The organism is Pseudomonas sp. SH10-3B (genome assembly GCF_019891415.1).
In the GTDB taxonomy this organism is placed as follows: Bacteria; Pseudomonadota; Gammaproteobacteria; order Pseudomonadales; family Pseudomonadaceae; genus Aquipseudomonas.
Genome location: NZ_JAFLXD010000016.1, coordinates 1 through 56947, shown reverse-complemented (window position 1 = coordinate 56947; position 56947 = coordinate 1). Strand labels below are relative to the sequence as shown.

Below are 56947 nucleotides of genomic sequence, written 5' to 3'. Positions count from 1 at the left end.
GTGCCAATTACGACAATGTAACGAATCAGTACATAGCAAGTCTTGCCTAGTGACATGGCTCATGCTTAGCTGACTAATAATTAGCCATACTTTATTTTCAGTCTAAACCATGAGTTTTTTATGCCGTTAACCGATCAACACCGTTTTGGCATGCAACTGGCGCAAATGTCCCGAGGTTGGCGCGCTGAGCTCGACCGCCGTTTGGCCGGGCTGGGCCTGTCCCAGGCGCGTTGGCTGGTGCTGCTGCACCTGGCCCGTTTCGAAGAAGCCCCCACTCAGCGCGAGCTGGCGCAAAGCGTCGGTGTAGAAGGGCCGACCCTGGCCCGTTTGCTCGACAGCCTCGAAGGCCAGGGCCTGGTGCAACGCCAGGCCGTGGTGGAAGACCGTCGCGCCAAGCGCATCCTGCTGTGTGACACTGCCAAACCGTTGATCGAGCAGATCGAGACTATCGCCACCGCCTTGCGTCACGAGCTGTTTGTCGGTGTTGACGAAGAAGATATGCGTGTCTGCATGCGGGTGCATGGGCACATCCTGGCGAACCTGGAAAAGTCCTGATTCGTCCCCGGTAGCAGCTGTCGAACCTCGCCGGGGCTCGACAGCTGCGAGTGTGAACGGGGGTGGTTAGAAGGTTTGCCCTAGGTTCAGATACACCGCCTTCTGATTATCATCATTAAACCCATAGCTGAAATTCAGCGGCCCCAGCGGCGTATCAAACCCCAGGAAAATACTCGCGGCGTTGATATAGCCGCTGTCGAATTCATTGTCGTTGTTCCATGCCCGACCCCGTTCCAGGGACGCGCCCAGGTACAGCGGGAAATCCAGCGGCAGGTAGGAGCGCGGTGTGAGCCGACGGTAGTACACCGCGCGCATCAAGCTGATGTTCTGCCCGGAAATCGCATCCTGGCGGAAGCCCGACAACTGCCGCGCACCGCCCAGCAGGAAGCTGGAAATCACCACGTCCGAATCATCCAGGGTGCGCCCGTAGCGACCGCCCAGCACCAGCGTGTCCGGACCGTGGCTCATGGCCTTGTCCAGCTTGAATTCCCATTGTCGATAGCGCTGGTCCGAGCCCAACCCCGGTTCGAATTCGCGCAAGGCCAGGCCGATATCCTCGCCGCTGTGAGGGAAGTACACGTTATCCAGGGAGTCGAAGGAGTACTTCAGTTCATAGAAGCCTTCGCTGAAGCTCACACTTGGCAGGTCGCGGTCGCCGATGCGCACATCCGCCTTGCCCCAGGCCTCGCCGACACCGAAGCGGATCTCGCCGCTGTTGCCGATCTGGCGCCCCACGTTCAGGCCGAAACCATAGCGTTCCAAGCGGTATTCGGAGATGGGGTCATTATCGAGGATCAGCTCGACGTTCTGTGCCTGGGCGCTGAGATAAGGGGCAACGAAATAGCGCGAACCGGTATCCATCGGCTGATAGAACTCGCTGTACAGCTCTTGCCGATCACCGATCTGCACCCGCGTCAGCCACTCGGCGCCGAGACGGTTAATGCCATTCATACGGTAACTGGCGCCCAGGTTGAAGGCGCTGTCGCCACGCATATCGTCCGACAGGTTCAGGCCCAGGCGCAGGTAGTCTGTACCGCTGCGTTTGCCGCGTGCACTGATCACCAGGGTGTTGTCCTGGCCCTTTTTCACCACGCGGTATTGCACCTGCTCGAAGTAATCCAGGCCGTACAAAGTGCCCATGTCGGTCTGCAGGCGGCCAAGCTCCAGCGGTTCGCCCAACGGTTGGCGGATGTAGTAGCGGATCACGTCGTCGCTGACTTTCGAGTCGTTCTCCACCTTGATCGCGGTAATCACCGGGGTGCGTTCGCCTGGGGTGCGCGCGGCCACCAGTTGCGGGTCGATCGGTTCGGCGGGGCGCAAATGTGCCAGGCGAACGTCGAGGGCGCGGGTGGCGCGATAGCCGGCATCGATCATGTCCTTGGCGCGGCCGAAGTCCGTCACGCCATAGGCGGCCAGCGGCGGCTGGATCAGGACGTCCTTGGGATGCAAGGCCTTGAGTTGTTCCTCGGAGTTGCGCCGGGTCATCAGGGTGATGGACTGGTTAAGCACATCCACCACCGTTGCCAGTTGCTTGCGTGAACGCAACGGGGTACCGATGTCGACCACGATGGCGATGTCCACGCCCATCTCGCGCGCCACATCCAGTGGGATGTTATCGGTCATGCCGCCATCCACCAGCAGCCGGCCATCCAGCTCCACCGGCGCGAACACGGCCGGAATCGACATACTGGCGCGGATCACCTGGGGCAAATGACCTTTGCTGAACACGACTTTCTCGCCGGTGGTGATATCGGTGGCCACGGCGCGGAAGGGGATTGGCAATTTGTCGAAATTACGCGTGTTGCTGGTGTGGGCGAACATGCTTTCCAGCAGCAGCGCCAGATTCTGGCCCTGGATCACACCCAGGGGCAGGCCGAGGCTGCCGTCATCGCGAAAGCTCAGCTTCTGCTTGACCAGGAAATCCCGGTCATCCTGCTTGCGTCGAAACGGCACGTCTTCCCGTGGCGGTGCGTCGGACAGCGCCTGTTGCCAGTCGATGCCCAGCGCAAGTTTTTCCAGTTCATCGATCTTGTAGCCCGACGCATACAGCCCGCCAATCACCGCGCCCATGCTGGTGCCGGCAATCGCATCGATATGAATACCCTGTTCCTCCAGGGCCTTGAGCACACCGATATGCGCCAGGCCTCGGGCGGCACCACCGGACAGCACCAGGCCGACTTTAGGGCGTGGCGGTTCAACGGCATCGGCAATCAGGGGGATCAGGCAGAGGAACAGGCAGGACAACAGGCGGCGCATCATGACTCTCGAAGCTGGGCGATAAAGGCCGGTATTATAGCCATCCGATCCGCCGAGCCCGTTACGCCAGGAACCTCTCAAATTATGTCGCCGAGCAAACCCGAGATTGTCATCACCTATTGCACCCAGTGCCAGTGGTTGCTGCGCGCCGCGTGGCTGGCGCAGGAGCTGTTGAGTACGTTTGCCGAGGACCTGGGCAAAGTGTCGCTGGAACCGGCAACCGGCGGGACGTTTCGCATCACCTGCGAGGGTGTGCAGATCTGGGAGCGCAAGGCCGACGGCGGCTTCCCTGAAGCCAAGGTGCTCAAGCAACGCGTGCGTGACCAGATCGACCCGCAACGCGACCTGGGCCACAACGATCGTACCCAATGAAGGCCACCGCCGCTGCAGGACGGTGACCCCTGGATGCGCCGCTATTTGGCGGCCATTTTGCTCTTGATAAAGCCCACGACCAAGGTCAGCACCAGGCCGCCGACACCGCCGCCGACGATATTGCTGCCGACCGCTGCCACATCCAGGGCTTCGCCGCCGGAGGTGCCCGTGAGTGCCGAGACAATCTGGCCGAGCACCAGGCCGCCGACGCCGCCGAGAAAGGTATTGAGCCCGGTGCCCAGGCTCTGTTTGGTCATGCCGGCCAAGTTGCCGCCGACGGCGCCGCTGATGATCTGAACCAGCAAGCTGATGAGCATTTCCATGATGTAACCCCTGCATAGCGTTGATGGAGTGACCACTCGCTTGCAGCAACTGCAGAAAACACCATGGCTGTCGTCGAGGAGTCTTTATCCGTTTAACGACGGCTGACTGTTGCGGATGTTTAAAGTATAGATCAGGCCGTTGCAGCGGGCTGCTTGGCCTGGCTGGCACTGCCCATGAGCCCTGAAAGCACGATGGCGATGATGATCAACGCGCCGCCCAACAACATGCGCAAGGTCGGCGTCTCGGCAAACAGCAGCCAGGCCACGGTGATGCCGTAGACCGGTTCCATGGCAAACACCACCGAAGCGGTGCGCGCCTTGATCACCGCGAGGCTGGCGACAAACAGGCTATGGGCCAGACCGGTACAGAACACCCCAAGCAGGCCGATCCACAACCAATCCAGCGCACGCACATCCGCCAACCCCGGCGCAGCCACGGGCAGCAGGCACAGGGCGACCACCACATTTTGGCAAAGCGCCGCCTGTACGGCAGGGATGCGCCCGGAGCTGGCGCGGTTATTGAGCGATAACAAGGAAAACAGCAACCCCGAGGCGATGCCCCAGAGCAGGCCGCCAGTGGCTTCGCTGGCGAGGTTGAAGTCCGGCGTGACCAGCACCAACCCAACGGTGACCAGAGCCACCAGTACGATTTCATTGGCGCGAATGCGCTCGCGGAAGATCAGCCCTTCGAGGATCACGGTAAACGCCGGGAATGCGGTGAACCCCAGCGTGGCGACGGCCACACCGGCCACCTTGACCGCAATGAAGAACGTCACCCAATGCGCCGCCAGCAACACGCCACTGACCAGCAGGCGACGCCAGTCCTGCAGCGCCAGGGTTTTCCAGGGGGCGTTGCTGGCGAAGCGCGCAAACACTGCCAGGGCAATCACGGCAAACGCGGCGCGACCGAAGACGATGATGGCCGGCGAGGCCGCCGCCAGCTTGCCGAAGACGCCGGTAAGGCCAAACATCAATGCGCCGATATGCAGGGCGCCGAGGGCTGAACGGGGAGTCATTGCGATCCTTGAACCAACGGGAGTGACAGGGTCGCAGTCTAGAGGGTGCTGGTGCGTGCGTCTGTCGTGCGACTCGCGATTTTTAGCGCAAGGCTCGCCCTACGTGGCGCGCCGCAACGCACCGGGAGAGGCGCCAAATTCGCGAAGCATGGCGGCGGCAAAGGCACTTTGTGAGGTGTAGCCAACCCGCTCGGCGATTTCACCGATGGGCAGCGGCGTCTCGCGCAGCAGTTTCAAGGCCAGTTGCAGGCGACGGCTGCGGATGTAGTCCATGGGCGTCTGCCCGCACTCGGCCATGAACCGCGCATGCAGGCGCGCCGCTGACAGGCCGGCGATGCGGGCCAGGTCGGCGACTTGAAGGGGGTGGGCAAGATGCTTTTCGATATGCCCATTGAACGCTGCATACGGCAGGCGCCGGCCCGGCACCTGCGGGGCCTGCGGATGATTGAGGCTGGCCAGCAACAGCACCGCGCCCTGTTGGACGATCAGTGGGTCTTCCACCGGGCTGTGCGCCAGCCATTGCACCAGTTGGTGTTGCCGGGCATCCAGGGCCAGGCGGACCGGTTGGTCAAGCAGGCGGCGGCTGGCATCCGCATGTTCGCCCAAGGATTGCAGGACCCAATGCTCCGTGGGCACATCCAGCACCAGGCAGCGGCTGCCATCGCGACTGCCACAGGCATGGTGGGCGCAGAAGGGCAGCACCATCACGCTGCTTTCACGCACCTGGCTGCCACGCCCATCGACTTCCAGGTCCAGATGACCGGACAGGCCGAACACCAACTGCGCATGGTCATGGCTGTGGGCGATGGGCGCTTCGAGGTAGTGGCGTAGCGTGAGCGACGGTGTCATCGCGGTCTCCTGGGCAGCAGGGTTGCCAGTCTACAACGCTTCGCGGCCAGTGAGCGTTGTCATCAGACTGACGCACGACTGTCATGGGCTATTAATCGCCAAGGCGCAAGCTCGCGAAAACAGCGTCGAGGGATGCCCATGACCAGTGCCGAGTTCACCAAGCCCAGCCGTAAGCAGCGGGTTCGTACCCTGTGGATTTCCGACGTGCACCTGGGCACCCGGGATTGCCAGGCCGAACACCTATCGCAGTTCCTCAAGGGCTACCACGCTGACAAGGTCTACCTGGTCGGCGATATCATCGACGGCTGGAAAATGCGCGGCGGCATGTATTGGCCTCAGGCCCATACGAACGTGATCCGCCGGCTGTTGACCATGGCCAAGCGCGGCACCGAAGTGATCTACGTCACCGGTAACCACGACGAATTCCTGCGCCGCTACTCCAAGCTGATCCTGGGCAATATCCAGTTGGTGGACGAGGCGGTGCACGTGACGGCCGATGGCCGTCATCTGCTGGTGATCCACGGCGACCAGTTTGATGTGATCACCCGTTACCACCGCTGGCTGGCGTTCCTGGGCGACTCGGCCTATGAGTTCACCCTCACCTTGAACCGCTGGTTGAACCACTGGCGTGCGCGGTACGGCTATGGCTATTGGTCACTGTCGGCGTATCTGAAACACAAGGTCAAAACCGCCGTGAGCTTTATCAGTGATTTCGAAGAAGCCATCGCCCACGAAGTGACCAAGCGCGAGTTGCATGGCGTGGTGTGCGGGCATATCCACCATGCGGAGATCCGCAAAGTGGGCGAGGTGGATTACCTCAACTGCGGGGATTGGGTGGAGTCGTGCACGGCGTTGATCGAGCACTGGGACGGGAGCATCGAGTTGTATCGCTTGGCGGATGCGCAGGCGAAAGAGGCGCTGCTGAAAGCCGAGATGGTCGCCAGCTGAGGGGGGGGGGTCAAAATGTGGGAGGGGGCTTGCTCCCACATTTTCAGTCCCGGTTTCGTCAGTGGGATACGTCGGCGATGGCTTCGGCCAGGAGCGTCAGACGTGTCGCATCAATGCCCGCCACGTTAGCTCGCCCCGAACTGACCATATACACACTGTGCTTCTCGCGCAGTTGCTTGACCTGCTCAGCGCTTAAACCGGTGTAGGAAAACATCCCGCGTTGCGCCCCAATATGCGCAAACCGCTCAGCCAGGCCATGGGGCGCCAGCGCCTCCACCAGTCCGCAACGCAACTGCGCGATTCGCGCACGCATGGCTTCGACTTCCTCGCTCCACTGCTTTTTCAGTTCGGCATCACCGAGGATGGTCGCGACCACCGCCGCACCATGATCCGGCGGCGTCGACCACAGGTTGCGCGCGGTATTCGCCAACTGGCTGCGTACATCCGTCAGCTTCTCGGCATCCGCCGCACACACGATCAAGGCGCCGACACGGTCGCGGTACAGGCCGAAGTTCTTCGAGCACGAGCTGGTGACCAGCACTTCCGGCAGTTCAGCCGCAAACAAGCGCACCGCCCAGGCATCCTGCTCCAGGCCGTCGCCAAAGCCCTGGTAGGCGAAGTCGATCAGCGGCAGCAACTGGCGTTCGCGCACGATGTGCAGCACCTGGCGCCAGTCATCCTGGGACAGGTCGAACCCGGTCGGGTTGTGGCAGCAGGCGTGCAGCAACACGACATCGCCTTTGGGCACGGTGGAGAGCGTCGCCAGCATCGCCGCCACATCCAGGCGGTTATCCGCGCCCACGTACGGGTAGTGGCTGACCTTGAGCCCTGCCTTGGCAAAGATGGTTTCGTGGATCGGCCAGGTCGGGTCGCTCAACCACACGCCACGGCCGGGCAGGTTGTGGGCGATAAAGTCGGCGCTCAAGCGCAGGGCGCCGGTGCCGCCTGGGGTCTGGGTCGCGCCGGCACGGTGTTCGCGCAGCAGGGCGGAGTCGGCGCCCAGCACCAGTTCGCTGATCAGCGTGCCGAAGGCTGCATCGCCGTGGCCGCCGATATAGGTCTTGGTGGCCTGGGTGTCGACCAGGCGCTGCTCCGCGCGTTTTACCGAATGGGGAATCGGCGTCAGGCCCTGGTCGTCTTTGTACACGCCCACGCCGAGGTCGAACTTGTTCGGGTTGCTGTCCTGGGCATACAGGTCCATCAACCCGAGGATAGGGTCGCCGGGTACCCGGCCTATGGCATCGAAATGCATTACTTGCGGCCCTCGGCGTCCTTGGCCACTTCGTCGGTGCGCGCGGCCATGATGAAGTCGTTGCGGTGCAGGCCCTTGATGGAGTGGCTCCACCAGGTCACGGTCACCTTGCCCCATTCGGTGAGCAGGCCCGGGTGATGGCCTTCGGCTTCGGAGATTTCACCCATGGCGTTGGTAAAGGCCAGGGCGAATTTGAAGTTCTTGAACAGGAAAACCTTTTCCAGCTGCATCACGCCGTCGCGCACTTCGATGTTCCAGTCGGGGATCTGCTTGAGCAGCACCGGCAACTCTTCATCGCTGACTTGAGGGGCATCGGCGCGGCAGGCTTCGCAGTGGGCTTGGTTCAAGGTGGTCATGGTCGGTGTCCTGAATTCGAATAGGTGAAGGTCAGTGGCGTCACCCTAAAGCAACGCGGGGCCAGGGAACAGACTCACCTGGCCTTAAAAGACGCAGTTCAAGCAGCTTTTGGTTTGGGCGGAAATTTGGGGGCGTGCAAGCCAAGCTGCATCCCGCGTTCGACCATGCCCATGATGTCTTCCTGCGCTACTTCGAACAGGCGCTTGAGGTTGGGCAGCACGAAATACAGCGGTTGCAGGATGTCGATGCGGTACGGGGTGCGCATCGCTTCCAGCGGGTCGAAGACCTGGTGCTCGGGTTCGTCCGACAGGCAGTACACGCTTTCCTTGGGTGACGACAAAATCCCGCCACCGTAGATACGCCGACCTTCGGGGGTATCCACCAGGCCGAACTCTATGGTCATCCAGTACAGGCGCGCCAGGTACACCCGTTGCTCCTTGCTGGCCGCGAGGCCGAGCTTGCCGTAGGTGTGGGTGAACTCGGCGAACCACGGGTTGGTCAGCAGCGGGCAGTGGCCAAAGATCTCGTGGAAAATATCCGGCTCTTGCAGGTAATCCAGTTCTTCGCGGGTGCGAATAAAGGTCGCCACTGGAAACTGCTTGTTGGCGAGCAATTCGAAGAACGTCTGGAAGGGAATCAGCGCCGGCACGCGGGCGACTTGCCAGCCGGTGGTGGCAGCCAGCACCTGGTTGATTTCACCCAGTTGCGGGATGCGATCCAGGGGCAGGCCGAGTTTGTCGATGCCATCCAGGTATTCCTGGCAGGCGCGGCCTTCGATCACCTTCAACTGACGGGTGATCAGGGTGTTCCACACCGCGTGTTCTTCCGGCGGGTAGTGGATAAAACCTTGCGCATCGGGCTCGCGGGCCACGTAGTGCGTCTGCTTCATACGGCTCTCCTGCTAGGCATTCGTTCTTGTTATGTCCTGCGATGAACCTATTGATACTCCGTGCGGGGCGAGATTCCATCGGCTTGAATGGCCCATGCGTAGGAAAAGTTACCGACTTTCGTAAAGTATTCGTTACAGTTGTGCCGCTGATCGCCGAGTTGGGCTGTGAAAAGCCCGTAAGCTGTCACATAATCTTGACGACTATCTGCGCCCAGCGACAAAAAGACGCGGCGCCTACCCACTTTCCGGGCCTTTTCATGCGTATCAAAGTGCACTGCCAGAACCGCATCGGCATCCTGCGGGACATCCTCAACCTGTTGGTGGAGTACGGCGTCAACGTCGCCAAGGGGGAGGTGGGTGGCGAGCATGGCAACGCGATTTACCTGTTCTGCCCGAACCTGGTGAACATGCAATTCCAGGCGCTGCGCCCGCAGTTCGAAGCGATTGCCGGGGTGTTTGGCGTTAAGCGGGTAGGGCTGATGCCCAGTGAGCGTCGGCATATGGAGCTCAATGCCTTGCTCGGTGCCCTGGAGTTTCCGGTGTTGTCCATCGACATGGGCGGCTCCATTGTCGCCGCCAACCGTGCCGCCGCGCAGTTGCTCGGGGTGCGGGTGGACGAGGTGCCGGGCATTCCGCTGTCGCGCTACGCCGAGGACTTCGATTTACCGGAGCTGGTGCGCGCGAGTAAATCGCGGATCAATGGCCTGCGGGTCAAGGTCAAGGGTGACGTGTTCCTGGCGGACATCGCGCCGCTGCAATCCTCCGAACATGACGACAGCGAAGCCATGGCCGGCGCCGTGCTCACCCTGCACCGCGCCGACCGTGTGGGCGAGCGCATCTACAACGTGCGCAAACAGGAGCTGCGCGGCTTCGACAGTATTTTCCAAAGCTCCAAGGTCATGGCTGCCGTGGTGCGTGAAGCCCGGCGCATGGCGCCCCTGGATGCGCCGCTATTAATAGAAGGCGAAACCGGCACCGGCAAAGAACTGCTGGCCCGCGCCTGCCACCTGGCCAGCCCGCGGGGGCAATCGCCGTTGATGGCGCTGAACTGCGCCGGGCTGCCCGAGTCGATGGCCGAGACCGAACTGTTCGGCTACGGCCCCGGTGCGTTCGAAGGCGCGCGCGCCGAAGGCAAGCTGGGGCTGCTGGAACTGACGGCGGGCGGTACGTTGTTTCTCGATGGCGTCGGGGAAATGAGTTCGCGCTTGCAGGTGAAGCTACTGCGCTTCCTGCAGGACGGTTGCTTTCGTCGGGTCGGCAGCGATGAAGAGGTCTACCTGGATGTGCGGGTGATCTGCGCCACTCAGGTGGACCTGTCCGAACTCTGCGCCCGTGGCGAATTCCGCCAGGACCTTTATCACCGCCTCAACGTGCTGTCCTTGCATATCCCGCCCCTGCGCGAATGCCTCGATGGCCTCGCGCCCTTGGTTGAGCACTTTCTCGACCAGGCCAGCCGGCAGATCGGCTGCCCGCTGCCCAAGCTGGCGCCCGCCGCGATGGATCGCCTCAGCCACTACCATTGGCCGGGGAATGTGCGGCAATTGGAAAACGTGCTGTTCCAGGCGGTGTCGCTGTGTGAGGGCGGCACGGTCAAGGTCGAGCACATTCGCCTGCCGGACTACGGCGTGCGCCAACCCCTTGGCGATTTTTCCCTGGAGGGCGGCCTGGACGAGATCGTCGGCCGGTTCGAGAAGGCCGTATTGGAAAGCCTGTATGCCGAGCACTCCAGCAGCCGGCAGTTGGGCAAACGCCTGGGGGTGTCGCACACCACCATCGCCAATAAATTGCGTGATTACGAAATTCTCAAGGCCGACAAATAAGCGGTGAGGGAGGGGGCGTTGCCGCTGGCGGCAGTAGTCCGCCGTTTTTTCGACTATCGTCAGCCTCCCCAATCCTGCTGCCTGGCCGCAAACCCCCGCCCCGCCTCGACTTTCCTCTGTTTTGAAAAGTTGGTTCGCAAATTGCTTAAGCCTCATCAGTACAGCGGTGGGCGGCAAGCCTGCGTCAGAAAGAGGAAGAAGCGTGGACAAGTACCTTTATGTGGCAATGACCGGCGCCAGCCAGAATGCACTGGCGCAGAAGGCTCATGCCAACAACTTGGCGAACATCTCCACCAACGGTTTTCAACGTGACCTGGAACAGGCGCGTTCGATGCCGGTGTTCGGTGACAGCTTTCCGGCGCGGGCCTTTGCCATGACCGAGCGCCCAGCCACCGACTTCACGCCTGGCGCGATGATCGAGACCGGCCGTGACTTGGACGTGGCCGTCAACGGTGACGGCTGGATGGCCGTGCAAACGCCGGACGGCAGCGAAGCCTACGTGCGCAGCGCTAGCATGAACGTCGATGCGCTGGGCGTGCTGCGCGCGGGTAACGGCATGCCGATCATGGGCAACGGTGGCCCGATTTCGGTGCCGCCCCAGCAGAAGATTGAAGTCGGCTCCGACGGCACCATCAGCATTCGCGCCATGGGGGAAGGCCCTCGGGTGATGGCTGAAGTGGACCGCATCAAGCTGGTCCAGCCCGACCTCAAGAATATGAATAAAGGCCTGGACGGCACCATCCACACCAAGGATGGCCAGCCGGCCGTGGCCGATGCGAGCGTCAAGCTGACCTCGGGTTTTCTGCAGGCGAGCAACGTCAACGCGGTTGAAGAAATGACGGCGGTGTTGGCGCTCTCCAAGCAGTTCGAGCTGCACATCAAGATGATGAACAGCGCCAAGGAAGACGACCAGGCCATGACTCGCGTCATGCAGATGAGCTGATAGCCGCGTCACTGACTGAATACTAATTTTGCAGCGCAGCGCCAACAAACAGGCGCACGAAGGAGAACAGCATGCTTCCGGCTCTATGGGTTGCCAAGACAGGCCTGTCCGCCCAGGACACTAACCTGACCACCATTTCCAACAACCTGGCCAACGTGTCGACCACGGGTTTCAAACGTGACCGCGCCGAGTTCCAGGACTTGCTCTATCAGATCAAGAAACAGCCTGGCGCCCAATCGACCCAGGACAGCGAACTGCCGTCGGGCCTGCAACTGGGTACGGGTGTGCAGATCGTCGGCACCCAGAAGAACTTCAGCGCCGGTAACCTGCAGCAGACTGGCCAGCCGCTGGACATGGCCATCAACGGCCGTGGCTTCTTCCAGATCCTGCAGCCGGACGGGACCACGTCTTACACCCGTGACGGGACTTTCCACCTGGACTCCAACGGCCAGATCGTCACCGCCAACGGTTTTGCCCTGGAGCCTGCCGTTATCGTGCCGGCCGATGCCAAGACCTTCACTGTCGGCAACGACGGCACCGTGTCCATCACCGTGGCCGGTAACCCGGCGTCGCAAGTGATCGGCAACCTGCAAACCGCCGACTTCATCAACCCGGCCGGCCTGCAGGCCATGGGTAACAACCTGTTCCTGGAAACCGCCTCCAGCGGCGCGCCGCAAATCGGCACCCCTGGCCTGAACGGTTTCGGCACCACGCTGCAAAGCACTTTGGAAACCTCCAACGTGAGCACCGTTGAAGAGATGGTCAACATGATCACCACTCAGCGCGCCTACGAGATGAACTCCAAGGTGATCTCCACCGCCGACCAGATGCTTTCGTTCGTAACGCAGAATCTGTAATCAAGTCTATGGGGCGCCGTAGACAGCGCCTGCAACACCGTGAGGTAAGGGTCATGAATCGCTATGTTTCCGTTCTGGCATTGAGTGGGATTGCCGTGCTCGCGGGCTGTGTCGCCCCGACGCCAAAACCCAATGACCCGTACTACGCGCCGGTGTTGCCACGCACACCGTTGCCGGCGGCGGCCAACAACGGCTCGATCTACCAGGCCGGTTTCGAACAGAACCTGTACAGCGACCGCAAGGCGTTCCGGGTCGGTGACATCATCACCATCACCTTGAACGAGCGGACCCAGGCCAGCAAGAACGCCAACTCCCAGGTCGGCAAGACCAGCAAGGCCGGCATTGGCCTGACCTCGTTGTTTGGCGCGGTGCCTAACGTCAACAATCCGCTGGGCGATGGCGACCTGAGCCTGAGCGCCGGCTACAGCGGCGACCGTGCCACCAACGGCAAGAGCGCGGCGGGGCAGGGCAACAGCCTGACCGGTTCGATCACCGTCACGGTGGCGGACGTGTTGCCCAACGGCATCATTGCCGTACGCGGTGAGAAGTGGATGACCCTCAACACCGGTGATGAGCTGGTGCGTATTGCCGGTATGGTGCGTGCCGATGATATTTCCACCGACAACACCGTACCGTCGACGCGGATTGCCGATGCGCGCATCACTTACTCCGGCACCGGCGCTTTTGCTGATGCAAGCCAGCCGGGCTGGTTCGACCGTTTCTTCCTTAGCCCGCTGTTCCCTTTCTAGGTGGCCACTTTGAAACTCAAACAGCTGATGGCGGCGGCACTCTTGCTGAGTCTGAGCGCAGTCGTCCAGGCCGAACGCCTGAAAGACATCGCCAGCATCTCCGGCGTGCGTTCCAACCAGTTGATCGGCTACGGCCTGGTGGTGGGGCTAAACGGTACGGGTGACCAGACCACCCAGACCCCGTTCACCCTGCAGACCTTCAACAACATGCTCTCGCAGTTCGGCATCAAGGTGCCTGCGGGGTCGGGCAACGTGCAGTTGAAGAACGTCGCGGCGGTGTCGATCAGTGCCGATTTGCCGGCGTTTTCCAAGCCGGGCCAGGTGGTCGACATCACCGTGTCGTCCATCGGTAACTCCAAGAGCCTGCGCGGCGGCACGCTGCTGATGACCCCGCTTAAAGGTATCGACGGCAACGTCTACGCCATTGCCCAGGGCAACCTGGTGGTGGGCGGGTTTGATGCCGAAGGTCGCGACGGTTCGAAGATCACCGTCAACGTGCCATCGGCCGGTCGAATTCCCGGCGGCGCCACGGTTGAACGCACCGTGCCCAGCGGTTTCAACCAAGGCAACAGCCTGACCCTGAACCTCAACCGTTCCGACTTCACCACCGCCAAGCGTGTGGTCGACAAGATCAACGACATGCTTGGCCCTGGCGTGGCCCAGGCCATCGACGGCGGCTCGATCCGCGTCACCGCGCCGCTGGACCCAAGCCAGCGTGTGGACTACCTGTCGATCCTGGAAAACCTTGAGGTGGATCCGGGCCAGGCGGTGGCCAAGGTCATCATCAATTCGCGGACCGGCACTATCGTGATCGGCCAGAACGTCAAGGTCTCGCCAGCTGCGGTGACCCACGGCAGCCTGACCGTGACCATCACCGAAGACCCGATCGTCAGCCAGCCGGGGCCGTTGTCCAATGGCCAGACGGCGGTGGTGCCACGTTCGCGAGTCAATGCCCAGCAAGAAGCCAAGCCGATGTTCAAGTTCGGTCCCGGTACCACCCTGGATGAGATTGTCCGCGCGGTGAACCAGGTAGGCGCAGCGCCTGGCGACTTGATGGCGATCCTTGAAGCTTTGAAACAGGCCGGCGCCTTGCAAGCCGACCTGATCGTGATCTGAGGCCATGGCCATGGATATGCGCAAGAGCGGTATCAGCAGCACGGCGGACTCGGGGTCTTACTCCGACCTGAACCGGCTTAACCAGCTCAAGGTCGGCGCCGACAAGAACAGCGAAGGCAACATGCGCAAGGTCGCGCAGGAATTCGAATCGCTGTTCTTGAGTGAGATGCTCAAGTCCATGCGTTCGGCCACCGAGGCCCTGGGTAAGGACAACCCGATGAACACCCCGGCGGCCAAGCAGTACCAAGAGATGTACGACCAGCAACTGGCCGTGTCGATGTCCCGCGAAGGCGGTGGTATCGGCCTGGCCGACGTACTCATGCGCCAGATGCAAAAGAACAAACCGGTGGAAGCCCAGGCGGCCACCTTGCAGGGTCCGGCGGCGGCTGAGGCGGTGAAGAAGGCCGATGTACCGACGGAAATTGCCGCCGGTACCCAGGCCGAGGGCCCGTTGGGGCGCTCCAATGGCCAGCGTCCGTTGTGGGCCTACCGCGTAGCCGAGCCCCAGGCCGGCGCCGCCGCTGCCCACAGCAACGATATGGAGCTGATGAACCAGCGCCGGATCGCCTTGCCAAGCAAGCTCACCGATCGCTTGCTCGCCGGCATTGTGCCGAGCACTCAAGTGGCGACCGAGGCCAAGGCCGCGCCGCTGCGCAACAGTGCTGCCGATGACAACGTGATCAACAGCACCGCGCGCAGTTTTGCCGTGCCCAGCGACCGCATGCAGATCTACAGCCGCGCCGTTGCCCAGCCACCATTGGCGCCGGCGAAGAAGGCGTTCAGCTCCCAGGATGAGTTCGTCGCCACCATGTTGCCGATGGCCAAGGCGGCTGCCGCGCGCATCGGCGTCGATCCGAAGTACCTGGTGGCCCAGGCGGCCCTGGAAACCGGTTGGGGCAAGTCGGTGATGCGCGCCGAGGATGGCAGCAGCAGCCACAACCTGTTCGGCATCAAGGCCGGTCAGAGTTGGCAGGGCGGCCAGGCCCGCGCGATCACCAGCGAGTTTCGTGATGGGGCGATGGTCAAGGAAACGGCGCAGTTCCGTTCCTACGACTCCTACCAAGACAGCTTCCATGACCTCGTGACATTGCTGCAAAGCAATGATCGCTATAAAGAAGTTGTGAAGTCGGCCGACAACCCGGAACAGTTTGTGCGTGAGTTGCAAAAAGCCGGTTACGCAACGGATCCGGCCTACGCCAGCAAGATTTCGCAGATCGCTAAAACCATGAACAGTTATCAGAATTACGCTGCCGCGGGCGCGACCACTCATTTATAAGGTCTGAACCATGAGTTTGCTCAATATCGGGATGTCGGGGCTTAACGCCGCTCAAGGATCGTTGTCGGTCTTGAGTAACAACATTGCCAACGCCAATACCGCCGGCTATTCGCGTCAGCAGACTACCCAGAGTGCGAATGCGTCGAACCAGTACGGCGGCGTGTTCATCGGCAGCGGCACGACCCTGGCCGATGTGCGCCGGGTCTACAACGAATACCTCGACACCGCCTACCAGAACAGCACTTCGCTCAATAGCGACGCCAAGGCTTACCTGGACCAGATCAGTGCTGTCGACAAGACCCTGTCGGACAAGACCACCGGCATGTCGGCCGTACTCAGCTCGTTCTTCGCTGCTGTGCAGACCGCCTCGGCGAACCCGAGCGATACGTCGGCTCGCCAGATCCTGCTCACGAACGCCCAGACCCTGAGCAATCGGTTCAACTCGATCTCCAGCCAACTGAGCCAGCAGAAAGAGACGATCAACAGCCAGTTGACTTCGATGAGTGATCAGGTCAACCAACTGACCTCGTCGATTGCGTCCCTCAACAAGCAGATTGCCCAGGTGCAGGGTTCATCGAACACCACCCCGGCCAACCTGCTGGACTCCCGCGCCGAGGCCGTGCGCTCGCTCAACGAGTTGATCGGTGTGACCGCCACTGAAAAGAACGGTGTGTTCAGCGTCAGCACCGGCAGCGGTCAATCCCTGGTGCTGGGTGACCGCTCCAATACGATTTCTGCAGTGCCGAGCAAAAGCGACACCAGCCAGTACACCATCCAGCTCAACGCGGAAGGCGGTACGTCGCTTGACTTGGGCAATGTGATCAGTGGCGGCAGCATCGGTGGCCTGTTGCGTTATCGCAGCGATGCGCTGATGCCGGCGATCAATGACTTGGGGCGTATCGCGATTGTCACCGCCGATGCCCTCAACAGTCAGTTGGGCCAGGGTCTGGACCTCAATGGCGAGTTCGGCGCCTCGATGTTTACCGACATCAACAACGCAGCGTCCGTTGCCCTGCGTAGCCAGGCTGCCCAAGGCAACCTCGGCGACGGCGCCCTGGGCGTAACGATCAAGGACAGCAGCCAACTGACCAACTTCGATTACAAGGTCAGCTTCAACGACGGTACCAACCTTAACAAGGTCACGGTGCTGCGCTCCGACGGCAAGGCCATGGGCACCTATGACCTCAGTGCCACGCCGCCGCCGGTCATCGACGGGTTTACCCTGGCGGTCAAGAGCGGTGCGGTGCAGGCCGGTGACAGCTTCAAGGTCAGCCCGACCGCTAACGGCGCCAAGGAAATCGGCACCGTGCTCACCGACCCGAGCAAGATTGCCTTTGCTGCGCCGTTGCAGGGCGAGGCCAGCAAGACCAATCAGGGCACCGGCACTTTCACGCCGCCAACGCTCACCGTGCCGCTGGATATCCAGGGCGGCGCCGACACGGCACAACTGCGTACCGGCATTGAGCACTCGATGCCGGTGAAGATGGTGTTCGGTAAGCCGGCGGCCGATGGCACCCAGCCCTACACCCTGAGCAACGCCCAGGGTGATCCGATCGGCTCCGGCACCATTATTCCGGGGCAGGCCAACAAGATCAGCATCAACGTGCCGATGCGTGATGCCAGCGGCGCCTTGGTGTCGCCAGCCAAGAGCTTCAGTTTCGACACCACGGTGGGCGGTTCGCCGGCCAACGGTGACGGCACTTCGTTCTCGTTCAATGCCACCGGCAAGTCCGACAACCGCAACGCCCAGGCACTGCTCAACCTGCAGACCAAGGCCACCGTGGGCGTGTCAGCCGACGGCAGCGGCGGGGCGAGCCTGGTAGGGGCCAACAGCAAGCTGGTGTCTACCGTTGGCGCCAAGGCCGCTTCGGCCACCACTGATACCACGGCCACCAACGCGCTGTTGACGGCCAACAAGAACGCGCGCAACTCCGTATCCCAGGTCAACCTGGATGAAGAGGCGGGCGACATGATCAAGTTCCAGCAGTACTACACGGCGTCGTCGCAGATCATCAAGGCTGCGCAAGAAACCTTCAGTACGCTGATCAATAGTCTTTAAGGGAGTCTGGGACGATGCGCATTTCTACACAGCAGTATTACGACACCAGTGCCGTCAAGTATCAGGACAACTATTCCAGCGTAGTGAAGGCCCAGCAGCAGGCGAGTTCCGGTGTGCGTGTGCAGACCGCCGCCGATGATCCGGTTGCCGCCCAGCGCCTGCTCATGCTGCAACAGCAAAAAGACATGCTGGCCCAGTACAGCGGCAATATCACCAGCATTCAAAATACCCTGACGAACGAAGAAAGCGTCCTGGATGCGATCAATACCACCATCCAGGCCGGCAGCCAGTTGGCGCTGCGCGCGGGTGGCGTGACCAGTGATGCTGACCGCAAGTCCATCTCGGTCGAGGTGGGCGCGCTGGAAAACCAGTTGCTGGGTTTGCTCAACAGCAAGGATGCGGCGGGCAACTATCTGTTCTCCGGCTCCAAGACCGACACGCCGCCGTACTCGCGCAACAACGATGGCACCTATAGCTATCAGGGCGACGAGAACGAGCTGAGCCTGCAAGTCTCCGAGACGCTGAATGTGCGCACCAGCGACACGGGCAAGACCATCCTCGAAGGGGCGGTCAATGGCAGCCGCACCCAGTCCACCTACACGACGCCTTCGTCGGTGGACGACCACAAGGTCGCGATTTCGGCCGGCCTGGTAACGTCGGGCATCGATTACACCAAGCAGTTTGCTGACGGCCAGCCCTACAAGGTGACGTTTACCAGCAGCACCCAGTACGTGGTCACCGACAAGGACAACAACAACATTACCTCGCAGCTCCCAGGTAATGGCACGTTCGACTCCACCAAGGAAGGCAGCGCCAGCATCAATGTGCGCGGGGTCAAGTTCGATATCACCGTAGACCTCACCGACGTGGCCACCGGGCCTGATGCCGATGCGCTGGTCAGTGGGCGCGAGTTCACCCTGGCCGCCAAGCCGGACGCGTTCAATACCTCTCGCACTGCGAGCAACACCTCGGCGACGCAACTGACCAATGCTCACATCAGCAGTGCAGCCGACTATTCGAGTACGTTTCCCAACAGCGGCGTACTGATCAAGTTCGACGACCTCGACCCGACTGCTTATAAAGTCTATGCCCAGCCGTACACGCCCAACAGCAAGCCAATCGACAATGGCGTGATCGTCGCCGGTACGGCGCCCGCCAAGGACACCATCACTGCGGCGGGCGTTACCTTCGATTTGAGCGGTACGCCAAATGTCGGCGATCAGTTTTCGGTCGGCAACACTACCCAGAAAACCCAGAATGCCCTCGATACCTTGAGCCAGCTGCGTCACGCCCTGGAACAGCCGGCGGACGGCATCCCGGGCGCGCGGGTCAAGCTTCAGGACGCCTTGAACGCGGCTGTCAGCAACCTGACCAGCTCGGCCGACCAGGTAGACAACGTGCGTGGCTCCATCGGTGCGCGACAGAACGCACTCACCGTGCAGTCCAGTGAAAATACCAGTGTCGGCCTGGCCAACAAGTCCACGATGAGTGACCTGGCCAACATCGACATGGGTGAGGCAGCGATCAACCTGACCCTGCAGCAAACCATGCTGGAAGCCTCGCAATTGGCGTTCGTGAAGGTCTCGCAGCTGAGCCTGTTCAACAAGATGTAAGTGGCGTCAAGTCAAGCGGCCCGCTCTGGAAACAGGGCGGGCCGTTGTCGTTTATGCGACTAAATTGTTGAAACGTTTTGCATAAACCACACAAAATTGAGTGACCTGTGAGTCATAAAGCGCATCTTCACTGTATCGTGTGAAAAGGATAAGTCGTCACAGGGTCCTTGCGGGGCGGCTTTCAGCGAGATTTTTATGGGGTTATCCCCTTTATTGTCAGCACTCCAGGCGCAGTCCTCGGGGTGTTCTCCAGCTATTTAGTATTGGGAAGCCACAATGATTGGCATAAAAAGCATCGCCAGTTACGTGCCCGCAGACGGGATCGATAACTACGCCCAGGGTGCCAAGTTCGCCAAGGATGAAGAGTTCATCATTGGCAAGATCGGCTCGGCGTTCCTGCCGCGCAAGGAAGCTGCGCAGGAAACCTCCGATCTGTGTGTCGAGGCGGTCAACGCTTTGTTTGCCAATAACCCGGATTTGAAGCGCGAGTCCATCGACGCGCTGATCGTCGTCACCCAGAACGGCGATGAAGAGGGCTTGCCCCACACGGCCGCCATCGTCCAGGACAAGCTGGGCCTGCCGACCCACGTGGCCGCCTTTGATATTTCCCTGGGCTGCTCCGGCTACGTCTACGGCATCTACGCAATGAAGGGCTTCATGGAAGCCACTGGCCTGAAAAACGGCCTGCTGATCACCGCCGACCCGTATTCGAAGATCGTCGACCCGGAAGACCGTAACACCACCATGCTGTTCGGCGATGCCGCCACCGCCACCTGGATGGGCGAAGAGGCACCGTGGTTGCTGGGCAAGTCCAAGTTCGGCACCGACGGTTCCGGCGCACCGCACCTCAAGGTCAGCGACGGCGTGTTCTTCATGAACGGCCGCCAGGTGTTCAACTTCGCCTTGCTCAAGGTGCCGGCGCATTTGCACGAGCTGCTCAATGAGTCGGACCTCAAGGCTGACGATATCGATGCCTTCTGCATTCACCAGGGCAGTGCGGCGATTGTCGACGCCGTCGCCCGCCGTTTCGAAGACGCGCCGGTGGACAAGTTCATCAAGGACATGGTCGAGACCGGCAACACCGTGTCGTCGAGCATTCCGCTGCTGCTGGAAAAGCATGTGATGGATGCCACCTGGAAGCGCGTGGCGATCAGCGGTTTTGGTGTGGGTCTGTCGTGGGGATCGGCGATTCTTTATCGTCCGTGACCCTTTTACAGGGCATATAAAAAAACGCCGATGATCGAAGGATCATCGGCGTTTTTTATTTGGCGCCAGAAAACCCAATGAAATAAGGGTTTTGGGCCGGCGTAAACCCTTGAATTGCAAGGGGTGGCACGGCGCCAGTAAAAAAAATCAAAAAAATCCTCAAGCAACCGGCTACCACGACGATAACTATTACGTAGGTTCTCAGGCCACACCCGGCGGTTGCCAGGGCCGGAAGCCGCAGTATCCATCCAACGAGGATTTCGTCATGGCTTTAACAGTAAACACCAACATTGCTTCGATCACTACTCAGGGCAACCTGAACAAAGCTGGCGGCGCCCTGGCCACTTCCATGCAGCGCCTGTCTTCCGGCCTGCGTATCAACAGCGCTAAAGACGACGCTGCTGGCCTGCAGATCGCTAACCGCCTGACCAGCCAAATCAACGGCCTGGGCCAAGCAGTAAAAAACGTGAACGACGGTATCTCCATCGCTCAGACCGCTGAAGGCGCGATGCAGGCTTCGACCGACATCCTGCAAAAAATGCGTACCCTGGCTCTGTCTTCCGCGACTGGTTCCCTCAGCGCTGACGACCGTAAGTCGAACAACGACGAATACCAGGCTCTGACTTCGGAACTGACCCGTATCTCGCAAACCACTACTTTCGGTGGCCAGAAGCTGCTGGACGGTTCGTACGGTACCAAAGCTATCCAGGTTGGCGCTAACGCTAACGAAACCATCAACCTGAGCCTGGAAAACGTTGCAGCCAACAACATTGGTTCGCAGCAGGTCAAAACCAAGGCCATCGTGCCTAGCGCAACTGGCCTGGCTGGCGGCGACATCACTGTTACCGGCAACGGTCAGACCAAAACCGTAACTTACGCTGCAGGCGCTTCGGCTAAAGACATCGCTGCGGGCCTGAACGGTTCGATCGGTGGCCTGACCGCTACCGCCAGCACTGAAGTCAAACTGGAAGTAGGCGCTGCCACTCCGTCGAACTTCAAACTGGCTGTAGGCGGCGGTAATGCTGTTGATTTCGTCGGCGTGAAGGACCTGGCCGGCCTGGCTGACCAGCTGAAATCGAACGCTGCCAAACTGGGCATCAGCGTTAACTACGACGAATCCAACAAAACCCTGTCGGTTAAGTCGGATTCCGGCGAAAACCTGTCGTTCTCTGGTGCTGATGCCAACGCCCAGACCAACATCCTGGTTGGCGCTAAAGACGGCGCTGGCGCATTCGCCACCCCGGCTGCTCTGGGTGCTGCTGCAATCGTTGTGACCGGTCAGGTTTCCCTGGATTCGGCTAAAGGCTACTCCCTGAGCGACGCTGCTACTGGTGTATCGGACTTGTTCTCGGCGGCTACCGTTTCGTCGACCAAGACCACCATCTCTAACACCGACGTGACCGACGCTACCAACGCTCAAAACGCGCTGGCTGTTATCGACAAGGCCATCGGCACCATTGACGGCGTTCGTTCGGGCCTGGGTGCTACCCAGAACCGTCTGACTACCACTGCAGACAACCTGCAGAACATTCAGAAGAACTCCACCGCTGCACGTTCCACCGTTCAGGACGTCGACTTCGCTTCCGAAACCGCCGAACTGACCAAGCAACAAACCCTGCAATCGGCCTCCACCGCGATCCTGTCGCAGGCTAACCAGCTGCCATCCGCTGTACTGAAGCTGCTTCAGTAATTCCAGCGCTTGGTAACTAACGGAAGGGCGCGTCTACGTGCCCTTCCGTTTTTTCGGTTTAGAGGAGATTGGACATGGACATGAGTGTAAAGCTGAACCAGTCTTATCCGCCGGTTGCACCTAAAAGCGCGCCTGCACCGATAGCAGCAACTGACAAAAGCGTCACCAAAGTCCAGGAAACACCGGCCACAGGCAAAGAGCCTGAGCGTGCCGACCTGGAAAAAGCAGTCACTGATATTCGCGAATTCGTACAAGCGGCCCAGCGCAAACTGGACTTTTCCATTGATGACTCCACCCACCGTGTGGTGGTCAAGGTCATCGCCACCGACAGTGGTGAAGTGATTCGCCAGATCCCGTCGGAAACGGCATTGAAGCTGGCACAGAACCTTTCCAGCGCAAGCAACCTGTTGTTTGACGACAAAGTCTGAGCTGGCATGAAACTTGTTGCTGTCGTGGCTTGAGGCGTAATAAGTCAAGATAACGGCAGCCACCGAACAGGAGATAGATGATGGCGGGTTCAACGGTAAGTGGTATCGGTTCGAATATCGATACGCAAGCGATCGTGACATCCTTGGTTAACGCCGAAAAGGTGCCCAAGCAGACGCAGATCAATACCGCGTCCGCGAAAGCGACCACCACGCTGTCTTCGATCGGCAAGGTTCAAGCTGCACTGGATGCGTTTCGTGGTGCCCTTGACTCCATGACCAAGGACAGCAGTTTCACCGGTTTGACCGGTTCGTCCTCGGATGAAAAGACGGCGACCATGACGGCCAGCAATACGGCCTCGAACGGCAGCTTCCGGCTGATCGTCGACCAACTGGCCCAAGCGTCCAAGCTGTCGAGCAAAAACTTCAGCGGTGGCACCTCGACAGTGGTCAACACCACTGATAAGCCGACGACGCTGACCATCAGTCAGTCCGGCAAGGCTTACGATCTCAGCGTTCCAGCCGGCGCGACCCTGCAGCAGGTACGTGACTCGATCAATACCCAGTTTGGTACTTCGGGGCTCAGTGCCAACATCCAGACCGACTCCAATGGCTCTCGATTGATCTTGACTTCGACCAATATGGGGACGGGCTCGGACCTTACGCTGTCTGGCACCTCGGGGCTGGATGTGGGGGCCACGGTCGTTGATCCGCCCAAGGATGCGCTCTACAGCATCGATGGTGTTTCTTCTGTGTCCAAGACCAACAGTATCGAAGGGGCGCTCAGCGGGGTGAACATCAAGTTGGTGGCCATCTCGACGCTCAAAACGGGCACGACGACCAACGAAAAAAACGCCACGCTCATCACCGTCAGCACCAACAACACGGCGCTCAAGTCCGGGGTCAAGGGCTTCATTGATAGCTACAACGCCCTGATCACGGCAATGAACGCTGAAACCAAGGTCACCACGAACCTGGACGGCAGCACCACGGCGGCAGCGTTGACGGGTGACTCGACCATGCGTTCGTTGCAGAGCACGATCCGTAACGAGTTCAACGCGCTGTCGGGCACTGGTGCCTTCAAGTCCCTGGCTCAGTTCGGTGTGACCACCAGTTCGAGTACTGGCATGCTGGCGATTGATGACAAAAAGTGGGATGCGGCAGTTAAAACCAACGCCGCCGACATCAACAGTATGTTCAGTGGCAAAGACGGCATGCTGGCGCGGATGAAAAGCGCCACGGATGACTTTGCCAAGGCAAGCACCGGGATCCTGGCGACGCGCTCTACCTCCTTGTCGAACACGTTGAAGGATCTGACCAAGGATCAAGCCACGCTCGACGAGCGCATGACCCTGCTCACCAGCAGCCTGTCGGCCAAATACAACGCCATGGACACCCTGGTCGCCCAATTGCGTCAGCAAAGCACCAGTGTCATGACCACACTCAATGCGTTGAACAACGTCAAAACCAATTCTTGATCCCCTGCTGATGCAAAAAGGCCAGGCAAACTGCCTGGCTTTTTTTATCGGGGTACGACTGGCGCTAAAGCTTTTTGCGAGCCAGTCGACATATTGGTTACTAGAATCCTTTTCGCTGTCGCCTGTCACGAGGTAGAAACATGAATCCCATGAGAGCCCTTCGCCAATACCAGAAGGTCAATTCCCATGCTCAGATCTCCGAAGCCAGCCCTCATCGCCTGGTGCAGATGCTGATGGAAGGCGGTCTGGACCGTATGGCCCAGGCCAAGGGGGCGCTGGCGCGTGGCGACATCGCACAGAAGGGCCTGATGCTCGGCAAGGCCATCGATATCGTCATCGGCCTGCGCGACGGCCTGAATGCTGAAAAGAGTGACAACCCGGCTTACGTCCAACAGTTGGAAAGTCTGTATGCGTACATGACCAACCGTCTGATGGAAGCGAACCTGCATAACGACGCCGACATGATCGACGAAGTCGCGCGTTTGCTGATTACCGTGAAAGAAGGCTGGGATGCTATCGCTGTGCCACAGGCTGCAACCGAGTAAGGCGCAGCAGAGAAGGGCCTGAGGGCCTTGAGGAATACGTCATGAGCCAAGCACTGCAACGCATTGATGAAACCCGTGAAGCGCTGATCGGCGCGCTGGCAGACCGTAACTGGGACGCCATTGGCGAGCTGGACATGGGCTGTCGCAACGTGATCGAAGAGGTGCTCAGCGAAGCGCCGGTGGATGAGGATGCGTTGCGTGAAAAGCTTGAGAGCCTGCTGGCGGTGTACCAGCAATTGCTTGAGGTGACGACCGGCGAGCGCCAGGCGATTTTTGAAGAGATGTCGCAGATCAACCAAGCGAAAAATGCGTCAAAGGTTTACCATCTGTTCGGCTGAACAGGCGCAGTTAATCCTACCGGCGCGTCATAAATTTGACCGTGCCAGCTTTTTTGACTTAACTAGTGCTGTTTTCAGATTTCAGACGTCTAGTAAGGTAAGAAGTCTTACAGGCGCCTCGATTGCCCTCAATCTCGGGGCAGGAAGTTTTACTAGGGAAGTTGCTATTGCATGTGGCGTGAAACCAAAATTCTGCTGATCGATGACGATAGCGTCCGCCGCCGCGACCTGGCGGTGATTTTGAATTTTCTTGGCGAAGAAAATCTGCCCTGCGGTAGCCATGACTGGCAGCAGGTGGCCAACTCATTGTCATCGAGCCGTGAAGTCATTTGTGTGCTGATCGGGACGGTGAACGCTCCAGGCGCTGTTTTGGGCTTGTTAAAGACACTGTCTACCTGGGATGAGTTCCTTCCCGTGTTGCTGATTGGTGATATTTCTTCTGTCGAGCTGCCGGAAGACCAGCGCCGCCGCGTGCTTTCCAGCCTGGAAATGCCCCCCAGCTACAGCAAATTGCTTGATTCCCTGCACCGTGCCCAGGTCTATCGCGAGATGTACGACCAGGCCCGCGAGCGCGGTCGCCACCGCGAACCCAACCTGTTCCGCAGCCTGGTCGGCACCAGCCGTGCCATCCAGCACGTGCGCCAGATGATGCAGCAAGTGGCCGATACCGACGCCAGCGTGCTGATCCTCGGCGAGTCGGGCACCGGCAAGGAAGTGGTCGCGCGCAACCTGCACTACCACTCCAAGCGCCGCGACGGACCATTTGTGCCGGTCAACTGCGGGGCGATCCCGGCAGAGCTGCTCGAAAGCGAACTGTTCGGCCACGAGAAGGGCGCCTTTACCGGGGCGATCACCAGCCGTGCCGGGCGTTTCGAGCTGGCCAACGGCGGCACCCTGTTCCTTGATGAAATCGGTGACATGCCGCTGCCGATGCAGGTCAAGCTGCTGCGCGTCCTGCAGGAACGCACCTTCGAACGTGTGGGCAGCAACAAGACCCAGAGCGTCGACGTGCGCATCATCGCCGCGACCCACAAGAACCTCGAAAGCATGATCGAGGTCGGCAGCTTCCGCGAAGACCTGTACTACCGCCTCAACGTATTCCCAATCGAGATGGCCCCGTTGCGTGAGCGCGTGGAAGACATCCCGCTGCTGATGAACGAACTGATCTCGCGCATGGAGCATGAAAAGCGCGGCTCGATTCGCTTCAATTCCGCCGCCATCATGTCCCTGTGCCGCCACGGCTGGCCGGGCAACGTCCGTGAGCTGGCCAACCTGGTCGAGCGCATGGCGATCATGCACCCCTACGGTGTGATCGGCGTGGTCGAGTTGCCGAAGAAATTCCGCTACGTCGACGACGAAGACGAGCAACTGGTCGACAGCCTGCGCAGCGACATGGAAGAACGCGTTGCCATCAACGGCCACACCCCGGACTTCGGCTCCACCGCGATGCTGCCGCCCGAAGGCCTGGACTTGAAGGACTACCTCGGCAACCTGGAGCAGGGGTTGATCCAGCAGGCCCTGGACGACGCCAACGGCATCGTCGCCCGTGCCGCCGAGCGCCTGCGCATCCGTCGAACCACCTTGGTGGAGAAGATGCGCAAGTACGGTATGAGCCGCAAAGAAGGTGATGAACAGGCAGATGATTGACGCCTGTTTTTCAAGCCGCTGATATTTCAGCGGTTTTTTTTCGGCACAACTATTGCTACAGCCCTCGCAACGTTCCGTTTAACTGACGGTCAGCCAAGCGAGAGAGCATGATGCCCCACGCCGCCCAACTATCTTCGGCCCCTGCCATCCAGGGGCTGGTTCCGCCTGTAGAGCCGCCGATCCGCCAGGGTCTTGAACAGGCGTTCTCGCAGTTCAGCCAGATGTCGAGCCAACTGACCGATTCCTACAGCCTGCTGGAAGCCCGGGTCTCCGAGCTTAAAGGCGAACTGGCCGTGGTCAGTGCCCAGCGCATGGAAGAGCTGGCCGAGAAAGAACGCCTGGCCAACCGCCTGCAAAACCTGCTGTCGCTGTTGCCCGGTGGCGTGATCGTCATCGATGAAGACGGCCGCGTGCGTGAAGCCAACCCGGCCGCCTGCGACATGCTCGGCCTGCCGCTGGAAGGCGAACTGTGGCGCCACGTCATCACCCGCTGCTTTGCGCCGCGTGAGGACGATGGTCACGAAATCTCCCTGAAGGACGGGCGCCGCCTGTCCATCGCCACCCGTTCCCTGGACGCGGAGCCGGGGCAACTGGTGCTGCTCAACGACCTGACTGAAACCCGTCACCTGCAAGACCAGTTGGCGCGCCACGAACGTTTGTCGTCCCTGGGCAGGATGGTCGCTTCTTTGGCGCATCAGATCCGCACACCGTTGTCGGCCGCGTTGATCTACGCCAGTCATTTGACTGATGAGCAATTGCCGGCCGCCACCCACCAGCGTTTTGCCGGGCGTCTCAAGGAGCGCCTGCATGAATTGGAGCACCAGGTGCGCGACATGCTGGTGTTCGCCCGCGGCGAATTGCCGCTGACCGACCGCATCACCCCGGCCGAGCTGATGCAGGCCCTGCAAGCTGCGGCCGCTACTCATATTCAAGACGTGCAGGTGCGCTGGCAGTGCGACAGCCACCTGGGCGAGTTGCTGTGCAACCGCGACACCCTGGTAGGTTCGCTGCTCAACCTGATCGAAAACGCCACCCAGGCCAGCGACCCCGGCGCGCGGCTCAAGGTGCACCTGTACAACCGCGAGCAAACCCTGCGCCTGTGCATCAGCGACAGCGGCAGCGGTATCGATCCGGTGGTGCTCAAGCGCTTGGGTGAACCCTTTTTCACCACCAAGACCAACGGTACCGGCCTGGGCCTGACCGTGGTCAAGGCCGTGGCGCGCGCCCATCAGGGCGAATTGCAGCTGCATTCCCGTGTGGGACGTGGCACCTGTGCATTGATGACCTTGCCGCTGTTTTCATGCGCGGCAAGCGCGGAGTAAGGATATGGCTATCAAGGTTCTGTTGGTGGAAGACGATCGCGCCCTGCGTGAAGCATTGGCTGACACGCTGTTGTTGGCGGGCCATGACTACCGGGCGGTCGGTTCTGCCGAGGACGCCTTGGAAGCGGTGGAGCAGGAAACCTTCAGCCTGGTGGTCAGCGACGTGAACATGCCCGGCATGGACGGCCACCAGTTGCTCGGCCTGCTGCGTGCGCGTCAGCCGCAACTGCCGGTGCTGCTGATGACCGCCCACGGTGCGGTTGAACGAGCCGTGGACGCGATGCGCCAGGGCGCGGCGGATTACCTGGTCAAACCCTTTGAGCCTAAAGCGCTGATCGAGTTGGTCGCGCGGCATGCCCTGGGCGTGATTGCCGCCAACGAAGGCGAAGGCCCGATTGCCTTCGAACCGGCCAGTGCACAATTGCTTGAGTTGGCGGCCCGCGTGGCGCGCAGTGATTCCACCGTGCTGATCTCCGGCGAGTCCGGCACCGGTAAAGAGGTGCTGGCGCGTTATATCCACCAGCAGTCGACCCGCGCCAAGCAACCGTTTATCGCCATCAACTGCGCGGCGATCCCCGACAACATGCTCGAAGCCACCCTGTTCGGCCACGAAAAGGGCTCGTTCACCGGCGCCATCGCGGCCCAGGCGGGCAAGTTCGAACAGGCCGATGGCGGCACCATCCTGCTCGATGAAATTTCCGAAATGCCCCTGGGCCTGCAAGCCAAACTACTGCGCGTGCTGCAAGAGCGCGAAGTGGAGCGGGTGGGGGCGCGCAAGCCGATCCAGCTGGATATCCGTGTGGTCGCCACCACCAACCGCGACCTCGCTGGCGAAGTGGCGGCGGGGCGCTTCCGTGAAGACCTGTTCTACCGGCTCTCGGTGTTCCCCCTGGCCTGGCGCCCGCTGCGTGAACGCCCGGCAGACATCATTCCGCTGGCCGAGCGCCTACTGAACAACCACGTCAAAAAAATGAAGCACGCCCAGGCACGGCTGTCGGCGCAAGCCCAGGCCTGCCTGATCAGTTATCCCTGGCCCGGCAACGTACGGGAGTTGGACAACGCCATCCAGCGCGCGCTGATTCTGCAGCAGGGTGGCTTGATCCAACCCCAGGATTTCTGCCTGGCCATGGGCAGTGGTGCAGCGCCATTGCCGACGTTGGCGCCCGTGCCGGTGGTTGCAGAGGCGGAGCCTGCCGGAGGCCTGGGCGACGACCTGCGTCGCCGCGAGTTCCAGATGATCATCGACACCCTGCGCGCCGAGCGTGGCCGTCGCAAAGAGGCCGCCGAGCGCCTGGGCATCAGCCCGCGCACCCTGCGCTACAAGCTGGCGCAGATGCGCGACGCCGGTATGGATGTGGAAGCGTATTTGTTTGCCACGTAACCGGTAACAAGGTCGACAAGGTTTGTCGCCTTTTCTTACGAGTTGATACAGAGCTGGCACCCTTGTTGCTACCTCCCCTAGTAATCGCTACGTAGTGTCAAAAATTTGCGGGTTGGAGAGAGAAGGTCATGAGCCAGGGTATTGAGTTCAATCGGTTGATGTTGGATATGCGCTCCATGCAAATGGATGCCATGGCACAACCGAAATCCGTCGCGCCAGCGCCGGAATTGGGCCAAAGCAGCTTCGCCGACATGCTCGGCAAGGCCATCAATAAAGTCAGTGACACTCAGCAAGCCTCCAGCCAGTTGGCCAATGCGTTCGAGATCGGCAAAAGTGGCGTGGACCTTACCGATGTGATGGTCGCCTCGCAAAAGGCCAGCGTCTCCTTCCAGGCCCTGACCCAAGTGCGTAACAAGCTGGTTCAGGCCTATCAAGACATCATGCAGATGCCGGTTTAAGGGCGAGATTTAAGTCATGGCAGAAGCAGTCTCCGACAACGTACCCGCCAAGGCAGACGGCAAGCCGCCGCTGTTTGGCCTGTCGTTCCTGGAAAACCTCTCGGAAATGACCATGTTGCGTCAGGTGGGCCTGATGGTCGGCCTGGCTGCCAGCGTGGCGATTGGTTTTGCCGTGGTGTTGTGGTCGCAGCAACCCGATTACCGGCCGTTGTACGGCAGCCTGGCGGGCATGGATTCCAAGCAGATCATGGAAACCCTCGCCGCCGCCGACATCGCCTATACCGTAGAGCCCAACTCCGGCGCCTTGCTGGTCAAGGCCGACGATGTGGCCCGTGCACGCATGAAGCTGGCCGCCGCCGGCGTGACCCCGTCCGACAGCAATATCGGTTTCGAGATCCTCGACAAGGACCAGGGCCTGGGGACCAGCCAGTTCATGGAGGCCACCCGCTACCGTCGTGGCCTGGAAGGCGAGCTGGCGCGCACCATTTCCAGCCTCAACAACGTCAAGGGTGCCCGCGTGCACCTGGCGATTCCGAAAAGCTCGGTGTTTGTGCGCGACGAGCGCAAGCCTAGTGCCTCGGTACTGGTCGAACTGTTTTCCGGCCGCTCCCTGGAGCCTGGCCAGGTGCTGGCGATCATCAACCTGGTGGCCACCAGCGTTCCCGAACTGAGCAAGTCGCAAATCACCGTGGTCGACCAGAAGGGCAACCTGCTGTCCGACATGGCCGAAAACTCCGCGCTGACCCAGGCCGGCAAGCAGTTCGACTACAGCCGCCGCATGGAAAGCATGCTCACCCAGCGTGTGCATAACATCCTGCAACCGGTACTGGGCAATGACCGCTACAAGGCGGAAGTGTCTGCCGATGTGGACTTCAGTGCCGTCGAGTCGACCTCCGAGCAGTTCAACCCGGACCAGCCGGCCCTGCGCAGTGAGCAGTCCACCAGCGAACAACGCACCGCCAGCAATGGCCCGCAAGGTGTGCCGGGTGCCCTGAGCAACCAGCCGCCAGCCCCGGCCTCGGCGCCGCAAACCACCGGTGGCGCTGCCGCTACTGCTGGCGCGATCCAGCCTGGCCAGCCACTGTTGGACGCCAACGGCCAGCAGATCATGGACCCGGCCACCGGCCAGCCGATGCTTGCGCCATACCCGGCGGACAAGCGTAACCAGTCCACCAAGAACTTCGAGCTCGACCGTTCCATCAGCCACACCAAGCAGCAGCAGGGTCGCGTCAATCGCCTGTCGGTGTCGGTGGTGGTCGATGATCAGGTCAAGGTCAATGCCGCTGACGGCGCTGTAACGCGTGCGCCGTGGAGCGCCGACGAATTGGCGCGCTTCACACGCCTGGTGCAGGACGCCGTCGGTTTCGACGCCAGCCGTGGTGACAGCGTCAGCGTGATCAACATGCCGTTCTCCGCCGAGCGTGGCGAAGTGATTGCCGAAGCGGCGTTCTACACCCAGCCGTGGTTCTGGGACATCGTCAAGCAAGTGCTGGGTGTGTTGTTCATCCTGGTCCTGGTGTTCGGCGTGCTGCGCCCGGTGCTCAACAACATCACCGGCAACGGCAAGAAACAACTGGCAGCCTTCGGTGGCAGCGATGTCGAGTTGGGTGGCATGGGCGGCCTGGATGGCGAACTGGCCAACGACCGCGTCAGCCTCGGTGGCCCGCAAAGCATCCTGTTGCCAAGCCCGAGCGAAGGTTACGACGCTCAGTTGAACGCAATCAAAAGTCTGGTAGCAGAAGACCCGGGCCGTGTGGCCCAGGTCGTGAAAGAGTGGATTAACGCAGATGAGTGATAGTCGAGCCGCTGTTGCCAAACTCACCAAGGTCGATAAAGCCGCAGTCCTGCTGCTGTCCCTCGGTGAAACCGACGCCGCCCAAGTGTTGCGTCACATGGGGCCCAAAGAGGTCCAGCGTGTGGGCGTGGCCATGGCGCAGATGCGTAATGTGCACCGTGAGCAGGTCGAGCAGGTGATGAGCGAGTTCGTCGAGATCGTCGGCGACCAGACCAGCCTGGGCGTCGGCTCCGACAGCTACATCCGCAAGATGCTCACCTCGGCCCTGGGCGAAGACAAGGCCAACGGCCTGATCGACCGCATCCTGCTGGGCGGCAACACCAGCGGCCTCGACAGCCTCAAATGGATGGAGCCGCGCGCGGTCGCCGACGTTATCCGCTACGAGCACCCGCAGATCCAGGCGATCGTGGTGGCTTATCTCGACCCGGACCAGGCCGGTGAAGTGCTTGGCCACTTCGACCATAAAGTGCGCCTGGACATCATCCTGCGCGTGTCGTCGCTGAACACCGTACAGCCGGCGGCCCTGAAAGAACTCAACACGATTCTCGAGAAACAGTTCTCGGGCAACTCGAACGCCTCGCGGACCACCTTGGGTGGTATCAAGCGCGCGGCCGACATCATGAACTTCCTCGACAGCTCGGTCGAAGGCCAGTTGATGGACTCGATCCGCGAGATCGACGACACCCTGTCCGGCCAGATCGAAGACCTCATGTTCGTGTTCAACAACCTCTCCGATGTCGACGACCGTGGCATCCAGGCGCTGCTGCGCGAAGTGTCCTCCGACGTGCTGGTACTGGCACTGAAGGGCTCCGACGAAGGCGTCAAGGAGAAGATCTTCAAGAACATGTCCAAGCGTGCGTCCGAGCTGTTGCGCGACGACCTCGAAGCCAAAGGCCCGGTACGCGTCAGCGACGTGGAAACAGCGCAGAAAGAAATCCTCACCATTGCCCGCCGTATGGCCGAAGCCGGAGAAATCGTTCTCGGCGGGAAGGGCGGCGAAGAAATGATCTAAGGCGCCACTCATGTCGAACAAAGATGAGGCGCCCAGCGATCTGATTCGCGCACGGGACGTCGGTGGGTTCGACATCTGGTCGTTGCCCAGTTTCGATCCGCATGTGCCCGAGCCCGAGCCGGAACCGGTCGAAGAGCCTCCCGTGGAAATGGAAGAGGTGCCGCTGGATGAAGTCCAGCCACTGACCCTGGAAGAGTTGGAGAGCATTCGCCAGGAGGCCTACAACGAGGGCTTCGCCGCGGGCGAGAAAGACGGGTTTCGCAGCACCACCCTCAAGGTGCGCCAGGAAGCCGAGGCTGCGCTGAGCGTCAAGCTGGCCAGCCTGGAGCGCCTGATGGGGACGTTGTTCGATCCCATCGCCGAGCAGGATTCGCAGATCGAAAAATCCATGGTCGGCCTGGTACAGCACATCACCCGCCAGGTGATCCAGCGCGAACTGGTGCTGGACTCCAGCCAGATCGAAAGCGTGATGCGCGAAGCCCTCAAGCTGCTGCCCCTGGGCGTCGGCAATGTGCGGCTGTACATCAACCCGCAGGATTTCGAACAGGTCAAAGCCCTGCGTGAGCGCCATGAAGAAACCTGGCGCATCGTCGAAGATGCGGCGCTGCAGCCCGGTGGTTGCCGGGTCGAGACCGAGCACAGCCGCATCGATGCCACGGTGGAAACCCGCATCAGCCAGATCATGGCCAAGCTGCTTGACCAACAACACGAGCAGGCGCTGAACCCGGCCGAGCCGGACCTGAGCGTGGACCTGGACGCCCCCGATGCGCCTTGATCGCACCAGCTTCGCCAAGCGCCTGGGCGGCTATGCCGAGGCCACCGAATTGCCCGGTCAGCCGATCCTCGAAGGGCGTCTGTTGCGCATGGTTGGCCTGACCCTCGAAGCCGAAGGCCTGCGCGCAGCCATGGGCAGCCGCTGCATGGTGATCAACGACGACAGCTATCACCCGGTGCAGGTCGAAGCCGAGGTGATGGGCTTTTCCGGCAACAAGATTTTCCTGATGCCCGTCGGCAGCCTGGCCGGCATCGCCCCCGGCGCCCGCGTGGTGCCCCTGGCCGACACCGGCCGCCTGCCCATGGGCATGAGCATGCTCGGCCGCGTGCTGGACGGCGCCGGTCGTGCGCTGGATGGCAAGGGTGGCATGAAGGCCGAAGACTGGGTGCCGATGGACGGCCCCACCATCAACCCGCTCAACCGCAACCCCATCAGCGTGCCGCTGGACGTGGGGATTCGCAGCATCAACGGTTTATTGACGGTCGGCCGTGGCCAGCGTCTGGGCCTGTTCGCCGGTACGGGTGTGGGTAAGTCGGTGTTGCTCGGCATGATGACGCGCTTCACCGAGGCCGACATCATCGTGGTGGGCCTGATCGGCGAGCGCGGCCGTGAGGTGAAGGAGTTCATCGAACACAGCCTCGGTGAAGAAGGCCTCAAGCGCTCGGTGGTGGTCGCATCCCCTGCGGACGATGCGCCGCTGATGCGTTTGCGCGCGGCCATGTACTGCACGCGCATCGCCGAATATTTTCGCGACAAGGGCAAGAACGTCTTGTTGCTGATGGACTCGCTCACCCGTTTCGCCCAGGCCCAGCGGGAAATCGCCCTGGCCATCGGCGAGCCGCCAGCCACCAAGGGCTACCCGCCGTCGGTGTTCGCCAAGCTGCCCAAGCTGGTGGAGCGCGCCGGTAATGCCGAGGCCGGTGGTGGCTCGATCACCGCGTTCTACACCGTATTGTCCGAAGGCGATGACCAGCAGGATCCCATCGCCGACTCGGCGCGGGGCGTGCTCGACGGCCACATTGTGTTGTCCCGGCGTTTGGCGGAGGAGGGGCACTACCCGGCCATCGACATCGAAGCGTCCATCAGCCGGGTCATGCCGGCGGTGGTCACGCCGGAGCATATGGCGCGTGCGCAGCAGTTCAAGCAACTGTGGTCGCGCTATCAACAGAGCCGCGATCTGATCAGCGTCGGCGCCTATGTGGCCGGTGGTGATCGCGACACCGACCTGGCGATCGCCCTGCAACCGCAGTTGGTGACCTACTTGCGCCAGGGCCTCAACGACAAGATCAGCATGGGTGAAAGCGAAGCGCATTTGCAGTCCATCTTTGCCCCTGCGCCAGGCGGTTAAGCCATGGCCAACAGCCGCGCCGCGCGCCTGGCCCCGGTGGTGGACATGGCCGAAAAGGCCGAAAAAACCGCCGTCCAGCGCCTGGGGTATTTCCAGGGGCAAGTCCGTTTGGCGCAAAGCAAGCTGGGCGACCTGGAGCGCTTTCGCGGCGAGTACCAGCAGCAATGGATCGAGCGCGGCACCCAGGGGGTGTCGGGCCAGTGGCTGATGGGTTACCAGGGCTTTCTCAATCAGCTGGAAACGGCCGTCGGCCAGCAGCGCCAGAGCCTGGCCTGGCACCAGAACAACCTTGATAAGGCCCGCGAGAGCTGGCAGGCAGCGTTTGCCCGGGTCGAGGGGCTGCGTAAACTGGTACAGCGCTACATCGACGAAGCGCGGGCCTTGGAAGACAAGCGCGAGCAGAAGCTGCTCGACGAGCTATCGCAACGCCTGCCGCGCCAATCACAATTCTGACCCCGCCGGCACCTACAGTTGTCGCGTGGTGTTGCTCGTATCCCATTCGCCTGCTACACCTTGTGTCTATTGCTAATGACAAGGAAGCAGTCGCATGTCAGTTGAGTCAGAAGTATCCCTGGATGGGAAGAAGTTGACGATCGCCATCAAAGGTCGGTTCGATTTCGGCAGTCACCAGACGTTTCGTGACGCCTACGAGCGTTATTACAAGGTGCCTGAGTTGTATGTGGTCGACCTCAAAGAAACCACCTACATGGACAGTTCGGCCCTGGGCATGCTCCTGCTCCTGAGGGACCATGCCGGTGGCGAAGAGGCGCAGGTCCAGGTGATTAACTCCAACTCCGATGTGCGCAAGATCCTCGCCATCTCCAACTTCGACAAACTGTTCGACATTAATTGAGCACCCTGGCCCCCGCGCCTGAGGCGCTGACGATCCTGATCGCCGAAGACAGTGCTACCGACCTGCTGTTGCTGTCGACCATCGTGCGGCGTCAGGGCCACCGCGTGCTCACTGCCAGCAACGGCGAGGAAGCCGTCGAAGTATTTGCCCGCGAGCGTCCGCAGTTGGTGCTGATGGACGCATTGATGCCGGTGATGGACGGGTTTGGCGCCGCGCGCTGGATCAAGCAGCTGGCGGGCGAGGAACTGGTCCCCATCATCTTCCTGACGTCCTTGCGCGAAAGCGCCGCCTTGGCCGAATGCCTGGATGCGGGGGGAGATGACTTTCTGCCCAAACCCTACAACCCGCTGATCCTGGCCGCCAAGATCAACGCCATGGACCGCCTGCGCCGTTTGCAAGCCACGGTGTTGCAGCAGCGCGACCAGATCGCCAGGCACCATGACTACCTCTTGCACGAGCAACGGGTGGCCAAGGCGGTGTTCGATAAAGTCGCTCACTCTGGCTGCATCAACGCGGCGCCGAATATCCGCTACCTGCAATCGCCCTATGCGCTGTTCAACGGCGACCTGCTGCTGGCGGCCTACACGCCGTCGGGCGATATGCACGTACTGCTCGGCGACTTCACCGGCCACGGCCTGCCGGCAGCGGTGGGGGCCATGCCCCTGGCGGAAGTGTTCTACGGCATGACCGCCAAGGGCTACGGCCTGGTGCAGATCCTGCGAGAGATGAATGCCAAGCTCAAGCGCATCCTGCCGGTGGACATGTTCTGCTGCGCCACGTTGTTGTGCCTGAGCACCCAGCGGCGAGTAGTGGAAGTGTGGAACGGCGGCATGCCCGACGGCTATGTGCATGACATCGCCAGTGGCAAGCGTACCCCGCTGCAGTCGCGGCATTTGCCCTTGGGGGTGCTGTCGGCGCAAGCCTTCGATGACCGCACCGAAGTCTGGCCCATGGCCCTGGGTGATCGGGTGTTCCTGCTCTCCGACGGCGTGCTGGATACCGCCGATGCCAACGATCAACTGTTTGGCGCCGTGCGGTTGCATCAGGTCTTCGCCGCCAATCGCGACCCCGATCGCCTGTTCGAGGATATCGAAAAGGCCCTGGCGGCGTTTCGCGGGGAAGCGCGGGATGACGTGAGCATGGTGGAAATCACCTTGCAGCCCGGACAATCGCTGCGCGCCACCGGGCCGTTATACGCCGACAGCGGCCAGTCATGCCCGCTGGATTGGGCGGTGAGTTTCGAGTTTCGTGCCGAGACCCTCAAGCGTTACAACCCCTTGCCCTACCTGCTGCAACTGCTGCTGGAGATCCATGGCCTGCGCGAGCAGAGCGGGGCGCTCTACAGCGTGATGGCCGAGTTGTATTCCAATGCGCTGGAACATGGCGTGCTGGGCCTGGACTCGCGGCTCAAGCGCAATGCCCAGGGCTTTGCCGAGTATTACCGCCAGCGCAATGAACGCCTGGCGCAGTTGAACAGCGGTTTCGTGCGCGTGCATGTGCAGGTGGTGCCCACCGAAGCGGGCGGCAAGATGAGCCTGCGCCTTGAAGACAGTGGGCCAGGCTTCGACGTGGAGCAGGTGCTGGCGCGGCCGCTGGATATCGACCGCCTGTCCGGGCGCGGCCTGAGCCTGGTGCGCCAACTGAGCAGCGAGGTGCGCTGGTCCGACGGTGGGCGCAGTGTCTGCGTAGAGTTTTGCTGGGGCGCTCTGGCATAATCCGCCGATTCTTGATCAAGGAGCGAGCAAGTGGCTGAGATTCATATGGACCTGGACGTGTTGTCGGGGTTACAGGAGGTCATGGAAGGCGAGTACCCCAAGTTGCTCGATACCTTTCTCGATGATTCCCAGAAGCGCATCGAAGCGCTGCGCCAGGCGCGGGATGACGCCAAGGCGCTGGGGCGGATTGCGCATAGCTTCAAGGGCAGCAGCGGCAACCTTGGGGCGGTGCGGTTGGCGCAGTTGTGCCAGCGGTTGGAGGTTGAGTCGGTTGAGGCGGTGGCAGACCTGGGAGCGTTGGTTGATCAGATTGATGATGAATTTGCCTTGGTGAAGCCGATGTATGAGTCGGAGCGGCAGCGGTTTCAGATTTGATTCCATCCGTTTAAAAAAACTGGCCCGACTCTTGCTCTACCTCCTGATACTGCATCCCCGATCCCCATGCAGTGGAGACCTTTACCTATGCCAGTCGCCCCGAATTCGCTTCTTCAGGCTGCCCCCGCGGCCAAGCCTCAAGCGCCTGCCGTCAATCCACCGGCAGTGGCCGCAGACCCACGGGACAAGGGCCCTGGCTTTGCTCAAGTGTTTGCCAGCCAAGGCTCCAAACCCACGGTCAAGGCCGATGACAACTCGCCCAAGCCGGCCCGCGACAAGCCTGCCGATACCAGCACCAAGCCTGCGGCGGTCAACGACAAGCCTGCCGCCAGTACGCCAGCGGTTGCCGATAGCGGCAATCCCTTGCCTGCCAAGCCGCCAGCCACGTCCGACGACAGTGCCAGCAAGGATGACGACGCATCTGCCGATCCCACCCTGGCGCAGCAGCCTGCGGTGGACCCGGTGGTCGACCCTGCATTGATTGCCACGGTCACCCCGCTAGCCGTGCCGGTGGAAACCCCGGCTCCCGTTGCGGCGACCAAGGATGACAAGGCGGCGCCGGTAGTGACCGCGCCCATTGCTGCCACCGAGGACGCCAAGCCGGCCTTCGATCCTGAAGCCGATCCCCTTGACGCCATGCCGGCCGTGCGCCTGGCGATGGAGCAAGGCGCCCATGTGTCGGCCAGCAGCCAGGCACCGGCCAAAACCGCACCGACGACCACCCAGGACCAGCCAACCGCCGCACAGAACTTTGCCGCCGGCCTGGCCACGATGGTCGACCAGCAAGCCACCAAGGACAGCACCGACCAGGGCGGTGACAAGGCCTTCAGCGGCTTGATCGAGGGCGGTCTCAAGGACTTGAAAGAGGCGAGCAGCGACACCCGCGTCGATGATTTTGCCAATCGCCTGGCCGCATTGACCCAGGCGGCTACGCCGAGAACCGCGAATGCCTTGCCGCCGGTGACGAATGCGCCGCTGGCCATGCACCAGAGCGGCTGGACCGACGAGATCGTCAACCGCGTGATGTACCTCTCCAGCGCCAACCTCAAGTCGGCAGAGATCCAGTTGCAGCCGGCTGAACTCGGTCGCCTGGATATCAAGGTCAACATGACCGCTGACCAGCAGGCCCAGGTCAACTTCATGAGCGCCCACCCGGTGGTGCGTGAAGCCCTCGAAAGCCAGTCCGGCCGCCTGCGCGAGATGTTCGCCCAGCAAGGCATGGGGCAGGTGGATGTGAACGTGTCCGACCAGTCCCGTGGCCAGGAGCAGCAGCAACAGCAGGCCCAGACGGGGGGTGTCAGTCGCAGCGGGCGGGGTGGCGGCGATAGCGGCGACAGCGGCAACCACCTTGACGTGGCTGAAGCAGTGGCGCCCGTGACGTCGACTGTGATCGGCTCCAGCGCCGTCGATTACTACGCCTGATGTGAGCCGAGTACAGATTCAAATGTGGGAGGGGGCAAACCCCCTCCCACATTTGATTTGTGCTGTTCCCTTGTCTGTGTTCAACCAGACAACTCTGGCATAACACTTGCTCTTGCCTTTCCGTAGATCTATGAATCCCCGAATAGTGACGGATTATTGGCATGGCGAAGAGCGACGACGCAGCAGTAAAAGCACCCGCAGGCAAAGGCAAGCTCAAGCTTATCCTGATGATAGTCGTGGGCTTGCTCCTGGCCATCGGCGCCTCGGTGGGCGGCACCTGGTACATCATGCACAGCAGTGCCAGCAAGCCGGCACCTGCCGCCGAAAACGCCAGTAACGTCAAGCAACCGGCAATCTTCGAGCCGATGCTTCCGGCCTTTGTCGCCAACTTCAATCAGAACGGTCGTCAACGCTACCTGCAGGTGAGCATCACGTTGCTGGCGCGTAACCAGTCGGACCTGGATGCCCTCAAGGTGCATATGCCGGTGATCCGCAACAACCTGGTGATGCTGTTCTCCGCCCAGGGCTTCGACAGCTTGGCCACCCCGGTGGGCCAGGAAATGCTGCGCCAGAAGGTCACTGCCAGCGTGCAGGAAGTGGCCCAGAAGGAACTCGGCAAAGTCGTGGTCGAGCAGGCGCTCTTCACTAACTTCGTATTGCAGTAGGATCACCACATGGCCGTGCAGGACCTGCTGTCCCAGGATGAGATCGACGCGCTGTTGCATGGCGTCGACGATGGTCTGGTACAGACCGAAATGGCTGCCGAGCCCGGCAGCGTCAAAAGTTATGACCTGACCAGTCAGGATCGCATCGTCCGTGGACGTATGCCGACCCTGGAGATGATCAACGAGCGTTTCGCCCGCTACACCCGGATCAGCATGTTCAACATGCTGCGTCGCTCGGCGGACGTGGCGGTGGGTGGCGTGCAGGTGATGAAGTTCGGCGAGTACGTGCACTCGCTGTACGTGCCCACCAGCCTCAACCTGGTCAAGATCAAGCCGCTGCGCGGTACCGCGCTGTTCATCCTCGACGCCAAGCTGGTGTTCAAGCTGGTGGACAACTTCTTCGGCGGTGACGGCCGTCACGCCAAGATCGAAGGCCGGGAATTCACCCCGACCGAATTGCGCGTGGTGCGCATGGTGCTGGAGCAGGCCTTCATCGACTTGAAGGAAGCCTGGCAGGCGATCATGGAAGTCAATTTCGAGTACATCAACTCCGAAGTGAACCCGGCCATGGCCAACATCGTCGGCCCCAGCGAGGCCATTGTGGTGTCCACCTTCCACATCGAACTCGATGGCGGTGGCGGTGACCTGCACGTGACCATGCCGTACTCGATGATCGAGCCCGTGCGCGAGATGCTCGACGCCGGCTTCCAGTCCGACCTGGACGACCAGGACGAACGCTGGGTCAAGGCCCTGCGCGAAGACCTGCTGGACGTCGATGTGCCCCTGAGCGCCACCGTGGCCCGCCGTCAACTGCGCCTGCGGGATATTTTGCACATGCAGCCGGGTGACATCATCCCGGTCGAATTGCCGGAACAAATGATCATGCGCGCCAACGGCGTGCCGTCGTTCAAGGTCAAGCTGGGGTCCCACAAGGGCAACCTCGCTTTGCAAGTGGTTGAGCCGATCAACCGTCGCTGATCCCTATTTATGAATGTTTGCTCCGCCGAGGACATGTAATGGCTACCGAACACGAAAACACTTCCGCCGAAGACCAGGCCCTGGCTGACGAATGGGCTGCGGCCCTGGAAGAAACCGGCGATGTTGGCCAGGACGATATCGACGCGCTGCTGGCCGCCGACGCCGCCACCGCGCCGGTAGGCAACCGCCTGCCCATGGAAGAATTCGGCAGCGTGCCGAAGAACAACGACCCGGTGACCCTCGATGGGCCGAACCTGGACGTGATCCTCGACATCCCGGTGTCGATCTCCATGGAAGTGGGCAGCACCGACATCAATATCCGCAACCTGCTGCAACTCAATCAGGGCTCGGTCATCGAACTGGACCGCCTGGCCGGTGAGCCGCTGGACGTGCTGGTCAACGGCACGCTGATTGCCCACGGTGAAGTGGTGGTGGTCAACGAAAAGTTCGGCATCCGCCTGACCGACGTGATCAGCCCAAGCGAACGCATCAAGAAGTTGCGCTGATATGAACCGGCTGATGGTGGGACTGTTGGTCGCGCTGCCATTGCCCGCCTGGGCCGCCGAGCCGGTGGCCCAGGCCGTGGTCGCCGCGCCGGCAGGCACTGGGCTGGGTGGGCAATTGACCCAGTTGGTTCTGGGCCTGTTGCTGGTGGTCGGCCTGATCTTTGTGCTGGCCTGGCTGCTGCGCCGTGTGCAGCAGGTGGGGCCCGGCAACGCGCAGGTGATCGAAATGATCGGCTCCCGCGCCCTCGGCCCACGGGATCGGCTGGTGCTGGTGCAAGTGGGCGAAGAGCAGATCCTGCTGGGCCTTACCCCCGGCCGCATTACCCCGCTGCATGTACTCAAGACTCCGGTGAATGTGGATCAGTCCAAGCCCGCCACGCCAGAATTCGCCCAGCGCCTGATGGAGTTGCTGGGCAAGGATCAGAAGGATAAGAAGTAATGCGCGTTTTATTGACGCTCATGCTGTTGCTGGCCGCGCCGTTGGCGTTTGCCGCCGACCCGTTGTCGATCCCGGCGATTACGCTGGGTACCAATGCGGCCGGGGCCCAGGAATATTCGGTCAGCCTGCAGATCCTGCTGATCATGACCGCGCTGAGTTTTATCCCGGCGTTCGTCATGCTGATGACCAGCTTCACGCGGATCATCATCGTGTTCTCGATCCTGCGTCAGGCCCTGGGCCTGCAGCAGACGCCGTCGAACCAGATCCTCACCGGCATGGCGTTGTTCTTGACGATGTTCATCATGGCGCCGGTGTTCGACAAGGTGAACCAGCAAGCCCTGCAACCGTACCTGGCCGAGACCATCACGGCCCAGGTCGCGATCGACAGGGCGCAAGGGCCGATCAAGGACTTCATGCTCTCGCAGACCCGTTCCAGCGACCTTGAGCTGTTCATGCGCCTGTCCAAGCGTACCGACATCGCGACCCCGGACCAGGCGCCGCTGACCATCCTCGTGCCGGCGTTTGTCACCTCCGAATTGAAGACCGCGTTCCAGATCGGCTTCATGATCTTTATCCCGTTCCTGATCATCGACCTGGTGGTGGCGAGCGTGCTGATGGCCATGGGTATGATGATGCTGTCGCCGCTGATTATTTCGTTGCCGTTCAAGATCATGCTGTTTGTATTGGTGGACGGCTGGGCGCTGATTATCGGCACCCTGGCCGGCAGTTTCGGCGGGGTATAGCGCAATGACCCCAGAAGTCGCCGTCGACCTGTTCCGTGAAGCGCTGTGGCTGACCACCGTCATGGTGGCCGTGCTGGTGGTGCCGAGCCTGTTGGTGGGCCTGCTGGTGGCGATGTTCCAGGCCGCGACCCAGATCAACGAACAGACCTTGAGCTTCCTGCCGCGCCTGTTGGTGATGCTGATCACCCTGATCGTCGCCGGCCCGTGGCTGGTGCAAACCTTCATGGAATACATCCTGCAGTTGTACGGCAGTATTCCGCAGTTGATCGGCTGATCGGATGAACTCCCTGCTGGCATTGACCGACACTCAGATCAGCACCTGGGTGGCCTCGTTCATCCTGCCGTTGTTTCGGGTGACGGCCATGCTGATGGCCATGCCGGTGTTCGGCACGACCCTGGTTCCACGCCGGGTGCGCCTGTATTTCGCCGTGGCAATTACCGTGGTGCTGGTGCCCGGGTTGCCGCCCATGCCGCCGGTGAATGCCCTGGACCTGAGTGCCCTGATGCTGATCGCCGAGCAGATCCTGATCGGCGCCATGTTGGGCTTCTCCCTGCAGCTGTTCTTCCAGGCATTTGTGATTGCCGGGCAAATCATCTCGATCCAGATGGGTATGGGCTTTGCGTCCATGGTCGACCCCACCAACGGCGTGTCGGCGGCGGTGATCGGACAATTCCTGACCATGCTGGTGACCCTGTTGTTCCTGGCCATGAACGGTCACTTGGTGGCGTTCGAGGTGTTGACCGAAAGCTTCACCACCTTGCCGGTGGGCTCTGGGCTGGTGGTCAATCACTTCTGGGAAATGGTCGGGCGCCTCGGCTGGGTGCTTGGCGCGTCGCTGTTGCTGGTGCTGCCGGCCATCACCGCGCTGCTGGTGGTCAACATTGCGTTTGGTGTGATGACCCGTGCGGCGCCGCAGTTGAACATCTTTTCGATTGGTTTCCCGCTGACCCTGGTATTGGGCATGGGGATTTTCTGGATCGGCCTGGCCGACATTCTCAATCAGTATCAACCGCTGGCGACCGACGCCTTGCAGTTCTTACGCGATCTGGCACGGGCGCGCTGAGCCATGGCCGAGAGCGAGAGTGGTCAGGACAAAACAGAAGACCCCACGGAGAAACGTAAAAAGGACTCCAGGGAAAAGGGCGAGATCGCGCGCTCCAAAGAACTCAATACCGTTGCGACGATGATGGCCGGTGCCGGTGCCTTGTTGATCTATGGCGGGGGGCTGGCGCTGGATTTGCTGGAGCTGATGAAGCACAACTTCACCTTGCCGCGCGAGGTGTTGCTCAACCCCGACTCCATGGGCCAATACCTGCTGCACTCGGGCAAGATCGCCCTTCTGGCGGTGCAGCCGATCCTGATCACCTTGCTGTTGGCCGCACTGATCGGTCCGGTCGCCCTCGGTGGCTGGCTGTTCGCTGCCGGCAGCATGGCGCCTAAATTCAGCCGCATGAACCCGGCGGCGGGTCTCAAGCGCATGTTTTCCGCCAAGGCGCTGGTGGAGCTGCTCAAGGCCCTGGCCAAGTTCATCCTGATTCTGTTCGTCGCGCTGATGGTGTTGTCGTCGGACATCGACGACCTGCTGCGCATCGCCCATGAACCGCTGGAATCGGCGATCATCCACAGCGTGCAGGTGGTGGGCTGGAGTGCGCTGTGGATGGCCGCCGGGCTGATCATCATCGCGGCGGTGGATGCGCCGATCCAGCTGTGGGAAAGCCACAAGAAACTGCTGATGACCAAGCAGGAAGTGCGTGACGAGCATAAGGACCAGGAGGGGCGTCCCGAGGTCAAGCAACGCATTCGCCAGCTGCAGCGGGAAATGTCCCAGCGCAAGATGATGGCTTCGGTGCCCGATGCTGACGTAATCATCACCAACCCGACGCACTACGCCGTGGCCCTCAAGTACGACCCGGAGAAGGGCGGCGCCCCGATGCTGCTGGCCAAGGGCAGCGACTTTACCGCATTGAAAATCCGCGAAATCGCCGTGGCCCACGACATCCTGCTGCTGGAATCGCCGGAGCTGGCGCGGTCGATCTTCTACTCCACCGACCTTGACCAGGAGATCCCCGCAGGGTTGTACCTGGCCGTGGCCCAGGTGTTGGCGTATGTCTATCAGATTCGCCAATACCGCGCCGGCAAGGGCAAGCGCCCGGATCCGCTCAAGGATCTGCCGATTCCGCCGGAGTTGCGTCGCGATTCCTGATCTTTCCCGCATTTATAGTGCCACCGCTCGTCGAAAACTCCCCTCGACCTGTCAACTTTGACAGTAGCCAGCATCACCTTCTCGCGGTTCTATGGCCTTCAGGCACTGCGCATTACGATGCAGGATGTGAGGTGATGCAGTTGTTTAAAGGCAGAGTCAAAGCTTATGACCCGCAAACCGGCAAAGGCTCTATTGCGCCGGAGGGTGGCGGCGATGACGTGTCAGTAGATTCGCGCAGCTCGGGTGAGCGCTTGCTTTCGGAGGGTCAGAAAGTGTCGTTTCGGATGATTCATCGGCCCGATGGCGTCTATGCGTGCGACATCAAACTGATCTGACGACACCCGTGCAGGCCCTTAATTGAAGTGTACGGAGAACGGCAATGGCGACGGGTACGGTGAAATGGTTTAACGCGGAGAAGGGGTTTGGGTTTATCACTCAGGACGGTGGGGGCGATCTATTTGTGCACTACTCGGCCATAACGAGCGGCGGATTCAGAACCCTTGAAGAGGGGCAAAAAGTAGAGTTCGAGGTTGCCCAGGGGCCCAAAGGTGCTCAGGCTGAAAACGTCCGCGTCCAGGCCTCAAATGTGTAAACGATGTCCCCGGTTTCAGATGTAAACGATGTCTACGGTTCTACACCCCGATAGCGGTGTATCAGCAGCCTACCCTTGGCCTGACACACGGCTATCTGGGGTAAGCCCCTCCAATATTTGGCCCCGATTTCACCTCGATAAGCTCAGTTGGCCGTTGGGCCTTTGCTAGTGAGTTGTACTTCCTACCTGTCAACCTTAACAGTAGCCGCCGCCACGGTATCGCGATCTGATGGTGCGGAACGCACACGGCGTGCGTAAATCTTGTTGAGGAAGGAGGGATTTCTGATGATCACTACCGACAGCGGTCTTCAGTATGGGGACACGACAGAGGGTAAAGGTGTTGAAGCCAAGGCTGGCCAGCGTGTCAGCGTTCATTACACGGGTTGGCTTTGGGAAAATGGCGTACAAGGGGCCAAGTTTGACTCGAGCCGTGATCGCAACGATCCATTCGTGTTTGCATTGGGTGCGGGTCAAGTTATTCGTGGGTGGGATGAGGGTGTGCAAGGAATGAAGGTTGGCGGGCAGCGACGGTTGATCATCCCTCCTCAGCTTGGGTATGGGGCAAGGGGCGCTGGGGGGGTAATCCCACCAAATGCAACACTCTGCTTTGATGTGGAATTGCTCGGTGTTTGATTGTTCTCTCACTGCCAGAGGAATATGACATCTCGCAAGGTCACAAAGACCCGCAGGCCGGGAATATACGACCTCTTTAAAAGCTTACCCCCGTTCGAAAGTGTGGAAAGGGCTTGCCCCCGATAGTGGTGGATCAGTCAAAACATCAGTGCCTGACACTCAGCAATCGGGAGCAAGCCCCCTCCCACAGTCCAATCGATTTATACCCGCTGGATTGTGTCCTTTATGAGGAGGTCCGAAACTAAAAGCAAAGTTGGAAGGCTTCTTGCAATACCGCCTCCAGGACGCCTCCCGGCGTCAAAAGTTTGCTTCAAGGAAACGAGGAATACCGGTGGTGGATCGCTCTCAAATGTTCAGCACGGCCCGTGGCACCCTGACTGACCTTTCGCGGGGCAATCTGGGTGTGCCGTTGTTGTTGCTGGTCATGCTGGCAATGATGATGTTGCCGATGCCGCCGTTCCTGCTGGACGTGTTCTTCACCTTCAACATTGCCCTCTCCGTCGTGGTGCTGCTGGTGTGCGTCTACGCCCTGCGGCCGCTGGATTTCGCGGTGTTCCCGACGATCCTGCTGGTGGCGACCCTGCTGCGGCTGGCGCTGAACGTGGCGTCCACGCGGGTGGTGATGCTCCACGGCCAAGACGGCCACGCCGCCGCCGGTAAGGTAATCCAGGCCTTCGGTGAGGTGGTGATCGGCGGTAACTACGTGGTCGGTATCGTGGTGTTCGCGATCCTGATGATCATCAACTTCGTGGTGGTGACCAAGGGCGCCGGGCGGATTTCCGAGGTGAGCGCGCGGTTTACCCTCGACGCCATGCCCGGCAAACAGATGGCCATCGACGCCGACCTCAACGCCGGTCTGATCGACCAGAACCAGGCCAAGACCCGCCGTTTGGAAGTGGCCCAGGAAGCCGAGTTCTACGGCTCCATGGACGGTGCCAGCAAATTCGTGCGCGGTGACGCCATCGCCGGCCTGCTGATCCTGTTTATCAACCTGATCGGCGGCATGGCGGTCGGGATCTTCCAGCACGGCATGACCTTCGGCGATGCGGGCAAGGTGTACGCCTTGCTGACCATCGGTGACGGTTTAGTGGCGCAATTGCCATCACTGTTGTTATCTACAGCGGCAGCCATCATGGTGACCCGTGCTTCGGGCTCCGAAGACATGGGCAAGCAGATCAGCCGGCAGATGTTTGCCTCGCCCAAGGCCCTGGCCGTGGCAGCGGGCATCATGGCGATCATGGGCATCGTGCCGGGCATGCCCCATGTGTCGTTCCTGAGCATGGCCGCCCTGGCGGGCGGCGCTGCCTACCTGTTCTGGAAAAAGCAAAATGCGGTCAAGGTCCAGGCCCTGCAGGAAGTGGCGCGCCAGCAGGAACTGCTGCCATCCCCGGCGCGCGCCCAGGAAACCAAGGAGTTGGGCTGGGACGACGTGACGCCTATCGACATGATCGGCCTGGAAGTCGGCTACCGCCTGATTCCACTGGTGGACCGCAACCAGGGCGGCCAGTTGCTCGCGCGGATCAAGGGCGTGCGCAAGAAGCTGTCCCAGGACCTGGGCTTCCTGATGCCCACCGTGCACATCCGCGACAACCTTGACCTGGCACCCAGTGCCTACCGCCTGACCCTGATGGGCGTGATCCTGGCCGAAGCCGAGATCTACCCGGACCGCGAGCTGGCAATCAACCCCGGCCAGGTGTTCGGCAGCCTCAACGGCATCACCGCCAAAGATCCGGCTTTTGGCCTGGACGCGGTGTGGATCGAAATCAGCCAGCGCAGCCAGGCGCAGTCCCTGGGCTACACCGTGGTGGACGCCAGTACGGTGGTCGCCACGCACCTCAACCAGATTCTGTACAAGCACTCCCATGAGCTGATCGGTCACGAAGAAGTCCAGCAATTGATGGGGTTGCTGGGCAAGGCTTCGCCAAAACTGGCGGAAGAGCTGGTACCGGGCGTGCTGTCACTGTCGCAACTGCTCAAGGTGCTGCAGGCGTTGCTGGCCGAACAGGTGCCGGTGCGCGACATTCGCAGCATTGCCGAGGCTATCGCCAACAACGCCGCCAAGAGTCAAGATACCGCCGCGCTGGTGGCCGCAGTGCGCGTCGGATTGTCCCGCGCAATCGTGCAAAGCATTGTAGGGCTTGACTCCGAGCTGCCTGTGATCACCTTGGAACCAAGGTTGGAACAAATATTGCTCAATAGTATTCAGAAGGCGGGACAAGGCCAGGAAGAGGGCGTTCTGCTGGAGCCAAGCATGGCTGAAAAACTGCAGCGTTCGTTGATCGACGCCGCACAGCGCCAGGAAATGCAGGGCCAACCGGTGATTCTGCTGGTGGCAGGCCCGGTTCGGGCGATGTTGTCGCGGTTTGGACGTCTGGCAGTACCGAATTTGCACGTTTTGGCTTATCAGGAAATTCCTGACAACAAGCAAGTGACTATCGTCGCGACAGTAGGGCCCAACGGCTGAGGGTAGTGGGTTATGCAAGTTAAGCGTTTTTTCGCCGCCGATATGCGTCAGGCCATGAAACTGGTCCGCGATGAGCTGGGCGCCGACGCCGCGATTATCGGTAACCGTCGTATTGCCGGCGGTGTCGAGCTGACGGCTGCCCTGGATTACACCCCCTCGGCGTTGGCGCCGCGTGTGCCGAACATGGAGCTTGAAGACGAGCTGCGCAAGACTGCGTCGCGCATCGTCTCGGCCCAGGCTGAACTGAGCATGCGTGGCGACAGCGATGCCACCACCAATCGCCAGTTGTTCGCCGGCCTGCCGCTGACCGCCGCCGAGCCGCTGGTCGAACCAACCTTTATCGAACCGCCGCGTCCTGCTGCGCCAGCCCCGGCCGCCGCAGTCGACCAGCGCGTCTTCGACTCGATGCGCTTTGAACTCAACGGCCTGCGCGAACTGCTGGAAGTGCAACTCGGGTCGCTGGCCTGGACCCAGCTGCAAGGCAGCAAACCGCAACAGGCCAACCTGTGGCGCCGCCTGCAACGCATCGGCTTGTCCGGCCCGTTGTCCCGCGACCTGCTGGCGCTGACCACCGAAATCGAAGAGCCTCGCCAGGCCTGGCGCATGTTGCTGGCCCACCTGGCGCGGATGATCGCCACCCCGGAAATCGAACCCCTGGAAGAGGGCGGCGTGATTGCCATGGTCGGCCCTGCCGGCATGGGCAAGACCACCACCCTGGCCAAGCTGGCGGCGCGTTACGTGCTCAAGTACGGCGCGAATAACATCGCGCTGGTGAGCATGGACAGCTACCGCATCGGCGCCCAGGAACAGCTCAAGACCCTGGGCCGTATCCTCAATGTGCCGGTCACCCACGTCGACCCGGGCCAGTCCCTGGCCAACGCGCTCGATCCGTTGCTGCGCAAGCGTGTGGTGCTGATTGACACCGCCGGCCTGCAAGCCAGCGATCCGGCGTTGCGCATGCAGCTGGAAAGCCTGGCCGGGCGCGGCATCAAGTCAAAAAATTACCTGGTGCTTGCAACCACCAGCCAGAAACAGGTTCTTACCGCTGCGTACCATAGCTACAAGCGTTGCGGTCTGGCCGGTTGCATCCTGACCAAACTGGATGAAACCGCCAGCCTGGGCGAAGTGTTGAGCCTGGCTATCAGCCATGAACTACCGGTTGCTTACCTGACCGACGGGCCGCGGATCCCGGATGATTTGCATCTGCCGCGCCGTCATCAGTTGGTCAGCCGCGCCGTGAGCGTGCAAATGCAAGAAGAGCCTAGCGAGGAAGCGATGGCCGATATGTTCGCCGACCTTTACCACAACCCGGCAAAGCGGGTGGGTTGAGGCGCGATGAACACCGTGAAATGTACCTACATCGATGGTCTGCAAGCGATTCACGCGGCCAAGCCATGTAGCCTGCGTCTAAGCAAGACAAGGTAAAGAAATAAAATGGGCAGCATGCATCCCGTACAGGTGATCGCGGTGACCGGCGGCAAAGGTGGCGTCGGAAAAACTAACGTGTCAGTGAATTTGTCCCTGGCCCTGGCAGAGCTTGGCCGTCGCGTCATGCTGCTGGATGCTGACCTGGGGCTGGCGAACGTCGACGTTCTGCTGGGGCTGACGCCCAAACACACCCTTGCCGATGTGATCGAGGGGCGCTGTGAGCTGCGCGATGTGCTGCTCCAGGGCCCTGGCGGGATCCGCATCGTGCCGGCCGCCTCCGGCACCCAGAGCATGGTGCACCTGAGTCCGGCTCAGCATGCCGGCCTGATCCAGGCATTCAGTGATATCGGCGACAACCTCGACGTGCTGGTGATCGACACCGCCGCCGGGATCGGCGAGTCCGTGGTCAGCTTCGTGCGCGCGGCGCAGGAAGTCTTGCTGGTGGTCTGCGATGAACCCACCTCGATCACCGACGCCTACGCCCTGATCAAACTGCTTAACCGCGACTACGGCATGAACCGCTTCCGCGTCCTGGCCAACATGGCCCAGAGCCCGCAGGAAGGTCGCAACCTGTTCGCCAAGTTGACCAAGGTCACGGATCGCTTTCTCGATGTGGCCTTACAATACGTCGGCGCAGTTCCCTACGACGAGTGTGTGCGCAAGGCTGTGCAAAAGCAGCGTGCAGTCTACGAAGCGTTCCCTCGCTCCAAATGCGCATTGGCGTTCAAGGCTATTGCCCAGAAGGTCGATACCTGGCCGTTGCCTGCCAACCCTCGGGGGCATCTGGAGTTTTTCGTCGAGCGATTGGTGCATCAGACGAGTGCAGGACCGGTGCTATGACAGCGAACGGCTATAACGCGTACAAGAAGTCTGCCCGTGACAGTCAAGGCGAGTTGATCGAGCGCTATGCGCCGCTGGTCAAGCGGATCGCCTATCACCTGCTGGCACGCCTGCCCGCCAGTGTCCAGGTCGAAGACCTGATCCAGGCGGGCATGATCGGCCTGCTCGAAGTGTCGACCAAGTACGACGCAAGCAAGGGTGCAAGTTTCGAGACCTATGCGGGTATCCGTATCCGTGGCGCGATGCTGGACGAAGTGCGCAAGGGTGACTGGGCGCCACGCTCGGTGCACCGCAATACGCGCATGGTCAGTGACGCAATTCGGGCAATTGAAGCAAAAACCGGTCGCGACGCTAAAGATCACGAAGTTGCGGCCGAACTCCAATTGAGTCTCGACGATTATTACGGGATTTTGAACGATACCTTGGGCAGCCGCCTGTTCAGTTTCGACGACCTGTTGCAGGACGGCGAGCACGAAGGGCTGCACGAGGACGGCGCGAGCGCGCATATGGAGCCGTCGCGTGACCTGGAAGACGAACGTTTCCAGGGGGCGTTGGCGGACGCCATTGCCAACCTGCCGGAGCGCGAGCGGTTGGTGTTGGCGCTGTACTACGACGAAGAGCTGAACCTCAAGGAAATCGGTGAGGTCCTGGGGGTCAGCGAATCGCGTGTCAGCCAGTTGCACAGCCAGTGCGCGGCCCGCTTGCGGGGGCGTTTGGGAGAGTGGCGAGCGCGCTGACAGGCAGTGTGGGGAGCATTGCAAAGCGATACCGCGAAGGTGATTGGCCTTCGCGGGTTCGACCCGTGGTGCCCCCGGCAGTCCTTGTTGTGTAATGCCTGTTGATTGAAATGGCGCGTCCAGGTGCTGGGCGCGTTTAAGACTGCTTGGAGGTCGAATTGGACAAGAACATGAAAATCCTCATCGTTGATGACTTCTCAACGATGCGGCGGATCATAAAAAACCTGTTGCGTGACCTGGGGTTCACAAACACGGTCGAGGCGGATGATGGCCTGACGGCGATTCCGATCCTCAACAGCGGGAGCATCGACTTTCTGGTAACGGACTGGAACATGCCGGGCATGACCGGTATCGACTTGTTGCGCCACGTGCGTGCCGACGAAAAACTGCGCAGCCTTCCCGTGTTGATGGTGACCGCCGAGGCCAAGCGTGAACAGATCATCGAAGCCGCCCAAGCCGGGGTCAACGGTTACGTGGTCAAGCCATTCACTGCACAGGCCTTGAAAGAGAAGATCGAAAAGATCTTCGAACGCATCCACGGCTAATGCCATCGCGGGGGAGCTATGGAGCATAAAGAAACGTCACTGGGCGACTTTGAGTCGACCCTGAAAAAGCATGCTCACCAGTTGGTCGACAGCCTTGAAAAAGGCCATTTCGGCGACGCGGTGCAGTTGATCCATGAGCTCAACCAGACCCGTGACCGCGGCCTGTACCAGGAAGTGGGCAAGCTCACACGCGAGCTGCACAGTGCGATCGTCAATTTCCAGATTGATCCGCACATGCCCCAGGCCGAAGAGATTTCGCAGATCACCGATGCCACCGAACGCCTGTCCTATGTGGTCAGGCTGACCGAGGCGGCGGCCAACCGCACCATGGACCTGGTGGAAAACGCCACGCCCCTGGTTAACGGCATGGCCACTGAGGCCCACGCCCTGAGCAACGACTGGGGCCGCTTCATGCGCCGTGAAGTCGGTGCAGAAGAGTTTCGTGAGCTGGCCCGTCGAGTCGAAGGGTTCCTGTCACGCAGCGAGCAGGAAAACCGCACGGTTGCCAGCAACCTCAATGACATTCTGCTCGCCCAGGATTACCAGGACCTGACTGGTCAGGTGATCAAGCGTGTGACCCAGTTGGTCACCGAAGTGGAAAGCAACCTGCTCAAATTGGTGCTCATGGCCGGCCAGGTCGACCGTTTTGCCGGCATCGAACATGACCGCGAAGCGATCCTCTCTGAAAAAGATCCACAAAAACATCTCGCCAAGGGTGAAGGTCCGCAGATTCATGCCGATAAACGTGAAGACGTTGTGTCAGGTCAGGATGACGTAGATGACCTGTTATCCAGTTTAGGCTTCTAAGGAGCACCCACATGAGCTTCGGCGCCGATGAAGAGATCCTTCAGGATTTCCTTGTAGAGGCCGGCGAAATTTTAGAGCAACTGTCCGAACAACTGGTCGAGCTGGAAAGCCGCCCGGATGATGCGAACCTGCTCAATGCAATTTTTCGCGGTTTTCATACTGTAAAAGGGGGCGCCGGCTTCCTCCAGCTCCATGAGCTGGTGGAGTGCTGCCACATCGCCGAGAACGTGTTCGACATCCTGCGCAAGGGTGAGCGTCACGTTGATTCGGAGTTGATGGACGTGATTCTCGAAGCACTGGATGCGGTCAACGGCATGTTCAGCGAAGTTCGCGAGCGTGCCCCGATCACCGCAGCCACGCCGGAACTGCTGGCCGCCCTGGCGCGCTATGCAGAGCCGGCCGACACCACGGCAGCGCCGGTGGTCGAAGCCGCACCGGAACCGGTGGCGGAGCCTGAAGCAGATGTGACGGACAGTGAGTTCGAACAACTGCTCAACTCCCTCAGTGCCGTCAAGGCCGAGGCCGAAGCTCCGGCCGCCGTTGCCCCGGCTGTCGCGCCGAGCAGCGAAGACATTACCGACGCTGAGTTCGAGTCTTTGCTCGACCAGTTGCACGGCAAAGGTCAGTTCGCGGCCGACGCCGTGGCGCCTGCCGGTGCTGTCCCAGCTGCGGTGGATGCGCCTGTCGCGCCTGCCAGCACCGACATCACTGACGACGAATTCGAAGCCTTGCTCGACCAGTTGCATGGCAAGGGCACCTTTGCGGCCGACGCCTTGCCGGAAGTCGCCGCTACGGCCGCAGCACCCGCTGCCACTGCCAAGCCTGCGGACGATGGGTTGATCTCCGATCACGAATTCGAAGCGCTGCTGGACGACTTGCACGGCAAAGGCAAGTTCACCGAAGTCGCCCCGGCTGCTGCCGTGGCCACGGCGGCACCGGTTGCGGCCAAACCCGCTGCCAAAGCTGCCGCGCCGGCCGCCAAGCCTTCGCCTGCGCCCGCTGCTGCCCCGGCTCCGGCACGTGCCGCTGCGGCACCGGTCGCGGAAAAACCGGCCAGTGAAGCCGAAACCACCGTACGGGTCGATACCGCGCGGCTGGACGACATCATGAACATGGTCGGCGAGCTGGTATTGGTGCGTAACCGCCTGGTGCGCCTGGGCTTGAGCAGTGGCGATGAAGCCATGCAAAAGGCCGTGTCGAACCTCGACGTGGTCACCGCCGACCTGCAAACCGCGGTGATGAAAACGCGGATGCAGCCGATCAAGAAAGTCTTCGGCCGCTTCCCGCGCCTGGTTCGCGACCTCGCGCGCCAATTGAAGAAAGAGATCAACCTGGAACTGGTGGGTGAAGAAACCGACCTCGACAAAAACCTTGTCGAGGCCCTGGCCGACCCGCTGGTCCACTTGGTGCGCAACGCTGTCGACCACGGTGTCGAAACCCCGGAAGAACGTGAAGCCTCTGGCAAGTCCCGTGGCGGCAAGGTAATCCTGGCGGCGGAACAGGAAGGCGACCACATCCTGCTGTCGATTACCGATGACGGCAAGGGCATGGACCCGACGATTCTGCGCAATATTGCAGTCAAGCGTGGCGTGATGGACAAGGACGCCGCCGACCGCCTGACCGACACCGAGTGCTACAACCTGATCTTCGCCCCTGGCTTCTCGACCAAGACCGAGATTTCCGACGTGTCGGGCCGTGGCGTGGGCATGGACGTGGTGAAGACCAAGATCAGCCAGCTCAACGGCTCGATCAATATCTACTCGACCAAGGGCCAGGGCTCCAAGATCGTCATCAAGGTGCCGTTGACCCTGGCGATCATGCCGACCCTGATGGTGATGCTGGGCAACCAGGCATTTGCCTTCCCGCTGGTCAACGTCAACGAGATCTTCCACCTCGACCTGTCACGCACCAACGTGGTGGACGGCCAGGAAGTGGTGATCGTTCGGGACAAGGCGTTGCCCCTGTTCTACCTCAAGCGCTGGCTGGTTGCTTCGGCTGCCCATGAAGAGCAGCGCGAGGGCCATGTGGTGATTCTCTCCGTGGGCACCCAGCGAATCGGCTTTGTCGTCGATCAACTGGTGGGCCAGGAAGAAGTGGTCATCAAGCCTTTGGGCAAAATGCTGCAGGGAACCCCGGGCATGTCGGGTGCGACCATTACCGGTGACGGTCGGATCGCACTGATTCTCGATGTTCCGAGCATGCTCAAGCGTTACGCCGCTCGGCGTATTTGATTCTGGTGGGGCAGGGCGGTCTTGCCCGCCCCACCTAACGGAGTGTTTATGGCAGTCAAGGTCCTGGTGGTGGACGATTCGGGTTTCTTCCGCCGCCGCGTCTCGGAAATTCTTTCCGCCGATCCAAGCATCCAGGTGGTCGGCACGGCCACCAACGGCAAAGAGGCGATTGATCAAGCCATTGCGTTGAAACCGGACGTGATCACCATGGACTACGAGATGCCGATGATGGATGGCATCACGGCAGTTCGGCACATCATGCAACGCTGCCCGACCCCGGTATTGATGTTCTCCTCGCTGACCCACGAAGGCGCCCGAGTGACCCTCGACGCGTTGGATGCGGGTGCGGTGGACTTCCTGCCGAAGAATTTCGAAGACATCTCGCGTAACCCCGAGAAGGTCAAGCAACTGCTGTGCGAGAAAGTCCACAGTATTTCCCGCAGCAACCGTCGCAGCCTGTTCAGCGCGCCAGCCCCTGCGCCGGCACCGGTGGCTGCACCGGCTGCACCGACCAGTTCGTCGTTCAACCGCCCGGCGCCTGCGCCGGTTGCACGGCCTGCCGCACCGCCGGTTCGCACGCCGGCAGCCTCTGCTGCCCATTCGCCTGCGCCCAAGCGCAAGGCCTACAAGCTGGTCGCCATCGGCACCTCCACCGGCGGTCCGGTCGCCTTGCAACGCGTGTTGACTCAATTGCCGGCCAACTTCCCGGCGCCGATCGTATTGATCCAGCACATGCCCGCCGCCTTCACCAAGGCGTTTGCCGAGCGCCTGGACAAGCTGTGCCGCATCAGCGTCAAGGAAGCCGAGGACGGTGACATCCTGCGCCCTGGCCTGGCGTTGCTGGCCCCAGGCGGCAAACAGATGATGGTCGATGCCCGTGGCGCGATCAAAATCCTGCCGGGTGATGAACGCCTTAACTACAAGCCGTGCGTGGACATCACCTTCGGTTCGGCGGCCAAGTCCTACGGCGACAAAGTTCTGGCGGTGGTGCTCACCGGCATGGGCGCCGACGGCCGTGAAGGCGCACGCCTGCTCAAGCAGGGCGGCAGTGCGATCTGGGCCCAGGACGAAGCCAGCTGCGTGATCTATGGCATGCCCATGGCCATCGTCAAAGCTGACCTGGCCGACGCCGTCTACAGCCTGGATGACATCGGCAAGCATCTGGTGGAGGCCTGCCTCTGATGGATGTCTTGAGCCTGATCGGCATCATCATGGCGTTTGTCGCCATTATCGGCGGCAACTACCTCGAAGGCGGTCACCTGGGCGCCCTGGCCAACGGCCCGGCGGCGTTGATCGTGATCGGCGGCACCGTGGGCGCCGCGTTGTTGCAGTCACCGATGAGTTCGTTCAAGCGTGCGATGCAGATCGTCATCTGGATCATTTTTCCGCCGCGTGTCGACCTGGCCGGTGGCATCGACCGGGTGGTCAACTGGAGCCTCACCGCACGCAAGGAAGGCCTGCTGGGCCTTGAAGGCGTGGCCGATGCCGAACCCGACAGCTACTCGCGCAAAGGCCTGCAATTGCTGGTCGACGGCGCCGAGCCGGAAGCGATCCGCAGCATCCTGGAGGTGGATTTCTACACCCAGGAAAGTCGCGACATCAATGCCGCCAAAGTGTTTGAAAGCATGGGCGGCTACGCGCCGACCATCGGCATCATCGGGGCGGTGATGGGCCTGATTCACGTCATGGGCAACCTGGCCGATCCGTCGCAGTTGGGCAGCGGTATTGCCGTGGCCTTCGTCGCGACGATCTACGGGGTGGCCAGTGCCAACCTGGTGCTGTTGCCGGTGGCCAGCAAGCTCAAGTCGATTGCCATGCGCCAGTCCCGTTACCGCGAGATGCTGCTGGAAGGCATCCTGTCGATTGCCGAGGGCGAGAACCCGCGCTCCATCGAATTGAAGCTCCAGGGCTTCATGGATTGATGGTCATGAACCCTGTAGGAGCGAGCTTGCTCGCGAAAAACCCGAGAACAACGCGTTCATCCAGGATGCCCGCGTTATCGTTGACGATTTTCGCGAGCAAGCTCGCTCCTACAGTTGATTTGTTTTGCGGAGGTAATCGCCTGTGAGCCGTCGCCGTCGCGAGCCTGAAGAACACGTC

The 56947-nt window shown here is 61.0% G+C and carries 57 protein-coding genes and 1 pseudogene; 50 read left to right on the top strand and 8 right to left on the bottom strand.

The features are described 5' to 3' along the window. Positions 1-120: 120 nt before the first annotated feature. A complete protein-coding gene (locus tag J1G35_RS14445; RefSeq protein ID WP_053133162.1) occupies positions 121-555 on the top strand; it encodes a MarR family transcriptional regulator in 435 nt (144 codons plus the stop codon). Positions 556-621: 66 nt separating this feature from the next. Here J1G35_RS14445 and J1G35_RS14440 read toward each other — a convergent pair whose 3' ends face one another. Beyond that, complete coding sequence (locus tag J1G35_RS14440) at positions 622-2811, bottom strand: patatin-like phospholipase family protein (protein ID WP_053133165.1); 2190 nt, start codon at positions 2809-2811, stop codon at positions 622-624. 84 nt (positions 2812-2895) lie between these two features. Between J1G35_RS14440 and J1G35_RS14435 the strand changes: the two genes are divergently transcribed. Further along, entirely contained in the window at positions 2896-3183 is a 288-nt protein-coding gene (locus J1G35_RS14435) for a SelT/SelW/SelH family protein (protein ID WP_053133169.1), read from the top strand. A gap of 41 nt (positions 3184-3224) precedes the next feature. Here the strand turns inward: J1G35_RS14435 and J1G35_RS14430 are convergent, their stop codons facing one another. The 3 genes from J1G35_RS14430 to J1G35_RS14420 form a co-directional block, all read right to left on the bottom strand. After that, positions 3225-3506: a hypothetical protein gene (locus J1G35_RS14430; protein ID WP_053133172.1), complete on the bottom strand. Its 282-nt coding sequence runs from the start codon at positions 3504-3506 to the stop codon at positions 3225-3227. 131 nt (positions 3507-3637) lie between these two features. Further along, complete coding sequence (locus tag J1G35_RS14425; protein WP_053133175.1) at positions 3638-4522, bottom strand: DMT family transporter; 885 nt, start codon at positions 4520-4522, stop codon at positions 3638-3640. 99 nt (positions 4523-4621) lie between these two features. Next, a complete protein-coding gene (locus J1G35_RS14420) occupies positions 4622-5371 on the bottom strand; it encodes an AraC family transcriptional regulator (RefSeq protein ID WP_223015249.1) in 750 nt (249 codons plus the stop codon). Positions 5372-5509: 138 nt separating this feature from the next. Here J1G35_RS14420 and J1G35_RS14415 point away from each other — a divergent pair, with 138 nt between their 5' ends. Continuing rightward, the gene (locus J1G35_RS14415; protein ID WP_053133181.1) at positions 5510-6319 is read left to right on the top strand and encodes a UDP-2,3-diacylglucosamine diphosphatase; all 810 of its coding nucleotides are present in this window, start codon (positions 5510-5512) and stop codon (positions 6317-6319) included. A gap of 58 nt (positions 6320-6377) precedes the next feature. Here the strand turns inward: J1G35_RS14415 and J1G35_RS14410 are convergent, their stop codons facing one another. The 3 genes from J1G35_RS14410 to phhA form a co-directional block, all read right to left on the bottom strand. After that, positions 6378-7571 (bottom strand): amino acid aminotransferase, encoded by a 1194-nt coding sequence (locus tag J1G35_RS14410; protein ID WP_223015248.1) that lies wholly within the window; start codon positions 7569-7571, stop codon positions 6378-6380. Next, positions 7571-7927, bottom strand: a complete 357-nt coding sequence (locus J1G35_RS14405; protein WP_010208721.1) for a 4a-hydroxytetrahydrobiopterin dehydratase — start codon at positions 7925-7927, stop codon at positions 7571-7573. Before J1G35_RS14405 ends, J1G35_RS14410 begins: the two co-directional genes overlap by 1 nt. Positions 7928-8025: 98 nt before the next feature. Further along, positions 8026-8817 carry a phenylalanine 4-monooxygenase gene (gene phhA / locus J1G35_RS14400; RefSeq protein ID WP_053133187.1) on the bottom strand — a complete coding sequence of 264 codons (792 nt, stop codon included), beginning with the start codon at positions 8815-8817 and terminating at the stop codon, positions 8026-8028. 257 nt (positions 8818-9074) lie between these two features. Here phhA and J1G35_RS14395 point away from each other — a divergent pair, with 257 nt between their 5' ends. The 47 genes from J1G35_RS14395 to J1G35_RS14165 all read left to right on the top strand — a co-directional run bounded on the left by J1G35_RS14395 (position 9075) and on the right by J1G35_RS14165 (position 56769). Next, positions 9075-10637 (top strand): sigma-54-dependent transcriptional regulator, encoded by a 1563-nt coding sequence (locus tag J1G35_RS14395; RefSeq protein WP_053133190.1) that lies wholly within the window; start codon positions 9075-9077, stop codon positions 10635-10637. A gap of 202 nt (positions 10638-10839) precedes the next feature. Continuing rightward, positions 10840-11580, top strand: coding sequence for a flagellar basal body rod protein FlgF (locus J1G35_RS14390; RefSeq protein ID WP_053133193.1), 741 nt, complete (start codon positions 10840-10842; stop codon positions 11578-11580). Between the two features lie 71 nt (positions 11581-11651). Next, positions 11652-12437 carry a flagellar basal-body rod protein FlgG gene (gene flgG / locus J1G35_RS14385; protein ID WP_025855853.1) on the top strand — a complete coding sequence of 262 codons (786 nt, stop codon included), beginning with the start codon at positions 11652-11654 and terminating at the stop codon, positions 12435-12437. A gap of 53 nt (positions 12438-12490) precedes the next feature. Next, positions 12491-13186 carry a flagellar basal body L-ring protein FlgH gene (gene flgH / locus J1G35_RS14380; RefSeq protein ID WP_010208725.1) on the top strand — a complete coding sequence of 232 codons (696 nt, stop codon included), beginning with the start codon at positions 12491-12493 and terminating at the stop codon, positions 13184-13186. 27 nt (positions 13187-13213) lie between these two features. Beyond that, positions 13214-14302 carry a flagellar basal body P-ring protein FlgI gene (locus J1G35_RS14375; RefSeq protein WP_053133384.1) on the top strand — a complete coding sequence of 363 codons (1089 nt, stop codon included), beginning with the start codon at positions 13214-13216 and terminating at the stop codon, positions 14300-14302. Positions 14303-14306: 4 nt separating this feature from the next. Then, on the top strand, positions 14307-15578 hold the full coding sequence (gene flgJ / locus J1G35_RS14370) for a flagellar assembly peptidoglycan hydrolase FlgJ (protein WP_223015247.1): 1272 nt from the start codon (positions 14307-14309) through the stop codon (positions 15576-15578). Between the two features lie 10 nt (positions 15579-15588). Next, on the top strand, positions 15589-17637 hold the full coding sequence (gene flgK / locus J1G35_RS14365; RefSeq protein ID WP_053133199.1) for a flagellar hook-associated protein FlgK: 2049 nt from the start codon (positions 15589-15591) through the stop codon (positions 17635-17637). Positions 17638-17651: 14 nt separating this feature from the next. Further along, positions 17652-19250, top strand: a complete 1599-nt coding sequence (locus J1G35_RS14360) for a flagellar hook-associated protein 3 (RefSeq protein WP_223015246.1) — start codon at positions 17652-17654, stop codon at positions 19248-19250. A gap of 276 nt (positions 19251-19526) precedes the next feature. After that, positions 19527-20456: a ketoacyl-ACP synthase III gene (locus J1G35_RS14355; protein WP_053133205.1), complete on the top strand. Its 930-nt coding sequence runs from the start codon at positions 19527-19529 to the stop codon at positions 20454-20456. Positions 20457-20721: 265 nt separating this feature from the next. Next, positions 20722-22146 (top strand): flagellin, encoded by a 1425-nt coding sequence (locus tag J1G35_RS14350; RefSeq protein ID WP_223015245.1) that lies wholly within the window; start codon positions 20722-20724, stop codon positions 22144-22146. A 74-nt stretch (positions 22147-22220) separates the two neighbouring features. Then, a complete protein-coding gene (locus tag J1G35_RS14345) occupies positions 22221-22574 on the top strand; it encodes a flagellar protein FlaG (RefSeq protein WP_027603843.1) in 354 nt (117 codons plus the stop codon). Positions 22575-22654: 80 nt separating this feature from the next. Continuing rightward, entirely contained in the window at positions 22655-24049 is a 1395-nt protein-coding gene (gene fliD, locus J1G35_RS14340) for a flagellar filament capping protein FliD (protein WP_223015244.1), read from the top strand. Positions 24050-24189: 140 nt separating this feature from the next. Next, complete coding sequence (gene fliS / locus J1G35_RS14335) at positions 24190-24594, top strand: flagellar export chaperone FliS (protein WP_027603845.1); 405 nt, start codon at positions 24190-24192, stop codon at positions 24592-24594. A gap of 41 nt (positions 24595-24635) precedes the next feature. After that, positions 24636-24932, top strand: coding sequence for a flagellar protein FliT (fliT, locus tag J1G35_RS14330; RefSeq protein ID WP_053133217.1), 297 nt, complete (start codon positions 24636-24638; stop codon positions 24930-24932). A gap of 171 nt (positions 24933-25103) precedes the next feature. Next, the gene (locus J1G35_RS14325) at positions 25104-26579 is read left to right on the top strand and encodes a sigma-54 dependent transcriptional regulator (RefSeq protein ID WP_053133220.1); all 1476 of its coding nucleotides are present in this window, start codon (positions 25104-25106) and stop codon (positions 26577-26579) included. Between the two features lie 110 nt (positions 26580-26689). Next, the gene (locus J1G35_RS14320) at positions 26690-27901 is read left to right on the top strand and encodes an ATP-binding protein (protein WP_223015280.1); all 1212 of its coding nucleotides are present in this window, start codon (positions 26690-26692) and stop codon (positions 27899-27901) included. Positions 27902-27905: 4 nt separating this feature from the next. Further along, positions 27906-29282: a sigma-54 dependent transcriptional regulator gene (locus J1G35_RS14315; protein ID WP_223015243.1), complete on the top strand. Its 1377-nt coding sequence runs from the start codon at positions 27906-27908 to the stop codon at positions 29280-29282. Between the two features lie 128 nt (positions 29283-29410). Beyond that, on the top strand, positions 29411-29740 hold the full coding sequence (fliE, locus tag J1G35_RS14310; RefSeq protein ID WP_053133226.1) for a flagellar hook-basal body complex protein FliE: 330 nt from the start codon (positions 29411-29413) through the stop codon (positions 29738-29740). Positions 29741-29756: 16 nt separating this feature from the next. Next, entirely contained in the window at positions 29757-31535 is a 1779-nt protein-coding gene (gene fliF, locus J1G35_RS14305) for a flagellar basal-body MS-ring/collar protein FliF (protein ID WP_053133228.1), read from the top strand. Then, the gene (fliG, locus tag J1G35_RS14300) at positions 31528-32547 is read left to right on the top strand and encodes a flagellar motor switch protein FliG (protein ID WP_048720872.1); all 1020 of its coding nucleotides are present in this window, start codon (positions 31528-31530) and stop codon (positions 32545-32547) included. Before fliF ends, fliG begins: the two co-directional genes overlap by 8 nt. A 10-nt stretch (positions 32548-32557) precedes the next feature. After that, positions 32558-33322, top strand: coding sequence for a flagellar assembly protein FliH (gene fliH, locus J1G35_RS14295; protein ID WP_053133231.1), 765 nt, complete (start codon positions 32558-32560; stop codon positions 33320-33322). Then, a complete protein-coding gene (fliI, locus tag J1G35_RS14290) occupies positions 33312-34670 on the top strand; it encodes a flagellar protein export ATPase FliI (RefSeq protein WP_223015242.1) in 1359 nt (452 codons plus the stop codon). The genes fliH and fliI overlap by 11 nt, the downstream gene beginning before the upstream one ends. Before the next feature lie 3 nt (positions 34671-34673). Further along, a complete protein-coding gene (fliJ, locus tag J1G35_RS14285) occupies positions 34674-35123 on the top strand; it encodes a flagellar export protein FliJ (protein ID WP_053133238.1) in 450 nt (149 codons plus the stop codon). 94 nt (positions 35124-35217) lie between these two features. Beyond that, the gene (locus tag J1G35_RS14280) at positions 35218-35523 is read left to right on the top strand and encodes an STAS domain-containing protein (protein WP_223015241.1); all 306 of its coding nucleotides are present in this window, start codon (positions 35218-35220) and stop codon (positions 35521-35523) included. Continuing rightward, on the top strand, positions 35520-37238 hold the full coding sequence (locus tag J1G35_RS14275) for a fused response regulator/phosphatase (protein WP_223015240.1): 1719 nt from the start codon (positions 35520-35522) through the stop codon (positions 37236-37238). The genes J1G35_RS14280 and J1G35_RS14275 overlap by 4 nt, the downstream gene beginning before the upstream one ends. A 30-nt stretch (positions 37239-37268) precedes the next feature. After that, the gene (locus J1G35_RS14270; RefSeq protein ID WP_053133247.1) at positions 37269-37613 is read left to right on the top strand and encodes an Hpt domain-containing protein; all 345 of its coding nucleotides are present in this window, start codon (positions 37269-37271) and stop codon (positions 37611-37613) included. A gap of 87 nt (positions 37614-37700) precedes the next feature. Continuing rightward, a complete protein-coding gene (locus J1G35_RS14265) occupies positions 37701-39035 on the top strand; it encodes a flagellar hook-length control protein FliK (RefSeq protein WP_223015239.1) in 1335 nt (444 codons plus the stop codon). Positions 39036-39196: 161 nt separating this feature from the next. Beyond that, on the top strand, positions 39197-39700 hold the full coding sequence (gene fliL, locus J1G35_RS14260) for a flagellar basal body-associated protein FliL (protein ID WP_053133252.1): 504 nt from the start codon (positions 39197-39199) through the stop codon (positions 39698-39700). A 9-nt stretch (positions 39701-39709) separates the two neighbouring features. After that, the gene (fliM, locus tag J1G35_RS14255) at positions 39710-40678 is read left to right on the top strand and encodes a flagellar motor switch protein FliM (RefSeq protein WP_053133255.1); all 969 of its coding nucleotides are present in this window, start codon (positions 39710-39712) and stop codon (positions 40676-40678) included. 38 nt (positions 40679-40716) lie between these two features. Beyond that, positions 40717-41184 (top strand): flagellar motor switch protein FliN, encoded by a 468-nt coding sequence (fliN, locus tag J1G35_RS14250; protein ID WP_098478955.1) that lies wholly within the window; start codon positions 40717-40719, stop codon positions 41182-41184. A 1-nt stretch (position 41185) separates the two neighbouring features. Continuing rightward, positions 41186-41623, top strand: coding sequence for a flagellar biosynthetic protein FliO (gene fliO, locus J1G35_RS14245; protein WP_223015238.1), 438 nt, complete (start codon positions 41186-41188; stop codon positions 41621-41623). Next, positions 41623-42366 carry a flagellar type III secretion system pore protein FliP gene (gene fliP, locus J1G35_RS14240; protein ID WP_053133261.1) on the top strand — a complete coding sequence of 248 codons (744 nt, stop codon included), beginning with the start codon at positions 41623-41625 and terminating at the stop codon, positions 42364-42366. Before fliO ends, fliP begins: the two co-directional genes overlap by 1 nt. Before the next feature lie 4 nt (positions 42367-42370). After that, on the top strand, positions 42371-42640 hold the full coding sequence (gene fliQ, locus J1G35_RS14235) for a flagellar biosynthesis protein FliQ (protein ID WP_027603863.1): 270 nt from the start codon (positions 42371-42373) through the stop codon (positions 42638-42640). Positions 42641-42644: 4 nt separating this feature from the next. Beyond that, positions 42645-43430 carry a flagellar biosynthetic protein FliR gene (gene fliR, locus J1G35_RS14230; RefSeq protein ID WP_053133263.1) on the top strand — a complete coding sequence of 262 codons (786 nt, stop codon included), beginning with the start codon at positions 42645-42647 and terminating at the stop codon, positions 43428-43430. Positions 43431-43433: 3 nt separating this feature from the next. Beyond that, complete coding sequence (gene flhB / locus J1G35_RS14225; protein WP_223015237.1) at positions 43434-44570, top strand: flagellar biosynthesis protein FlhB; 1137 nt, start codon at positions 43434-43436, stop codon at positions 44568-44570. A gap of 134 nt (positions 44571-44704) precedes the next feature. Beyond that, entirely contained in the window at positions 44705-44905 is a 201-nt protein-coding gene (locus tag J1G35_RS14220; protein ID WP_053133267.1) for a cold shock domain-containing protein, read from the top strand. A gap of 44 nt (positions 44906-44949) precedes the next feature. Then, a complete protein-coding gene (locus tag J1G35_RS14215) occupies positions 44950-45162 on the top strand; it encodes a cold-shock protein (RefSeq protein WP_053133269.1) in 213 nt (70 codons plus the stop codon). Between the two features lie 285 nt (positions 45163-45447). Beyond that, positions 45448-45795 carry an FKBP-type peptidyl-prolyl cis-trans isomerase gene (locus J1G35_RS14210; protein ID WP_223015236.1) on the top strand — a complete coding sequence of 116 codons (348 nt, stop codon included), beginning with the start codon at positions 45448-45450 and terminating at the stop codon, positions 45793-45795. 334 nt (positions 45796-46129) lie between these two features. Then, complete coding sequence (gene flhA, locus J1G35_RS14205) at positions 46130-48259, top strand: flagellar biosynthesis protein FlhA (RefSeq protein ID WP_053133390.1); 2130 nt, start codon at positions 46130-46132, stop codon at positions 48257-48259. 12 nt (positions 48260-48271) lie between these two features. Next, positions 48272-49588 (top strand): flagellar biosynthesis protein FlhF, encoded by a 1317-nt coding sequence (gene flhF, locus J1G35_RS14200; RefSeq protein ID WP_053133274.1) that lies wholly within the window; start codon positions 48272-48274, stop codon positions 49586-49588. Between the two features lie 105 nt (positions 49589-49693). After that, positions 49694-50527 (top strand): flagellar synthesis regulator FleN, encoded by an 834-nt coding sequence (gene fleN, locus J1G35_RS14195; RefSeq protein ID WP_003192912.1) that lies wholly within the window; start codon positions 49694-49696, stop codon positions 50525-50527. Beyond that, on the top strand, positions 50524-51264 hold the full coding sequence (fliA, locus tag J1G35_RS14190; protein WP_015885174.1) for an RNA polymerase sigma factor FliA: 741 nt from the start codon (positions 50524-50526) through the stop codon (positions 51262-51264). The genes fleN and fliA overlap by 4 nt, the downstream gene beginning before the upstream one ends. 170 nt (positions 51265-51434) lie before the next feature. After that, the gene (locus tag J1G35_RS14185; protein WP_160385018.1) at positions 51435-51809 is read left to right on the top strand and encodes a chemotaxis response regulator CheY; all 375 of its coding nucleotides are present in this window, start codon (positions 51435-51437) and stop codon (positions 51807-51809) included. Positions 51810-51827: 18 nt separating this feature from the next. Continuing rightward, positions 51828-52616 carry a protein phosphatase CheZ gene (locus J1G35_RS14180; RefSeq protein ID WP_053133277.1) on the top strand — a complete coding sequence of 263 codons (789 nt, stop codon included), beginning with the start codon at positions 51828-51830 and terminating at the stop codon, positions 52614-52616. A gap of 11 nt (positions 52617-52627) precedes the next feature. Further along, positions 52628-54847 (top strand): chemotaxis protein CheA, encoded by a 2220-nt coding sequence (locus J1G35_RS14175; RefSeq protein WP_223015235.1) that lies wholly within the window; start codon positions 52628-52630, stop codon positions 54845-54847. Positions 54848-54895: 48 nt separating this feature from the next. Further along, positions 54896-56029, top strand: coding sequence for a chemotaxis response regulator protein-glutamate methylesterase (locus tag J1G35_RS14170; RefSeq protein WP_223015234.1), 1134 nt, complete (start codon positions 54896-54898; stop codon positions 56027-56029). Beyond that, positions 56029-56769 carry a flagellar motor protein gene (locus J1G35_RS14165; protein ID WP_032887912.1) on the top strand — a complete coding sequence of 247 codons (741 nt, stop codon included), beginning with the start codon at positions 56029-56031 and terminating at the stop codon, positions 56767-56769. Before J1G35_RS14170 ends, J1G35_RS14165 begins: the two co-directional genes overlap by 1 nt. On the opposite strand, the pseudogene J1G35_RS14160 reads toward J1G35_RS14165, so the two are convergent. Beyond that, positions 56759-56947, bottom strand: a pseudogene (locus J1G35_RS14160) (hypothetical protein); the annotation flags it as partial. The gene J1G35_RS14165 and the pseudogene J1G35_RS14160 overlap by 11 nt on opposite strands.

Coding starts and splice junctions, on each gene's coding strand:
- J1G35_RS14445 (WP_053133162.1), top strand. CDS start 121: ATGCCGTTAACCGATCAACACCGTTTTGGCATGCAACTGGCGCAAATG.
- J1G35_RS14440 (WP_053133165.1), bottom strand. CDS start 2,811: ATGCGCCGCCTGTTGTCCTGCCTGTTCCTCTGCCTGATCCCCCTGATT.
- J1G35_RS14435 (WP_053133169.1), top strand. CDS start 2,896: ATGTCGCCGAGCAAACCCGAGATTGTCATCACCTATTGCACCCAGTGC.
- J1G35_RS14430 (WP_053133172.1), bottom strand. CDS start 3,506: ATGGAAATGCTCATCAGCTTGCTGGTTCAGATCATCAGCGGCGCCGTC.
- J1G35_RS14425 (WP_053133175.1), bottom strand. CDS start 4,522: ATGACTCCCCGTTCAGCCCTCGGCGCCCTGCATATCGGCGCATTGATG.
- J1G35_RS14420 (WP_223015249.1), bottom strand. CDS start 5,371: ATGACACCGTCGCTCACGCTACGCCACTACCTCGAAGCGCCCATCGCC.
- J1G35_RS14415 (WP_053133181.1), top strand. CDS start 5,510: ATGACCAGTGCCGAGTTCACCAAGCCCAGCCGTAAGCAGCGGGTTCGT.
- J1G35_RS14410 (WP_223015248.1), bottom strand. CDS start 7,571: ATGCATTTCGATGCCATAGGCCGGGTACCCGGCGACCCTATCCTCGGG.
- J1G35_RS14405 (WP_010208721.1), bottom strand. CDS start 7,927: ATGACCACCTTGAACCAAGCCCACTGCGAAGCCTGCCGCGCCGATGCC.
- phhA (WP_053133187.1), bottom strand. CDS start 8,817: ATGAAGCAGACGCACTACGTGGCCCGCGAGCCCGATGCGCAAGGTTTT.
- J1G35_RS14395 (WP_053133190.1), top strand. CDS start 9,075: ATGCGTATCAAAGTGCACTGCCAGAACCGCATCGGCATCCTGCGGGAC.
- flgG (WP_025855853.1), top strand. CDS start 11,652: ATGCTTCCGGCTCTATGGGTTGCCAAGACAGGCCTGTCCGCCCAGGAC.
- flgH (WP_010208725.1), top strand. CDS start 12,491: ATGAATCGCTATGTTTCCGTTCTGGCATTGAGTGGGATTGCCGTGCTC.
- J1G35_RS14375 (WP_053133384.1), top strand. CDS start 13,214: ATGGCGGCGGCACTCTTGCTGAGTCTGAGCGCAGTCGTCCAGGCCGAA.
- flgJ (WP_223015247.1), top strand. CDS start 14,307: ATGGCCATGGATATGCGCAAGAGCGGTATCAGCAGCACGGCGGACTCG.
- flgK (WP_053133199.1), top strand. CDS start 15,589: ATGAGTTTGCTCAATATCGGGATGTCGGGGCTTAACGCCGCTCAAGGA.
- J1G35_RS14360 (WP_223015246.1), top strand. CDS start 17,652: ATGCGCATTTCTACACAGCAGTATTACGACACCAGTGCCGTCAAGTAT.
- J1G35_RS14355 (WP_053133205.1), top strand. CDS start 19,527: ATGATTGGCATAAAAAGCATCGCCAGTTACGTGCCCGCAGACGGGATC.
- J1G35_RS14350 (WP_223015245.1), top strand. CDS start 20,722: ATGGCTTTAACAGTAAACACCAACATTGCTTCGATCACTACTCAGGGC.
- J1G35_RS14345 (WP_027603843.1), top strand. CDS start 22,221: ATGGACATGAGTGTAAAGCTGAACCAGTCTTATCCGCCGGTTGCACCT.
- fliD (WP_223015244.1), top strand. CDS start 22,655: ATGGCGGGTTCAACGGTAAGTGGTATCGGTTCGAATATCGATACGCAA.
- fliS (WP_027603845.1), top strand. CDS start 24,190: ATGAATCCCATGAGAGCCCTTCGCCAATACCAGAAGGTCAATTCCCAT.
- fliT (WP_053133217.1), top strand. CDS start 24,636: ATGAGCCAAGCACTGCAACGCATTGATGAAACCCGTGAAGCGCTGATC.
- J1G35_RS14325 (WP_053133220.1), top strand. CDS start 25,104: ATGTGGCGTGAAACCAAAATTCTGCTGATCGATGACGATAGCGTCCGC.
- J1G35_RS14320 (WP_223015280.1), top strand. CDS start 26,690: ATGCCCCACGCCGCCCAACTATCTTCGGCCCCTGCCATCCAGGGGCTG.
- J1G35_RS14315 (WP_223015243.1), top strand. CDS start 27,906: ATGGCTATCAAGGTTCTGTTGGTGGAAGACGATCGCGCCCTGCGTGAA.
- fliE (WP_053133226.1), top strand. CDS start 29,411: ATGAGCCAGGGTATTGAGTTCAATCGGTTGATGTTGGATATGCGCTCC.
- fliF (WP_053133228.1), top strand. CDS start 29,757: ATGGCAGAAGCAGTCTCCGACAACGTACCCGCCAAGGCAGACGGCAAG.
- fliG (WP_048720872.1), top strand. CDS start 31,528: ATGAGTGATAGTCGAGCCGCTGTTGCCAAACTCACCAAGGTCGATAAA.
- fliH (WP_053133231.1), top strand. CDS start 32,558: ATGTCGAACAAAGATGAGGCGCCCAGCGATCTGATTCGCGCACGGGAC.
- fliI (WP_223015242.1), top strand. CDS start 33,312: ATGCGCCTTGATCGCACCAGCTTCGCCAAGCGCCTGGGCGGCTATGCC.
- fliJ (WP_053133238.1), top strand. CDS start 34,674: ATGGCCAACAGCCGCGCCGCGCGCCTGGCCCCGGTGGTGGACATGGCC.
- J1G35_RS14280 (WP_223015241.1), top strand. CDS start 35,218: ATGTCAGTTGAGTCAGAAGTATCCCTGGATGGGAAGAAGTTGACGATC.
- J1G35_RS14265 (WP_223015239.1), top strand. CDS start 37,701: ATGCCAGTCGCCCCGAATTCGCTTCTTCAGGCTGCCCCCGCGGCCAAG.
- fliL (WP_053133252.1), top strand. CDS start 39,197: ATGGCGAAGAGCGACGACGCAGCAGTAAAAGCACCCGCAGGCAAAGGC.
- fliM (WP_053133255.1), top strand. CDS start 39,710: ATGGCCGTGCAGGACCTGCTGTCCCAGGATGAGATCGACGCGCTGTTG.
- fliN (WP_098478955.1), top strand. CDS start 40,717: ATGGCTACCGAACACGAAAACACTTCCGCCGAAGACCAGGCCCTGGCT.
- fliO (WP_223015238.1), top strand. CDS start 41,186: ATGAACCGGCTGATGGTGGGACTGTTGGTCGCGCTGCCATTGCCCGCC.
- fliP (WP_053133261.1), top strand. CDS start 41,623: ATGCGCGTTTTATTGACGCTCATGCTGTTGCTGGCCGCGCCGTTGGCG.
- fliQ (WP_027603863.1), top strand. CDS start 42,371: ATGACCCCAGAAGTCGCCGTCGACCTGTTCCGTGAAGCGCTGTGGCTG.
- fliR (WP_053133263.1), top strand. CDS start 42,645: ATGAACTCCCTGCTGGCATTGACCGACACTCAGATCAGCACCTGGGTG.
- flhB (WP_223015237.1), top strand. CDS start 43,434: ATGGCCGAGAGCGAGAGTGGTCAGGACAAAACAGAAGACCCCACGGAG.
- J1G35_RS14220 (WP_053133267.1), top strand. CDS start 44,705: ATGCAGTTGTTTAAAGGCAGAGTCAAAGCTTATGACCCGCAAACCGGC.
- J1G35_RS14215 (WP_053133269.1), top strand. CDS start 44,950: ATGGCGACGGGTACGGTGAAATGGTTTAACGCGGAGAAGGGGTTTGGG.
- J1G35_RS14210 (WP_223015236.1), top strand. CDS start 45,448: ATGATCACTACCGACAGCGGTCTTCAGTATGGGGACACGACAGAGGGT.
- flhF (WP_053133274.1), top strand. CDS start 48,272: ATGCAAGTTAAGCGTTTTTTCGCCGCCGATATGCGTCAGGCCATGAAA.
- fleN (WP_003192912.1), top strand. CDS start 49,694: ATGGGCAGCATGCATCCCGTACAGGTGATCGCGGTGACCGGCGGCAAA.
- fliA (WP_015885174.1), top strand. CDS start 50,524: ATGACAGCGAACGGCTATAACGCGTACAAGAAGTCTGCCCGTGACAGT.
- J1G35_RS14185 (WP_160385018.1), top strand. CDS start 51,435: ATGAAAATCCTCATCGTTGATGACTTCTCAACGATGCGGCGGATCATA.
- J1G35_RS14180 (WP_053133277.1), top strand. CDS start 51,828: ATGGAGCATAAAGAAACGTCACTGGGCGACTTTGAGTCGACCCTGAAA.
- J1G35_RS14175 (WP_223015235.1), top strand. CDS start 52,628: ATGAGCTTCGGCGCCGATGAAGAGATCCTTCAGGATTTCCTTGTAGAG.
- J1G35_RS14170 (WP_223015234.1), top strand. CDS start 54,896: ATGGCAGTCAAGGTCCTGGTGGTGGACGATTCGGGTTTCTTCCGCCGC.
- J1G35_RS14165 (WP_032887912.1), top strand. CDS start 56,029: ATGGATGTCTTGAGCCTGATCGGCATCATCATGGCGTTTGTCGCCATT.